This window comes from Mesorhizobium sp. WSM4810 (genome assembly GCF_055811235.1).
Genome location: NZ_JBVVQV010000008.1, coordinates 168,195 through 223,910, shown reverse-complemented (window position 1 = coordinate 223,910; position 55,716 = coordinate 168,195). Strand labels below are relative to the sequence as shown.

Annotated in this window: 55 protein-coding genes and 1 pseudogene (2 of these 56 running past the window's edge); 24 read left to right on the top strand and 32 right to left on the bottom strand. The window is 63.7% G+C overall.

Annotated elements, in window-relative coordinates:
- From AC0L3O_RS15055 to ggt, 4 genes are all read left to right on the top strand, one after another.
- On the top strand, positions 1–129 hold the 3' portion of the coding sequence (locus AC0L3O_RS15055; protein ID WP_473535471.1) for a class II aldolase/adducin family protein. 915 nt of this gene lie to the left of the window's left edge; the window shows 129 of its 1,044 coding nt (coding positions 916–1,044); its start codon lies beyond the left edge, outside the window; its stop codon occupies positions 127–129.
- A 1-nt stretch (position 130) separates the two neighbouring features.
- Complete coding sequence (locus tag AC0L3O_RS15050) at positions 131–1,417, top strand: FGGY-family carbohydrate kinase (protein WP_473535470.1); 1,287 nt, start codon at positions 131–133, stop codon at positions 1,415–1,417.
- Positions 1,414–2,268: a TIGR01459 family HAD-type hydrolase gene (locus AC0L3O_RS15045; protein WP_473535469.1), complete on the top strand. Its 855-nt coding sequence runs from the start codon at positions 1,414–1,416 to the stop codon at positions 2,266–2,268. The genes AC0L3O_RS15050 and AC0L3O_RS15045 overlap by 4 nt, the downstream gene beginning before the upstream one ends.
- 128 nt (positions 2,269–2,396) lie before the next feature.
- Entirely contained in the window at positions 2,397–3,983 is a 1,587-nt protein-coding gene (ggt, locus tag AC0L3O_RS15040; RefSeq protein WP_473615916.1) for a gamma-glutamyltransferase, read from the top strand.
- Here ggt and AC0L3O_RS15035 read toward each other — a convergent pair.
- The 5 genes and pseudogenes from AC0L3O_RS15035 to AC0L3O_RS15015 all read right to left on the bottom strand — a co-directional run bounded on the left by AC0L3O_RS15035 (position 3,977) and on the right by AC0L3O_RS15015 (position 9,277).
- Positions 3,977–4,780, bottom strand: a complete 804-nt coding sequence (locus tag AC0L3O_RS15035) for an ABC transporter ATP-binding protein (RefSeq protein ID WP_473535467.1) — start codon at positions 4,778–4,780, stop codon at positions 3,977–3,979. The two genes, ggt and AC0L3O_RS15035, sit on opposite strands and share 7 nt — an antisense overlap.
- Positions 4,777–5,585: pseudogene (locus tag AC0L3O_RS15030) on the bottom strand (ABC transporter ATP-binding protein). Before AC0L3O_RS15030 ends, AC0L3O_RS15035 begins: the two are co-directional and overlap by 4 nt.
- Positions 5,582–6,412 (bottom strand): ABC transporter permease, encoded by an 831-nt coding sequence (locus AC0L3O_RS15025; protein ID WP_128248241.1) that lies wholly within the window; start codon positions 6,410–6,412, stop codon positions 5,582–5,584. Before AC0L3O_RS15025 ends, AC0L3O_RS15030 begins: the two are co-directional and overlap by 4 nt.
- Positions 6,409–7,395 carry an ABC transporter permease gene (locus AC0L3O_RS15020; protein ID WP_287242329.1) on the bottom strand — a complete coding sequence of 329 codons (987 nt, stop codon included), beginning with the start codon at positions 7,393–7,395 and terminating at the stop codon, positions 6,409–6,411. Before AC0L3O_RS15020 ends, AC0L3O_RS15025 begins: the two co-directional genes overlap by 4 nt.
- A 271-nt stretch (positions 7,396–7,666) precedes the next feature.
- Positions 7,667–9,277, bottom strand: coding sequence for an ABC transporter substrate-binding protein (locus AC0L3O_RS15015; protein WP_473535466.1), 1,611 nt, complete (start codon positions 9,275–9,277; stop codon positions 7,667–7,669).
- Between the two features lie 298 nt (positions 9,278–9,575).
- Here AC0L3O_RS15015 and AC0L3O_RS15010 point away from each other — a divergent pair, with 298 nt between their 5' ends.
- The gene (locus AC0L3O_RS15010; RefSeq protein WP_473615914.1) at positions 9,576–10,766 is read left to right on the top strand and encodes a M24 family metallopeptidase; all 1,191 of its coding nucleotides are present in this window, start codon (positions 9,576–9,578) and stop codon (positions 10,764–10,766) included.
- A gap of 209 nt (positions 10,767–10,975) precedes the next feature.
- Here AC0L3O_RS15010 and AC0L3O_RS15005 read toward each other — a convergent pair whose 3' ends face one another.
- From AC0L3O_RS15005 to AC0L3O_RS14995, 3 genes are read right to left on the bottom strand one after another with little or no spacing between them, the layout of a single operon-like run.
- On the bottom strand, positions 10,976–11,395 hold the full coding sequence (locus AC0L3O_RS15005) for a cupin domain-containing protein (RefSeq protein ID WP_287344163.1): 420 nt from the start codon (positions 11,393–11,395) through the stop codon (positions 10,976–10,978).
- A 4-nt stretch (positions 11,396–11,399) separates the two neighbouring features.
- Positions 11,400–12,326 (bottom strand): phosphoenolpyruvate hydrolase family protein, encoded by a 927-nt coding sequence (locus AC0L3O_RS15000; RefSeq protein WP_473535464.1) that lies wholly within the window; start codon positions 12,324–12,326, stop codon positions 11,400–11,402.
- An 11-nt stretch (positions 12,327–12,337) separates the two neighbouring features.
- Positions 12,338–13,534, bottom strand: coding sequence for a Tm-1-like ATP-binding domain-containing protein (locus tag AC0L3O_RS14995; RefSeq protein WP_473535463.1), 1,197 nt, complete (start codon positions 13,532–13,534; stop codon positions 12,338–12,340).
- A 116-nt stretch (positions 13,535–13,650) separates the two neighbouring features.
- Between AC0L3O_RS14995 and AC0L3O_RS14990 the strand changes: the two genes are divergently transcribed.
- From AC0L3O_RS14990 to AC0L3O_RS14960, 7 genes are all read left to right on the top strand, one after another.
- Positions 13,651–14,334, top strand: coding sequence for a TetR/AcrR family transcriptional regulator (locus AC0L3O_RS14990; RefSeq protein WP_128248234.1), 684 nt, complete (start codon positions 13,651–13,653; stop codon positions 14,332–14,334).
- Positions 14,335–14,692: 358 nt separating this feature from the next.
- The gene (locus AC0L3O_RS14985) at positions 14,693–16,009 is read left to right on the top strand and encodes an extracellular solute-binding protein (RefSeq protein ID WP_091595650.1); all 1,317 of its coding nucleotides are present in this window, start codon (positions 14,693–14,695) and stop codon (positions 16,007–16,009) included.
- A gap of 72 nt (positions 16,010–16,081) precedes the next feature.
- Positions 16,082–16,987: a carbohydrate ABC transporter permease gene (locus tag AC0L3O_RS14980; protein ID WP_027153143.1), complete on the top strand. Its 906-nt coding sequence runs from the start codon at positions 16,082–16,084 to the stop codon at positions 16,985–16,987.
- Position 16,988: 1 nt separating this feature from the next.
- Positions 16,989–17,948, top strand: coding sequence for a carbohydrate ABC transporter permease (locus tag AC0L3O_RS14975; protein WP_027153142.1), 960 nt, complete (start codon positions 16,989–16,991; stop codon positions 17,946–17,948).
- A complete protein-coding gene (locus AC0L3O_RS14970) occupies positions 17,945–18,154 on the top strand; it encodes a hypothetical protein (protein ID WP_027153141.1) in 210 nt (69 codons plus the stop codon). Before AC0L3O_RS14975 ends, AC0L3O_RS14970 begins: the two co-directional genes overlap by 4 nt.
- Positions 18,151–19,260, top strand: coding sequence for an ABC transporter ATP-binding protein (locus AC0L3O_RS14965; RefSeq protein ID WP_128184826.1), 1,110 nt, complete (start codon positions 18,151–18,153; stop codon positions 19,258–19,260). Before AC0L3O_RS14970 ends, AC0L3O_RS14965 begins: the two co-directional genes overlap by 4 nt.
- Positions 19,260–20,345: an ABC transporter ATP-binding protein gene (locus AC0L3O_RS14960; RefSeq protein ID WP_473615912.1), complete on the top strand. Its 1,086-nt coding sequence runs from the start codon at positions 19,260–19,262 to the stop codon at positions 20,343–20,345. The genes AC0L3O_RS14965 and AC0L3O_RS14960 overlap by 1 nt, the downstream gene beginning before the upstream one ends.
- 70 nt (positions 20,346–20,415) lie before the next feature.
- On the opposite strand, the gene AC0L3O_RS14955 is transcribed toward AC0L3O_RS14960, so the two are convergent.
- Positions 20,416–21,387 carry an AraC family transcriptional regulator gene (locus AC0L3O_RS14955; protein WP_473615911.1) on the bottom strand — a complete coding sequence of 324 codons (972 nt, stop codon included), beginning with the start codon at positions 21,385–21,387 and terminating at the stop codon, positions 20,416–20,418.
- A gap of 92 nt (positions 21,388–21,479) precedes the next feature.
- Between AC0L3O_RS14955 and AC0L3O_RS14950 the strand changes: the two genes are divergently transcribed.
- A complete protein-coding gene (locus AC0L3O_RS14950) occupies positions 21,480–22,691 on the top strand; it encodes an MFS transporter (protein WP_473615910.1) in 1,212 nt (403 codons plus the stop codon).
- A 56-nt stretch (positions 22,692–22,747) separates the two neighbouring features.
- Here the strand turns inward: AC0L3O_RS14950 and AC0L3O_RS14945 are convergent, their stop codons facing one another.
- Entirely contained in the window at positions 22,748–23,320 is a 573-nt protein-coding gene (locus AC0L3O_RS14945; RefSeq protein ID WP_473535460.1) for a TetR/AcrR family transcriptional regulator, read from the bottom strand.
- Positions 23,321–23,424: 104 nt separating this feature from the next.
- Between AC0L3O_RS14945 and AC0L3O_RS14940 the strand changes: the two genes are divergently transcribed.
- Entirely contained in the window at positions 23,425–24,333 is a 909-nt protein-coding gene (locus tag AC0L3O_RS14940; RefSeq protein WP_473535459.1) for an SDR family oxidoreductase, read from the top strand.
- A 56-nt stretch (positions 24,334–24,389) separates the two neighbouring features.
- Entirely contained in the window at positions 24,390–25,685 is a 1,296-nt protein-coding gene (locus tag AC0L3O_RS14935) for an amidase (protein WP_473615909.1), read from the top strand.
- An 11-nt stretch (positions 25,686–25,696) separates the two neighbouring features.
- Here AC0L3O_RS14935 and AC0L3O_RS14930 read toward each other — a convergent pair whose 3' ends face one another.
- From AC0L3O_RS14930 to AC0L3O_RS14910, 5 genes are all read right to left on the bottom strand, one after another.
- Positions 25,697–26,086: a hypothetical protein gene (locus AC0L3O_RS14930; RefSeq protein ID WP_473615908.1), complete on the bottom strand. Its 390-nt coding sequence runs from the start codon at positions 26,084–26,086 to the stop codon at positions 25,697–25,699.
- 43 nt (positions 26,087–26,129) lie between these two features.
- On the bottom strand, positions 26,130–27,110 hold the full coding sequence (locus AC0L3O_RS14925; protein ID WP_473535457.1) for a hydroxyacid dehydrogenase: 981 nt from the start codon (positions 27,108–27,110) through the stop codon (positions 26,130–26,132).
- Between the two features lies 1 nt (position 27,111).
- Positions 27,112–27,828, bottom strand: coding sequence for a FadR/GntR family transcriptional regulator (locus tag AC0L3O_RS14920; RefSeq protein ID WP_473615906.1), 717 nt, complete (start codon positions 27,826–27,828; stop codon positions 27,112–27,114).
- 2 nt (positions 27,829–27,830) lie between these two features.
- A complete protein-coding gene (locus AC0L3O_RS14915; protein WP_287172921.1) occupies positions 27,831–29,000 on the bottom strand; it encodes a mandelate racemase/muconate lactonizing enzyme family protein in 1,170 nt (389 codons plus the stop codon).
- Between the two features lie 63 nt (positions 29,001–29,063).
- Positions 29,064–29,951, bottom strand: coding sequence for a sugar phosphate isomerase/epimerase family protein (locus AC0L3O_RS14910; protein WP_236393036.1), 888 nt, complete (start codon positions 29,949–29,951; stop codon positions 29,064–29,066).
- A gap of 394 nt (positions 29,952–30,345) precedes the next feature.
- Between AC0L3O_RS14910 and AC0L3O_RS14905 the strand changes: the two genes are divergently transcribed.
- The 3 genes from AC0L3O_RS14905 (at position 30,346) to AC0L3O_RS14895 (ending at position 33,836) form a co-directional block, all read left to right on the top strand.
- Positions 30,346–31,401: a sugar phosphate isomerase/epimerase family protein gene (locus tag AC0L3O_RS14905; protein ID WP_287066992.1), complete on the top strand. Its 1,056-nt coding sequence runs from the start codon at positions 30,346–30,348 to the stop codon at positions 31,399–31,401.
- 156 nt (positions 31,402–31,557) lie between these two features.
- Entirely contained in the window at positions 31,558–32,745 is a 1,188-nt protein-coding gene (locus tag AC0L3O_RS14900; RefSeq protein ID WP_473535456.1) for a Gfo/Idh/MocA family protein, read from the top strand.
- Between the two features lie 209 nt (positions 32,746–32,954).
- The gene (locus tag AC0L3O_RS14895; protein WP_287245859.1) at positions 32,955–33,836 is read left to right on the top strand and encodes a sugar phosphate isomerase/epimerase family protein; all 882 of its coding nucleotides are present in this window, start codon (positions 32,955–32,957) and stop codon (positions 33,834–33,836) included.
- Here AC0L3O_RS14895 and phnE (AC0L3O_RS14890) read toward each other — a convergent pair.
- From phnE (AC0L3O_RS14890) to phnG, 11 genes are all read right to left on the bottom strand, one after another.
- Positions 33,824–35,374: a phosphonate ABC transporter, permease protein PhnE gene (gene phnE, locus AC0L3O_RS14890; protein ID WP_473535455.1), complete on the bottom strand. Its 1,551-nt coding sequence runs from the start codon at positions 35,372–35,374 to the stop codon at positions 33,824–33,826. The genes AC0L3O_RS14895 and phnE (AC0L3O_RS14890) overlap by 13 nt on opposite strands.
- A 4-nt stretch (positions 35,375–35,378) precedes the next feature.
- Positions 35,379–36,350, bottom strand: a complete 972-nt coding sequence (gene phnE / locus AC0L3O_RS14885; protein ID WP_473615905.1) for a phosphonate ABC transporter, permease protein PhnE — start codon at positions 36,348–36,350, stop codon at positions 35,379–35,381.
- Between the two features lie 75 nt (positions 36,351–36,425).
- Positions 36,426–37,334 carry a phosphonate ABC transporter substrate-binding protein gene (gene phnD, locus AC0L3O_RS14880; protein ID WP_473615904.1) on the bottom strand — a complete coding sequence of 303 codons (909 nt, stop codon included), beginning with the start codon at positions 37,332–37,334 and terminating at the stop codon, positions 36,426–36,428.
- A gap of 162 nt (positions 37,335–37,496) precedes the next feature.
- Positions 37,497–38,354, bottom strand: a complete 858-nt coding sequence (phnC, locus tag AC0L3O_RS14875; protein ID WP_473615902.1) for a phosphonate ABC transporter ATP-binding protein — start codon at positions 38,352–38,354, stop codon at positions 37,497–37,499.
- 252 nt (positions 38,355–38,606) lie between these two features.
- The gene (locus tag AC0L3O_RS14870; protein ID WP_473615901.1) at positions 38,607–39,224 is read right to left on the bottom strand and encodes a DapH/DapD/GlmU-related protein; all 618 of its coding nucleotides are present in this window, start codon (positions 39,222–39,224) and stop codon (positions 38,607–38,609) included.
- The gene (phnL, locus tag AC0L3O_RS14865; protein ID WP_473615900.1) at positions 39,221–39,928 is read right to left on the bottom strand and encodes a phosphonate C-P lyase system protein PhnL; all 708 of its coding nucleotides are present in this window, start codon (positions 39,926–39,928) and stop codon (positions 39,221–39,223) included. Before phnL ends, AC0L3O_RS14870 begins: the two co-directional genes overlap by 4 nt.
- A 55-nt stretch (positions 39,929–39,983) precedes the next feature.
- Positions 39,984–40,760 carry a phosphonate C-P lyase system protein PhnK gene (phnK, locus tag AC0L3O_RS14860; protein ID WP_473535451.1) on the bottom strand — a complete coding sequence of 259 codons (777 nt, stop codon included), beginning with the start codon at positions 40,758–40,760 and terminating at the stop codon, positions 39,984–39,986.
- Entirely contained in the window at positions 40,757–41,650 is an 894-nt protein-coding gene (locus AC0L3O_RS14855; RefSeq protein ID WP_128169636.1) for an alpha-D-ribose 1-methylphosphonate 5-phosphate C-P-lyase PhnJ, read from the bottom strand. Before AC0L3O_RS14855 ends, phnK begins: the two co-directional genes overlap by 4 nt.
- Positions 41,647–42,759 (bottom strand): carbon-phosphorus lyase complex subunit, encoded by a 1,113-nt coding sequence (locus AC0L3O_RS14850; protein WP_473535450.1) that lies wholly within the window; start codon positions 42,757–42,759, stop codon positions 41,647–41,649. Before AC0L3O_RS14850 ends, AC0L3O_RS14855 begins: the two co-directional genes overlap by 4 nt.
- Before the next feature lies 1 nt (position 42,760).
- Positions 42,761–43,372: a phosphonate C-P lyase system protein PhnH gene (phnH, locus tag AC0L3O_RS14845; RefSeq protein ID WP_473535449.1), complete on the bottom strand. Its 612-nt coding sequence runs from the start codon at positions 43,370–43,372 to the stop codon at positions 42,761–42,763.
- The gene (gene phnG / locus AC0L3O_RS14840; RefSeq protein WP_128169639.1) at positions 43,372–43,836 is read right to left on the bottom strand and encodes a phosphonate C-P lyase system protein PhnG; all 465 of its coding nucleotides are present in this window, start codon (positions 43,834–43,836) and stop codon (positions 43,372–43,374) included. Before phnG ends, phnH begins: the two co-directional genes overlap by 1 nt.
- Positions 43,837–43,958: 122 nt before the next feature.
- On the opposite strand from phnG, the gene phnF reads away from it, so the two are divergent.
- Positions 43,959–44,708 carry a phosphonate metabolism transcriptional regulator PhnF gene (phnF, locus tag AC0L3O_RS14835; RefSeq protein ID WP_473535448.1) on the top strand — a complete coding sequence of 250 codons (750 nt, stop codon included), beginning with the start codon at positions 43,959–43,961 and terminating at the stop codon, positions 44,706–44,708.
- An 8-nt stretch (positions 44,709–44,716) separates the two neighbouring features.
- Here the strand turns inward: phnF and AC0L3O_RS14830 are convergent, their stop codons facing one another.
- The 6 genes from AC0L3O_RS14830 to AC0L3O_RS14805 all read right to left on the bottom strand — a co-directional run bounded on the left by AC0L3O_RS14830 (position 44,717) and on the right by AC0L3O_RS14805 (position 52,322).
- Entirely contained in the window at positions 44,717–45,733 is a 1,017-nt protein-coding gene (locus AC0L3O_RS14830) for a zinc-binding alcohol dehydrogenase family protein (RefSeq protein WP_473535447.1), read from the bottom strand.
- Positions 45,734–45,798: 65 nt separating this feature from the next.
- Complete coding sequence (locus tag AC0L3O_RS14825; protein ID WP_091595434.1) at positions 45,799–46,764, bottom strand: ABC transporter permease; 966 nt, start codon at positions 46,762–46,764, stop codon at positions 45,799–45,801.
- On the bottom strand, positions 46,761–48,314 hold the full coding sequence (locus AC0L3O_RS14820) for a sugar ABC transporter ATP-binding protein (RefSeq protein WP_128169642.1): 1,554 nt from the start codon (positions 48,312–48,314) through the stop codon (positions 46,761–46,763). Before AC0L3O_RS14820 ends, AC0L3O_RS14825 begins: the two co-directional genes overlap by 4 nt.
- A gap of 116 nt (positions 48,315–48,430) precedes the next feature.
- A complete protein-coding gene (locus tag AC0L3O_RS14815; protein ID WP_023797365.1) occupies positions 48,431–49,426 on the bottom strand; it encodes an ABC transporter substrate-binding protein in 996 nt (331 codons plus the stop codon).
- 329 nt (positions 49,427–49,755) lie between these two features.
- On the bottom strand, positions 49,756–50,754 hold the full coding sequence (locus tag AC0L3O_RS14810; protein WP_128169643.1) for an aldo/keto reductase: 999 nt from the start codon (positions 50,752–50,754) through the stop codon (positions 49,756–49,758).
- Positions 50,755–50,816: 62 nt separating this feature from the next.
- Positions 50,817–52,322 carry a UxaA family hydrolase gene (locus AC0L3O_RS14805; protein ID WP_128169644.1) on the bottom strand — a complete coding sequence of 502 codons (1,506 nt, stop codon included), beginning with the start codon at positions 52,320–52,322 and terminating at the stop codon, positions 50,817–50,819.
- A 269-nt stretch (positions 52,323–52,591) separates the two neighbouring features.
- Between AC0L3O_RS14805 and AC0L3O_RS14800 the strand changes: the two genes are divergently transcribed.
- The 5 genes from AC0L3O_RS14800 to AC0L3O_RS14780 form a co-directional block, all read left to right on the top strand.
- Positions 52,592–53,485, top strand: coding sequence for a GntR family transcriptional regulator (locus AC0L3O_RS14800; RefSeq protein ID WP_128169645.1), 894 nt, complete (start codon positions 52,592–52,594; stop codon positions 53,483–53,485).
- 128 nt (positions 53,486–53,613) lie between these two features.
- A complete protein-coding gene (locus AC0L3O_RS14795; protein ID WP_128169646.1) occupies positions 53,614–53,970 on the top strand; it encodes a DUF2946 family protein in 357 nt (118 codons plus the stop codon).
- 104 nt (positions 53,971–54,074) lie between these two features.
- Positions 54,075–54,614 (top strand): copper chaperone PCu(A)C, encoded by a 540-nt coding sequence (locus AC0L3O_RS14790; protein WP_128169647.1) that lies wholly within the window; start codon positions 54,075–54,077, stop codon positions 54,612–54,614.
- A gap of 39 nt (positions 54,615–54,653) precedes the next feature.
- The gene (locus AC0L3O_RS14785; RefSeq protein WP_128169648.1) at positions 54,654–55,172 is read left to right on the top strand and encodes a YcnI family copper-binding membrane protein; all 519 of its coding nucleotides are present in this window, start codon (positions 54,654–54,656) and stop codon (positions 55,170–55,172) included.
- Between the two features lie 54 nt (positions 55,173–55,226).
- On the top strand, positions 55,227–55,716 hold the start of the coding sequence (locus tag AC0L3O_RS14780; protein ID WP_473615899.1) for a copper resistance CopC/CopD family protein. It continues 1,136 nt past the right edge of the window; 490 of the gene's 1,626 nt are visible here — the first part of the coding sequence; its start codon is at positions 55,227–55,229; its stop codon lies beyond the right edge, outside the window.

Here is a 55,716-nt window from a genome sequence, read left to right as displayed (position 1 = left end):
CTCGCCGACGTGACGGCGCGGGTCGACGTCGCAGCGAAGCTGAACTATCTGACCGCCGCCGAGAACGACGAACTGATCAACTGGGACGCCGAGCAGTATCGCCAGAAACTCAATGCAGCCGGCAGCTGACATGGCGTTGTCAACCGGCCCGCTTTCGATCGGAATCGACATCGGCACATCGGGCGCCCGCGCCGTCGCCATGCGGCCGGACTTTTCGATTGCCGCGCGTTCCGCCGTTCCACTCGACAGATTTGGCCAGAATGCCCGCGACCCGTCGGTATGGTGGTCAGCGGTCGGCGCGGCGCTGACGGAACTGCTTTCGAGCATCGATCGTGCGGCGGTCCGGTCGATCGCCGTCGACGGCACTTCCGGCACGCTGCTGCCGGTCGACGGCGCCGGGCGGCCGCTGGCCGAGCCGTTGATGTACAACGACAAGGTCGACGACGACGCCATTCTGGCGGTGATCGCGCGCGAGGCGCCGGCCGTGAGCGCAGCACGTGGGCCGACGTCCGGTCTCGCCAAGGCGCTGTCGCTCCTGCGCCTGCCTGGCGTCGCGGCGGTGCTGCATCAGGCCGACTGGATCGCGGGACAGTTCTCCGGCCGCTTCGACGCCAGCGACGAGAACAATGCCCTGAAGACCGGCTACGACGTCGAGGCCCGCCGCTGGCCGGACTGGATCGCGGCGACCGGGATGCGCATGGGATTCCTGCCTAGTGTCGTCAAGCCGGGCGATGTCACGGGAAAGCTCACCGCGAACGCCGCGGACCTGTTCGGCCTGGCGCGCGACGTCGCCGTGGTCGCCGGCACGACGGATGGCTGCGCGTCGTTCCTGGCGACGGGGGCTGCGGCTGTTGGCGACGGCGTCACCGCGCTGGGGTCCTCGCTGACCATCAAGATCCTCTCCGATCGGCCGATCTCGGCGCCGCAGTTCGGCATCTACAGTCATCGGCTGGGAGATGCCTATCTGGCGGGTGGTGCGTCGAATTCGGGCGGCAAGGTGCTGGCGCAGCATTTTTCTCTCGCGCGCATCATCGAATTGACTGCGGTGATCGACCCTTTGACCGAGACCGGTCTCGACTATTATCCGCTTCCCGCGGTTGGCGAACGCTTTCCGATCGCCGATCCTGATTTGCCGCCACGCCTGACGCCGCGGCCGGCGGACGACGCCGACTATCTGAAAGCGATGTTGGAGGGCATTGCGGCGGTCGAGGCGCTCGGCTATCGCCGGCTTGCCGAACTCGGCGCCCCCCGATTGACATCGGTCAGAAGCGTCGGCGGCGGTGCGGCAAATCCCGCCTGGACCGCGATCCGGCAGCGCAAATTGGGGGTCGATTTTCTGCCGGCGCTTTCGGGCGAGGCGGCCGCCGGCACGGCGCGGCTGGCGCTGATGGGCGCAATCGCAGAGGGGCTGTTGTGAGCACGAAACCAGTCGAATATCTCGACGGCGTCGGAGCGCTGGTCGAGCGCTATCAGGTGTTCCTGCTCGATCAGTTTGGCGTGCTGCACGACGGCACGAACCCCTATCCGGGCGCCGTGGAGGCGTTGTCGGCGCTGAAGCGCGCAGGCAGGACGATTGTGCTGGTCTCGAATTCCGGCAGGCGGGCGCGGCCCAACGAGGCCCGCCTGCTGAAGCTCGGCTTCGAACCAGGAAGCTGGGATCAATTTGTCTCTTCCGGCGAGATCGCGTGGCGGTCTTTCCACAAAATGGCGATATCCGGAAAGCTGCGCCCAAACACAAAGTGCCTGCTGATCAGCCGCGAGGGCGATCGTTCGGCAATTGAAGGTCTGCCTTTTACCCTGACCAGCGACGGCGACGATGCCGAGCTGGTGCTGATCGCCGCCAGCGAGGGCGACCGCTACGACATCGAGCACTATCGCAGGCTTTTTGCACCGGCAGCGATGCGGCAGGTGCCGTGCTTCTGCACCAATCCCGACAAGATCATGCTGACGGCAGTCGGGCCTCGCTTTGGCGCCGGTCAGCTTGCGGATCTCTACGAGAGCCTCGGCGGCAGCGTCACCCGCATCGGCAAGCCCTACACGCCGATCTTCGACGCCGCGCTGGCGCTGGCGGGCAACCCGGACCGCAGCAGCGTGGTCTGTGTCGGCGACAGCGTCGAACACGATGTCGCCGGTGGAATTGGTGCCGGCGTGGCGACCGCGCTGGTCTTGTCCGGAATATTGGCAGATACCCCTGACCTGGCCGAGCTTTTCGACAGTCTGGACGCCTACCCCGATTACACCACGGACAGTTTCAGATTCGCTGATTGAGATCGGCAGCTTGCGAGGGTTGAGCGCTGCCATGGTGATCGTTTCGTCGTTGGTGCTGCTTTCGGTGGCGCAGCCCTTTGGCTGCTGTTGCCAGTTCACATCTTGTTGGTCGGAGGCTATTGAACTGCATGCGTGACTTTCAACTCCCCGGACGGTCGCCGGTTCGTGCGACGGAAGCGATGGCCGCGACATCGCACCCTCTGGCGACATTGGCGGCGATCGAGATGCTGCGGTCCGGCGGCAATGCAATGGACGCAGCCCTGTGCGCGGCGGCGGTGCAGGCGGTGGTCGAGCCGCAATCGACGGGTATCGGCGGCGACTGTTTCGTCCTCTATTGTCCCAACGGTCAAGGCGAGGTTCTGGCCTTCAACGGCTCCGGCCGCGCACCGGCAGCAGCAGAGGCGCAGTGGTATCTGGACAGGGGGCACGACGAACTGCCTGAGTCCGGTCCGCACGCGGTCACCGTGCCGGGCGCCGTCGACGCGTGGTGCCGGCTGCTCGATGATCATGGCAGGAAGGGCATCGACGCCGCGCTCGCTCCGGCCCTACATTACGCCGAACAGGGTTATGTCGTCCAAGACCGCGTGGCCTTCGACTGGGCTGAAAGTGCTGCCTTGCTGGCCGCCGACGAACATGCCGCGCGGATATTTTTGCCGGATGGAAAGGCGCCGCTGGCCGGCGAGCTGCACCGGCAGCCGCAACTGGCCGAGACCCTGCGCATCGTCTCGCGCCGTGGCCGTGCCGGCTTCTATGAAGGCGAGGTCGCCGACGACATGGTGTCGCGTCTGCGCGCGCTTGGCGGGCTGCATGCGCTCGAGGATTTTTCGGCGACGAAGGGCGACTATGTCAGGCCCGTCGGCACATCCTACCGGGGCTACGACATTCATCAGATGCCGCCGAACAACCAGGGGCTGACGGCACTGATCATGCTGAATGTGCTGTCGGGCTTCTCGCTCGGTTCGCTGGAACCGAACGGCGCCGAGCGCTTTCATCTCGAGATCGAGGCGGGGCGGCTTGCCTATCAGGACCGCGACAATTTCATCGGCGACCAGAACCAGGTCCATGTCCCCGTGCAGCAGTTGTTGTCCAGATCCCATGCCGACCAGCTTCGCGCCGAGATCGATCCGGCGCGCGCAATGACGCATCTGCCACGCCTGGAGCTTCAGCCCAGCGATACCGTCTACATCTCGGTGGTCGACCGCGACCGTAATGCGGTCAGCTTCATCAACTCGACCTTTGGTTCGTTCGGCAGCGGCGTGGTCGGCCCCAGGACCGGCGTCGTCCTGCAGAATCGGGGCAGCAGCTTCCGCTTGGCGGCGGACCACCCAAACCGCATCGCACCGGGAAAACGCCCGATGCACACCATCATGCCGGGCATGGTGACAGCCAAGGGCAGGGCAGTCATGCCGTTTGGCGTGATGGGCGGCGGCTACCAGCCGTTCGGCCATGTCCATTTGCTCACCAACATGATCGACTTCGGCATGGACCCGCAGGAGGCGCTGGATGCGCCACGCGTGTTTTACCGACAGAACACTGTGGAGGCCGAGCGTGGCGTTCCGGCCGACGCGATCGCCGGCCTGCGCGAGCGAGGTCACGACGTGTCCGTCCCAACCGAGCCGCATGGCGGCGGCCAGCTGGTGCTGATCGACTGGGACAAGGGTACGCTTACCGGCGCGTCCGATCCGCGCAAGGATGGTTGCGCGCTGGGTTACTGACGGTCCGCTGCGCCCTGCGTGCTGGTCCTGTTCAGTTTTGGCGCTGCCGCCACCAGCGCCTTGCCGATCGCCGACTGCGGGGTAACGATGACCGCGCGGGCGTTGCCGCTTTCGGCGACGCGGCCGGCATCGAGAATGACGACACGATGGGCGATGGCGCTGATGACGCCGAGATCATGCGAAATGAACAGATAGGCGATCCGTTGCTCGCGTTGCAGATCGAGCAGCAATTGCAGGATCTGCCGGCGCACCGATACGTCGAGCGCGGACACCGCCTCGTCGAGGATGATCAGCGACGGGTTTGTGGCGATGGCGCGAGCGATCGCGATGCGCTGGCGCTGGCCGCCCGAGATCTCGTGGATGGCACGAGCGGCGAGATCAGCGCTCAGGCCGACGCGCTCGAGCAGAGCGGCGATGCGGCGCGGGCGTTCTGATCGGGCTGCGATGCCATGGATGCGCAAGGGATCGTCAAGCACACGCGCCACGCTGGCGCGCGGATTGAAGGCGGCGAGCGGGTCCTGGAAGACCATTTGCACGCGCGCGCGCCGGGCGCGCAACGCAGTATCGTTCAGGGACAGGAAATCGCCACCTTCAAACTCGATGCGGCCGGCGTCCGGTTCGATCAGCCGCAGCAGCAGCCGCGCGACCGTCGACTTGCCGCTGCCGGAAGGGCCGGCCAGCGCCAGCGTCTCGCCGGCCTCGATGTCGAAGGAGACATCATCGACGGCGGCTATTGTCTTGCCGCCGCGACGATATCGTTTGGTCAGGCCGGAAACAGCCAGCAATGGACTGCTCACCGCGACGCTCCTGACTGCTGCAGCAGCGGTTCGGCGTCGAGGCCGAGATGGGCGTTAAGCAGCGCTCTTGTGTAGGCGTGGCGCGGACTAGCGACGATCTGCGCCGTCGTGCCGAGCTCGACCAGCTCGCCGTGCCGGAACACGGCGATGCGCTCGGCCAGCTCGGCGGCTAGCGCGATGTCGTGGCTGACGAACAGCAGCGTCATGCCGTCCTCGGCCACCAATTGCCGGATCAGCGCGACGATCTCGGCCTGCACGATGGTGTCGAGCGCGCTGGTCGCCTCATCGGCGATCAGCAGTTTCGGACCGGCCGCAATCGCCGCGGCAATCGCCACGCGCTGCTTCTGGCCGCCGGAAAGCTGGTGCGGGTAGGCGCGCAAGGCGGCGTCCGGGTCGGGCAGGCGGACGCGTCCGAGCAGGGCTTTCGCCTTGGCATAGGATTGCGACCAAGTCAGACCAAGATGCGTGTGCGCGACTTCCGCGATCTGCTCGCCAACCGTCATTACCGGATCGAGGCTGGCCGACGGGTCCTGGAAGACGAAGCCGATATCGCGGCCACCGAGGGGGGTGCCTTGGCACCAAAGGATGGCAAAAACCACTCGATCGAGCCTCCAACCTTGGAAGAACCCGGCAGCAGCCCGGCAATGGCCAGCGCCAGAGTGCTCTTGCCCGAGCCGCTCTCGCCAATGATGGCGAAGCGCTCGCCGGCGCTGACATCGAGGCTGACATGGTTCAGCGCCGCCACCTGGCTGCCGTCGCGGCGATAGGTCACCGTCAGATCGCGGATCGAAAGCAGCGCCGTCATGACAGGCTCCTTCTCACCGCCGTCGTCTCGACGACGCCTTCGCCGGCGAGATAGACGCCGAGCACGGTCAGCACGAGTGCTATGCCCGGAATGATCGACAAAAAGGGCGCGGTGCGCAGCACGGCGCGGCCTTCGGCGATCATGCCGCCCCAGGTCACGCGGTTGGGGTCGCCGAGGCCGAGAAACGAAAGTGCCGCCTCGGTGAGGATCGCGGCGGCGACGATCACCGACGACAGCGCCAGCACCGGCGGCAAAGCGTTGGGCAGCACTTCGCGAAACGCGATCTCCAGCGGATGCATGCCGATGACACGGGCGCCGGCGACAAAATCGCGCTCGCGGATCGACAGCACTTCGGCGCGCGCAACGCGCGCCGGCCCCGTCCAGGCGCCGAGCGCGATCGCCGCGACGACGACGCCGAGCGACGGCCCGACGACGCTGACGAAAGCCAGCGCCAGCAGGAAGCTCGGCACGGTTTGGAAGGCGTCGGTGATGCGCATCAGCACTTCGTCGACGAGACCGCCGGCAAAGCCGGCCAGCGTGCCGACTATCGCGCCGACGGCAAGGGCTGCTGCCGCTGCCGCCAGCCCGACCGCCAGCGAGGTGCGGGCGCCGTGGAGAAGCGCGGCCAGCACGTCGCGGCCGAGCCGGTCGGTGCCGAGCGGCAGCGACCAGTCCTGAAAGGGCGGCAGCAATGCCGGCCCGGCAATGGCTTGCGGGTCGCCGGGAAAGAACAAAGGCGCTGTCAGCGCCATGGCGAACAGCGCCGCCAGAATGATCGCGCCGGCGACCGCTTCCGGCGTGCGAAGAAAGCGGCGAAGCCGGCTCACGCACCGGCCTCGCTGGCGCCGACGCGCGGATCGAGGAAGGCGTAGGCAATGTCGACGAGAAGGTTGATGGCGATAACCAGAACGGCGCTGACCAGGATGATGCCGAGCAGCAGCGCCGTGTCGCGCGCCGCCACCGCCTCCTGCGCCAGCCGGCCAAGGCCGGGCACCGAAAAGACACTTTCGATGACGACGCTGCCGCCGAGCATCTGCGCCGATTGCAGGCCGAGCATGGTGACCAACGGCAACAGCGCGTTGCGGGCGACGTGGGCGAGCACGATGCGGCGGCGGGAGAGCCCTTTGGCGCGGGCCGCGAGGACAAAATCCTGCCGCCAGACCTCGGCCATGCCGGCGCGCATCATGCGCAGATAGAGTGCCAGATAGATGAAGCCGAGTGCCGACACCGGCAGCACGAGATGGCGGGTGATATCGGCCGCGCGGTCAAGGCCGGTCTTGCCCGACGCGATGCTCTCGATGCCGCCGATCGGGAACCAGCGCAGGTCGACGGCAAAGACGATGATCAGCACCAGCCCGAGCCAGAAGCCGGGAACGGCATAGAGCGCCAGCGAGCCGATCGACAGCAAGCGGTCGCGAAAGCCGCCGGGCCTGGCCCCGGCATAGATGCCGAGCGCCGAGCCGAGCCCGAAGGAGAGCGCGGTGGCGCTGCCCATCAACAGCAGCGTGTTGGGCAGGCGCTCGAGGATGACGTCGCGGATTGGCCGCGAAAAGGTCACCGACTGGCCGAGGTCGAGATGCAGCAGCGCCCAGAGATAGGTCGCCAGCCGCGTCAGCGCCGACTGGTCGAGGCCCCAACGATGGCGCAGCAATTCGATCATGCCGGCGTCACCGCCGGTCGAGGCGATATAGGCGTCGACCGCGTCGCCGGGGGCGGCTTCCAGCAAAAGGAAAGTGCCGATCACGACAATCAGCAGCACGAAGACGCTGCCGACGAGGCGACGGCGAAGGAGGAGAAGCGCGCGGGTCATGGCGGCGCCGGCTGCTTGGGCCGATCAACAGAAATGCCGAGCCTAGGCACCCCCCTCTGTCCTGCCGGACATCTCCCCCTCAAGGGGGGAGATTGGCCGTCACTAGCCGTGGCGCCAATCGCAAACATTGCTGAGGGAAGGGCCGTCGCCAAAGCAAGCGAATCTCCCCCCTTGAGGGGGAGATGTCCGGCAGGACAGAGGGGGGTATCGTCGAGCACGGACATTACCAACTTCACCTATTGGCGAAGGTCAATCTCAATTAACCCGCAGCTCACCCCTCCAGCCAGGTGTCCGCCCAGTTCGACACCGCCCAGCGTGGGTTGTTTGCGACATTCCCAACCGTGTCCCTGACAACGCTGATGAAGCTCCATTCGGCGACATTGATCAGCGGCAGGTCGGCTGCGACCTTTTTCTGAAACTCCCTGTAAAGTTCCGTGCGCGCGGCGGGGTCGAGCGTCTCGGACGCCTTGGCGATGAGGGCGTCGAGTTCATCGTTCTTGTAGCCGCCCTGGTTGGAGAACGGCACCCCGTCCGGGATGCCGCTCTGCACTAGGATGGTGGTCGAGATCGCCGGATCGCCGCGGAACACCGGCGGTCCGACCGCAAGGTCGAAGGCGTGGTCGGTGTAGACGGCCTTGATATGCGCGGCCGAGTCGTTGTTGACCAGCTGGGCGTCGATACCGATGGCGCCGAGCGCCTGGCGCAGATAGTCGCCGAACTGCTTGGTCTCGTTGAAATAGGGCGCCGGCAGCAGCTTCAGCGAAAAGCGCTTGCCGTCGTCACCCTTGCTGTAGCCGGCTTCGTCGAGCAGGGCGTTGGCCTCGGCCACGTCGAAGGCATAAGTCGGTACATCGGCCGTATAGAACTGCGGATCGTTTTTCGGCACTGGGCCGGTGGCGGTGGCGGCATAGCCGAGGAACACCGTCTTGACGACGAAATCCTTGTCGATGGCGTGGGCGATCGCCTGGCGCACCTTCAGGTCGGCCAGCTCCTTGCGGCGATGATTGATCTCGACCACGAGCTGATAAGTCAGCGCCTCATAACCCTTGGTGATCACCTTGAGGCCAGGCACTTTTGAGATGCGGTCGAGATCGGCCAGCGGCACCGCGGAAAAGGCGGCGAGCTGGATCTCTTCGGCCTCGAGCGCGCTTGCCGCCGAGGTGCGGTCGGGCAGCACCTGGTATATGATCTCGTCGAGGTAAGGTTGGTCCTTGCCCCAATAGTCCCCATTCTTCTCCAGCCGGTAATATTCGCCTGGCTTGTGTTCGGCGAATTTGAACGGGCCGGTGCCGACAGGTGCGTTGTTGGCCGGGTTCTCCTCGATCTTTCCCGTCTCGTAGATGTGCTTCGGTACCACGCTAGTCAGCGCCGGCAAGGCGTTGCGGATCAGCTGGAATGGTGTCGGTTTGGCGAATTTGAAAACCGCCGTCAGTTCGTCTGGCGTGTCGACCGCCTCCAGATCCTTGAACACGGTGCCGCCGAGATTCTGCAGCGGCTTCCAGATCTGCAGCGCCGAGAACGCGACGTCGGCGGAGGTGAAGGGTTTGCCGTCATGCCATTTGACGCCCTCGCGCAATTTGAACGTTACCGACAAGCCGTCCGCGGCGCCCTCCCAGCTTGTCGCCAGCCGCGGGTCGAGCCCGTCCTTGCCGTCAAAGGACGCCTCGGCCAGCGGTTCCACGATCTTGCTCGAAATGAAGAAGACGCCGTTGGACGCGACGATCGCCGGGTTGAGGTTGCGCGGCTCGGAATCGGCGGCGACGACCAGCCGCCCGCCTTTCTTCGGCGTCTGTGCCCAGCCGATCGTCGGCAGCGCCGTCGAAGCCAGCAGCAGTGCCGAACCGGCAAGCACGCTGCGTCTGGAAATTGTGACCTCTGACATGATCGAACTCCGTCCCTCTCAGCCATTCGGCCCGGGTGGCCACTACCCTCGGACACCGGACGGCATCCTTGCAAGGGTGATTATGAGCCTTGCCGAGGGTTTCGCCAGAGACGGATTTGGCGCATCCTCATGTGGCTTTGAAAATTTTGTCCGCTGGACCAGTTACAAGGAAGCGGTTCAATCCGACCTTATCTGGTAGGACCAGACTTGTCTCGTAAGACCAGACTTGTCTCGTAAGACCAGACTGGGGACTGCCGCGATCCGATCGGCCGGCCAGGGAATTCAGGGAGAGAGAAAGATGAACGTCGTTCCGGGTAAGAATGCCGTCAGCACCATCCCATTCGACCATGCCAGGGTCGACCGGCTGATGGAGGAAGCCGGCATCGATGTGCTGCTCGCCACCTCCAAGCACAACACGCAGTATCTGCTGGGCGGCTACAAGTTCATCTTCTTCGCTGCCATGGATGCGATCGGCCACAGCCGCTATCTGCCTGTTGTCGTCTACGAGAAGGGCGGCCCGGACCACGCCGCCTATATCGGCAACCGCATGGAGGGCGCCGAGCACCAGAACAACCCGTTCTGGACGCCGACTTTGCACGCCGCCTGCTGGGGCACGCTCGACGCCGCCAATCTCGCGGTCGAGCACCTGGCGAAAATCGGCAAGGGCGACGCCCGCATCGGCATCGAGCCGGCCTTCCTGCCGTCGGATGCCTACACGCTGATCCGCAAGGCGCTGCCGGATGCAAGGCTTGTCGATGCGACCGATATGCTGGAGCGGATGCGGGCGATCAAGACGGATGCGGAGCTGGAGAAGCTGCGCATCGCCTCTGAACTGATCACCGATTCCATGCTGGCGACCATTGCCTGGGCGCGCGAAGGCACGACCAAGACCGAGATCATCGAGCAGCTGCGGCGCGAGGAGACCAATCGCGGCGCGCATTTCGAGTATTGCCTGTTGACGCTTGGCGCCAGCCACAACCGCGCCGGCTCGCCGCAGGCCTGGAAGACGGGCGAGGTGATGTCGATCGATTCCGGCGGCAATTATCACGGCTATATCGGCGACCTCTGTCGCATGGGCATTCTCGGCGAGCCGGATGCCGAACTCGAGGATCTGTTGGCCGAAGTCGAGGCGGTGCAGCAGGCGGCCTTTTCCAAGGTACGCTCCGGCACGCTGGGTGGTGACATGATTTCCTACGCGGAAGGCGTGCTGAAAGCGTCAAAGGTCGCGCCCTATACCGATTTCTTCGCCCACGGCATGGGACTGATCACCCATGAGGCGCCGTTCCTGATGACCAATCATCCGGTGACTTATGAAGGCACCTATGCCGAAAAGCCGCTGGAGAAAAACATGGTGCTCTCGGTCGAGACGACGATGCTGCACCCGACGCGCGGCTTCATCAAGATCGAGGACACGGTGGCCGTCACCGATAGCGGCTACGTCATGTTCGGCGACCGGGGCAGGGGCTGGAACCGGGGGGACGCTTCATAAGGCGAATGACGGTGCTGCCCCTCATCCGCCTGCCGGCACCTTCTCCCCGTAGACGGGGAGAAGGGAGCTGAGCGCGGCCCCGGCACTCTTCCTGCCAACGCTGGCGGTTGGCGAAACCATTGGTGGCAGCGTCCTTCTCCCCGTTTACGGGGAGAAGATGGCGGCAGCCAGATGAGGGGCGGCGCTGCCGAAGAAGGACATAGCCGAGCCTATTTCCCGCCCGGCGGCAGCAGCCTGAAATCCGGCAGGTCGCGCAACGCCAGTTCCGGCCCGGCCGGCGAATAGACGACGAAAAGCTGCATGGGCGCATCGCCGGTGTTCAGCGTCGAGTGGAAGCGGCTTTCCGGCACATAGATGGTGCAGCCGGGGCCGACCTTCTCGACGACCGGATTGCCGTCCTCGTCCTCGACCATCTGCTCGCCATTGCCTGATATGACGAAGATGATCTCTTCCGCACCCGGATGGTTGTGGCGCGTGTGGCCCTTGCCGGAGGGCAGGTCGACGACGCCGCCGGAAAAGCGCGTGGCGCCGTTCACCTCGGGCGCCACCGTCAGCGACAGCTTGCCCCAGTCGAAGCCGAAGGCGCTGACATCCTTCGGGTAGACAAACACCTTGCTCTTGTCGGTCATCGTCTCATCCCTTCTTTTTCTTCGCGGTCGTCTTGGCGCCGCTTTTTTTTGTTTGCGCATCGGATTTTCCCAAAACCGGTTCCCACTTTTGGCTCCGATGCTCCAGCGTGACCGCCTTGAAATCGGCAGTCTGCCTGGCGATCGCCGCCTCCGCCGGCAGCCGTTCCATCGAGCTTGCCCCGTAAAAGCCGTGCAGGCCCTTGCAGCGTTCGAGGATGTAGCGGGCATCGTCCGGCATCGAGATCGGCCCGCCATGGCAAAGCAGGACGACATCCTTGCGCACGGCACGCGCCGCTTCAGCGATGGCGTCGATCTCGGTCACGCAGGCGTCGAGCGATTTGGCCGACGTCGCACCGATCGAGCCGCCGGTGGTCACCCCCATATGAGCGACGACGATGTCGGCGCCGGCCTTGGTCATGGTGCGCGCCTCGTCGGGGTTGAACACATAGGGCGTGGTCAGGAGATCGAGCTCGTGAGCCGCGGCGATCATGTCGACCTCGAGCCCGAAGCCCATGCCGGTTTCCTCGAAACTCTGCCGCATCTGGCCGTCGAACAGGCCGATGGTCGGAAAGTTCTGCACGCCGGAAAAACCCATCTTCTTCAGCTCGGCCAGCAGCAGCGGCATGATGACGAAAGGATCGGTGCCGTTGACGCCGGCCAGCACCGGTGTCTTCTTCACCACCGGCAGCACCTCGTAGGCCATTTCCTTGACGATCTCGTTGGCGTTGCCATAGGCGAGCAGGCCGGCAGCCGAGCCGCGGCCGGCCATGCGGTAGCGGCCGGAATTGTAGATGATGATCAGGTCGATGCCGCCGGCCTCCTCGGCCTTGGCCGACAGCCCGGTGCCGGCGCCGCCGCCGACGATCGGCACGCCGCCGGCAATCATCTTGCGGAACTTTTCCAGGATCTTCTTGCGCGGTATGGCGGGCATGGCTTCGTCTCTCACTGTCTGGCGATGTCGAGAAAAGCCGCAACCGCAGCCTTGGCGAATTCGGGATCGTTGATGTGCAGCGGCAAGCGGATCACGCGACGCGTGTTATCCGGCAGGATCGTGCGCTCGATGGCCTCGAAGAGTGCTGCATCGGCCTCGGGGTCGAAGAAGGCGCCGCCTTCGATGTCGAGCGCCGAAACGCCCTTTTCGGGAATGAGGAACCGGACCGGTCCCTCGCAAAGGCTTAGTCTTGCACCGATCCATTCGCCGATCCTGCGGCTTTCGTCAGGCGTCGTACGCATTAGCGTCACGTTCGGATTGTGCTCGTAAAACAGCCGTCCGCTATAGCGTTCCGGAATGGTCGGCGGCGCCCAGAAATTCACCATATCGAGCGCGCCGACCGAGCCGACATAGGGCGACTTCGTGCGGGCGATCGCGCCGAAACGGTCTTCGGTTGCCGGCAGAACGCCGCCAAACAGGAGGTCGCAGACCTCTGTCGTCGTGATGTCGATGACGCCGAACAACAAGCCGCTGTCGGCCAGCTTCTCCATGGTGCGGCCGCCGGTGCCGGTGGCGTGGAAGACCATGCAGTCATAGCTCGAACGAAGCTGCTCGGCGATCGAAGTCACGCATGGCGTGGTCACGCCGAACATGGTGAGCCCGATCGATGGTTTGCCGTCGGGCGGCGGCGCCGGTTTTGCAGACATGGCTGCTATTGCCTGGGCAGCGTTGTGCAGCACCACGCGAGACAGCCGGTTCAAGCCGGCCATGTCGGTCACCGACGGCATCATGACGATGTCGGAGACATCGACATAGGGCGCGGTGTCGCCCGAGGCGAGCGTCGAGACCATGATCTTGGGCAGGCCGAGCGGCAGCGCGCGCATGCCTGATGTGATGATCGAAGTGCCGCCACCACCGCCGATACCGATCATGCCGGATATATCGGTGCGCGATTGGACAAACCGGGTGAAGGCGATGGCCATTGCCGCCACCGCGGTGCCGCGGTCGTCGCTGCCCAGCACGGCGCTGCTGCCAACGGGATGGTGGCCGGCGACCTCTTCGGCCGAGACATCGACCGGCACGGTCGCGTTGCGCGTTCCGACGTCGATGCGGGCGACAGCAGCACCGGTGGCTGCGACCGCATCGGCAAGAAAGGCGAGTTCCTCACCCTTGGTGTCGGCGGTGCCCACCACATAGACGCGCTTCATTGCGTTTCCCCAGGTTCGAGGCGCACTCGGCGTTGCTGCCGGCCGCTCTTTTGCCCCGGCCGTTCGGCAGCGCGAAAGGCCATTGCAATTTTTTGAGACGTGCGTATCATATTGACATGAATGTCTCACGTCAACCAGCGGCAGTGCCCGACGATGCCGGTTCTGGAGCGGCGCGCGGGCCGCGCGCCCGCACAAGGCGGTTGATGCTGGAGACGGCGACAAGGCTGATGCAGGCGGGCGCCACGCCCTCGGTCAGCGAGGTCGCCGAAGCGGCGGAAGTCTCCCGCGCCACCGCGTATCGGTACTTTCCAAGCCAGGCGGCGCTGGTGCAGGCGGTGGTCGACGAAGGGCTGGGGCCGATCCTCACCTGGAAATCGACCTCGGCCGATCCCGAGCGCCGCGTCGTCGAACTGTTCGACACGGCCATGCCACGCATCGAAGCCTTCGAGGCGACGTTCAAGGCGGCGCTGAAGCTGTCGCTCGACCAGTGGGCGCGGCGGCAGGCCGGCACACTCGACGGCGAGCCGGCCTTCACGCGCGGCCATCGCATCGATCTGCTCAAGGACGCGATCGCACCGCTCAAGCACCGGCTGCCGCCTCGCGAATTCAACCGCCTGGCACAGGCCCTGTCGCTGATATTCGGCGTCGAAGTGCTGATCGTGCTGAAGGATATATGGGGGCTGGACAGCCGCAAGATGATGTCGGTAGCGCAATGGGCAGCCGGCGCCCTGGTGCGGGCTGCAGTGACGGAATCGATGGCTGGAGGAAACAGACGTGCGCCGGCGACAGCTGCGGAATAGTATCGATCTGGTTCGACCAGATGGGGATGCCTCCTACTGACAATAGTCGGTGTTTCGTAGCGCGAACAAGGGCCTTGCGTATCAACGAGTAGGAAAATTTAAGAAAAACAGACAGATGTTGCTGGAATCTGCTTGTCTGAGGCCCTGCCATCGTCCAAGAAAGAGCTTGACGTGCGTCCGAAATTGGTAATACCAGATCAGGACAATATAGCGGGTCAAAAGTGAGGCTGCGATCCATTTCCGGTTGGGCGAGGAGGCTCGAAAACCGGAACGGCGCCATCACGGAAGGAACTACCAGGGCCGGCCTCGCCGCCGGCTCGGATGATACGGTAGAATGCGCACAAGGGAGGAAATCATCATGCGCAAGACAATGACCAGCATGCTTGCTGGTATCGGCTTAGTGCTCGCCTGCGGAACGTCCGTCTACGCGCAGGATAAGGAACTCACCATATTCTGGGCTGAATGGGATCCGGCGAACTATTTGCAGGAACTGGTCAACCTTTACGAGGCCGAGAGCGGCGTGAAGGTCACGGTCGAGACGACGCCGTGGGGGGATTTCCAGACCAAGGCGTTCACCGAATTCAACGCCAAGGGCAGCGCCTACGACATGGTCGTCGGCGATTCGCAGTGGATCGGCGCCGCCTCCGAGGCCGGTCACTATGTCGACCTCACTGACTTCTTCAACAAGCACAATCTGAAGGAAGTGATGGCGCCGGCGACGGTGAAATACTACGCCGAATATCCATCCAACTCCGGCAAATACTGGTCGATTCCGGCCGAGGGCGACGCGGTCGGCTGGTCCTATCGCAAGGACTGGTTCGAAGATCCGAAGGAGATGGAGGCCTTCAAAGCCAAGTACGGCTACGATCTCGGCGTGCCGAAGGACTGGAAGCAGCTACGCGACATCGCCGAATTCTTCCACCGTCCCGACGAGAAGCGCTACGGCGTCGCCATCTATACCGATAACTCCTACGACGCTCTGGTGATGGGCGTCGAGAACGCCATCTTCTCCTTCGGCGGCGAGCTTGGCGACTATGCCACTTACAAGGTCGACGGGATCATCAACTCCGAGCAGAACGTCAAGGCGCTCGAGGCCTACAAGGAGCTCTATTCCTTCACCCCTCCTGGTTGGGCCAAGAGCTTCTTCATCGAGGACAACCAGGCGATCACCGAGAACCTGGCGGCGATGAGCATGAACTACTTCGCTTTCTTCCCGGCGCTCATCAACGAAGCCTCCAACCCGAATGCCAAGGCCACCGGCTTCTTCGCCAACCCTCCTGGACCGAACGGCGATCAGTTCGCCGCGCTCGGCGGCCAGGGCATCTCCGTCGTCTCCTATTCGCAGAATCAGGAAGAGGCGATGAAGTTCCTGGAATGGTTCATCAAGGACGAGACGCAGAAGAAATGGGCGGAACTCGGCGGTTACACGGCAAGTGCCAAAGTGCTCGAGTCGCCTGAATTCCAGAACGCCACGCCATACAACAAGGCCTTCTACGAAACCATGTTCAAGGTGAAGGACTTCTGGGCGACGCCGGAATATGCCGAGCTGCTCATCCAGATGAACCAACGCGTCTATCCCTACATCACCGGCAATCAGGGCACGGCCAAGGAAGTGCTCGATGCGCTCGCCGCGGATTGGAACGCGACGTTCAAGAAATACAACCGCGTGAAGTAAACGGCACTAACGCTCGGAGGGGGCGGGAGCCGCCCCTTCCGTTTTCTTTTCCGGACAAGGAAGGAACGGGCCTTGGCCACTGCAGTTATGACCACGCTGGATCCCAACTCGCGCTCCGCCGCCCGCGGCATGAGCGACCTTACGATCCGCAATCTCTTCATCATTCCGACGATCGTTTTCCTGATCGTCTTCAACATCTTTCCACTGCTCTATTCGCTTGGCTATTCGTTCACCGACTTTCGCGCGTCGAGCCCCGCGGCGGCCAATTTCGTCGGACTGCAGAATTACCGCGAGCTGCTCAACGACCCGTTCATTTGGTCGAATTTCGCCATCACCGCCAAATATGTCATCGTCTCCGTGGTCGGCCAAGTCATCGTCGGCTTCGGCGTGGCGTTGCTGCTCAATCGCGATATCCCGTTGAAGGGCCTGCTGACGACACTGCTGCTGTTGCCAATGATGCTGTCGATGGCTGTCGTCGGCCTGTTCTGGAAACTGCTCTACGATCCGTCCTTTGGCATCATCAACTATACGCTTGGCCTCGGCTCCTTCGAGTGGCTGTCCAACCCCGACATGGCGCTCTACGCGGTTGCCATCACCGACATCTGGATGTGGTCGCCCTTCGTCATGCTGCTGTCGCTTGCCGGCCTGTCTGCAGTGCCGAAGCACCTCTACGAGGCGGCCGCGATCGACCGCGCCGGGTCGTTCTATACCTTCTTTCGCATTACGCTGCCCCTGGTCGCGCCGATCCTGATGATCGCGATCATCTTTCGCACCATGGAGGCGTTCAAGACATTCGATCTCGCCTACATCCTGACCAGCCAGCCGACCACCGAGGTGATCTCGATCCGGCTCTACAAGATGGCGTTCCAGGAATGGCAGACCGGGCGCTCCTGCGCGCTCGCCTACATCGTGCTGATCATGATCCTGGCGATCACCAACATCTACGTCAAATACCTGAACAAGGTGAAGGAGCGCTAACATGGCCGCTGTCACCACCTCTGCCGAGCGTTCGCTCAACAAGCTCGCCATCGTCGGCGTGCTGATCGTCACGATCATCTTCCTGGCGCCGATCTACTGGATAGCCTCGACGGCGTTCAAGCCGCGCAACCTCGCCACCACCATCCCGCCGACGGTGGTCTTCCAGCCGGAGATATCGCCCTTCGTCAAGCTGTTCACCAAGCGCTCGCAACTGCGCACAGCGCCGACGCCGGAACAATATGCCGCCGCCCCGTGGTGGGAGCGGCTGGTGTTTGACGGCGGCGAGAAGGTGGTGCGCTCGGGCAGGGGCGAGGTGCAGTGGTCCGGCTATCCGAGCCGCTTCATGAATTCGCTGATCGTCGCCATCACCTCGACGATCCTCGCCGTCGGCATGGGCACCTTCACGGCTTACGGGTTCTCGCGCTTCAAGATAAAGGGGGAACAGGACCTGCTCTTCTTCATCCTGTCGACGCGCATGCTGCCGCCGGTGGTAGTGGCGATCCCGATGTTCCTGATGTACCGGGTCGTCGGCCTCAACGACACGCATTGGGGCCTGATCATCCTCTACACCGCCTTTAACCTCAGCTTCTCCGTATGGCTGATGAAGGGGTTCATGGACGAAATTCCGAAGGAGTATGAGGAGGCGGCGCTCGTCGACGGCTATACGCGCATGGAGGCCTTCTTCAAGATCGTGCTGCCGGAAGCGGCCACCGGCATCGCCGCCACCGCCGTGTTCTGCTTCATCACCGCGTGGAACGAATATGCCTTCGCGCTGATCATGACCAACCGCCGCGCCCAGACGGCGCCGCCGTTCATTCCAAGCCAGGTCGGTTCCGGCCTGCCCGACTGGACGGTCATCGCCGCCGGCACCTTCCTGTTCCTGCTGCCGGTCGCCATCTTCACCTTCCTGTTGCGCAACCACCTCCTGCGCGGCATGTCCTTCGGAGCGATCCGCAAATGATCCGCCATGCTACAATCCAGCGCACAGCCGAGATCGTGATGGTGCTCGGCATCATCGCGCTCTGCCAGCCGTGGAACCTCTTTCTGCACCGCTACGGGCTGACGATCATCATTGTCGGGCTGCTGACGTTCATGATCACGGGCTGGGTCGGTCCAAGGCAGGAGCCGAAGGCGACCGGCGCACCGGAAAAAGAAGGTCACGCATGACCCAGATCGAGCTTCGTGGCGTCCAGAAATTCTTTGGCGCCGTCCAGGTCATCAAAGACCTCAATCTCAAGATCGACGACAACGAGTTCATCGTGCTGCTCGGCCAGTCGGGCTGCGGCAAGACGACGACGCTTCGCGCAATCGCCGGGCTGGAGACGATCGACGGCGGCGATGTCCTCATCGACGGCAAGCCGGTCCAGCATCTCAAGGCTGCCGACCGCGACATCGCCATGGTTTTCCAGTCGTTCTCGCTCTATCCGCATATGAGCGTCTACGAGAACATCGCTTTTCCGTTGCGGGCCATGCGCAAGAGCAAGGCGGAGATCGACGGCGAGGTGCGCTCGGTCGCCAAAGTGCTGCAGATCAACGATCTGCTCGGCAAGAAGCCGTCGGCGCTGTCGGGTGGCGACATGCAGCGCGTAGCAATCGGCCGGGCGCTGGTGCGGCGGCCGAAGGCGATGCTGATGGACGAGCCGATCGGCGCGCTCGACGCCAAGCTGCGCGAGGAGATGCGCGCGGAGATCAAGCGGCTGCACATCAAGCAGGGCTCGACCACCATCTACGTCACCCACGACCAGATCGAGGCGATGAGCCTTGCCGACCGCATCGTCATTATGCATGAGGGCGTTCTGCAGCAGGTGGGCAGCCCATCGGAAGTGTATAAGCACCCGGCCAATCTGTTCGTGGCGCAATTCGTTGGCTCGCCGGTGATGAACGTTGCCAATGCGGCGGTGACGATGAACGGCTCCGGCGCCAGGGTCACCGTCGATGGGGCCGCGGAAGGGTTCGTTTTCCCGGCCGAACTGGTCGGCCAGCTTGACGCCGCGAACGTCGGGCAGGACCGCCTTGCGCTCGGCATCCGCCCCGAAGGCGTGATGGTCTCGCGCGAGCCGGCGGACGGTTATCTGCCGGTCGAGGCGCACATCATCGAACCGCTTGGCTCCTACGACATCGTCGACCTCAAGGTCGGGGCACAGATGTTGCGCGCCCGGACCCGTTCCGGTTTCGTCGGCAAGCCGGGGGTCCAGGTCTTCGCCAGGCTCGACCCGGCGCAGGCGCACTTCTTCGACACGACAAGCGGCAATTCGCTGGGGGTGAGACTCTGATGGCCCATATCCAGCTCAAGAACATCTCGAAGACATTCGGCAATCACACCGCATTGGCCGGGCTCAATCTCGACATTGCCGACGGCGAGTTCTTCGTGCTGCTCGGCGAGACCGGCGCCGGCAAGACGACGACGCTGCGCATGGTCGCCGGCCTGGAGAAGCCGACCGAAGGTCAGGTCTTCATCGACGGCGTCGATGTCGCCAATTGGGGTGCCGCCGAGCGGGATGTGGCGCTGGTGCTGCAGCAATATTCGCTTTATCCGCGCTACACGGTGCGCGAAAACCTCGAATTCCCGCTGAAGCCGAAAATCCGCCGCATCGAGCCCGACGAGATCAAGACGCGCGTCGACCGCGTTGCCAAGACCTTGCGGATCGAGCATCTGCTCGACCGCAAGACGGATCGCCTCTCTGGCGGCGAGATGCAGCGCGTCTCGATTGGTCGCGCCATCGTCAGGAAGCCGCGCGTATTCCTGATGGATGAGCCGCTGTCGGCGCTCGATGCCAAGTTGCGCGAGGCACTGCGCACCGAGCTGAAGAACATCCAAATGAACCTTGGCCAGACCTTCCTGTTCGTCACGCACGATCAAATCGAGGCGATGTCGATGGGCGACAAGGTTGGCGTGCTCAACCATGGCCGCATCGTCCAGACCGGCACGCCCTATGAGATCTACAACAATCCGCGCGACACCTATGTGGCGAGCTTCGTCGGCTCGCCGCCGATGAACCTCATCGACGGCAAGCTCGTCAACGGCCGCGTGGTGATGGCACCGCTGAATTTCGAACTGCCTTTTGCGGGGGGGGCCAGGACGAGCGGCGAGACCGACGGTCGCCCGCTCGTCTTCGGTATTCGTCCCGAGGATCTCTATCTCGAGAGCGGGGCACCGGTGGAAGCGCGCGTCCACGATGTCGAGAACCATGGCGTCGAAAAGATCCTGACGCTGCGGGTCGGCGACGCCATGCTGCGGGCCACGGTGCCGGCCAGAACCGATGTCGAGATCGAGCAGCCGGTGCGCTTTGCCTGGGACCCGGACAAGGTGGTGCTGTTCGACAAGGGTACCGGGATAAGCCTTCGTCACGCAGGCTAAGCCGCGTCGCGCAAAAATGCGCGTCTGTTGGGCGGCAAATTGCTAGGCGGCTTGAAGCCTGTGGCCAGGTTTAGCCGGCTTGGCGGGTCTCGGCCTGTTCCTCGGCGCGAAAATGGCTGGGAGCCGATCCGATGACGCGCTTGAACGCCCGACTGAACGACGCGTCGGATTCATAGCCCAGGCGTGCGGCGACGACGGAAATCTTCAACCGGTCGCGGACCAGCCATTGCCGTGCCTGGTGCATTCTCACCTGGGTGACATATTTGGCCGGCGTTTCGCCGACGATCGTCGCGAAGCGCTCGGCGAAGCCCGACCGAGAGGCGCCCATCATCCTGGCCAGCGTCTCCACCGTCCAGTCGCGGTCCGGTTCGAGATGGATCGCGGCCAGCACGCGCCCGATCTCGCGATCCCTCACCGCGGCGATCCAGCCGGACGAGTCGCCGCAGCCGCGCTCGACCCATGAGCGGATGACGGTGGCGGCCAGCACATCGGCAAGCCGTGCCAGAATGCCGCCGGAGCCGACGCGCTCCATCGTCACTTCGCGCGCCATCGCCTCCAGCAGATGCGGGATACCAAGTTCATAGGCTTCCAACTCGTGCGCGCGCATGACGTCCGGCATCATGCCGAGCAATGGGTGCAAACCGTCGAGATTGAAGTACATGCTGCCAAAAAACAGCAGCGTCCCCGGCCGGCAACCTTCATTGGACAGGCAGTAGACGTTCTTGCAGAGTTCCGCGACCTTATAGCCCTGGATCGGCGAAGTCTCGGTGCCCGGCTCGCTCGCCAGGACGTGTGCGGCGCCGCGCGGCAGCAGCACCGCGTCGCCCGCCTTGAGCTCGACCCATTCGCCGGACGGCTGCAGCAACCAGCATCCCTTGCGGCCGATGAAATGAAACCGCGCCGCCGTCTGGGCCGGAAACTGGAGGCCCCAAGGCTCCTGCATCTCACAGCGGCCATATTCGACGCCGTCGAGCCGTAACCCGCGCAATATGTCTGTCAGCGGATCGCCGGTGACCGGAACTTTGGACGAATGGTCAAGCATGATGGTGTTTCTAGCATGGAAACTCCAGGCGGTCACTCCCTATGTTGCACTGCAGCCAAATGTTGCGCTGCAACCAGATCGGAGATCCCATCATGACCGAACCCGCCACAGGCGTCATCGACGCCGTTCTCGATCCGGCGGAAACCGATGAACGAGCCGAGCCGGCGTGGGGGGCGGTCGTATCCCTCGCGCTCGGTGTGTTTGGGCTGGTGACCGCGGAATTCCTGCCTGCCAGCCTGCTGACGCCGCTGGCGCAGGATCTCGGCGTGACCGAAGGCACCGCCGGCCAAGCGGTGACGGCAACCGCCGTTGTCGGCGCGATAGTCGCTCCGACCATGGCCATCGTCACCAAACGGCTGGACCGCAGGCTCGTCATGTGGGGACTGACCGTGCTGCTGATCCTGTCGAACCTGTTGGCGGCGTTTGCGTCCTCGCTTCCCGTCCTTCTGATCGCCCGCATCATGCTCGGGATCAGCCTCGGCGGCTTCTGGTCGGTGTCGGCGGCCATGGCGATGCGGCTTGTCCCGATGCGGCTGATGCCGCGCGCCATGTCGATCATCCTCACCGGCGTTTCGGTGGCGACCGTCTGTGCGGCCCCGGTCGGTGCCTATGTCGGCGACATCTGGGGATGGCGAACGGCCTTCATGATCGCAGCTGTTGTCGGCGCCCTGGCGCTGCTCGTGCAGATCGCCACCCTTCCGAAGCTGCCGCCGGCGGGCGTGGCAAGCTTTCGGACCTTGCTGGAGGTAATAAAGCGGCCGATGATCAGGGTTGCGCTTCTGGTGGTCCTGCTGGTCGCCTCGGGGCATTTTGCCGGCTTCACCTATGTCCGCCCGTTTCTCGAGAAGGTGCCTGCGCTGGACATCGAGACGATCTCGCTTGTGCTGCTCGCCTACGGCATCGGTGGCTTCTTCGGCAATTTTGCCGGCGGCTTCATGGCCGAACGCAGCCTCAAGACTGCAGTGGGCCTGGCGCCGCTGCTGATTGCAGTCGCAGCACTTCTGCTGCTGACCGTCGGCGCCTCGCCCGCGGTGGCGGCGATCGCGGTGGCCGCCTGGGGTTTTGCCTTTGGCGCGGTGCCGGTCGGGCTGCAGACCTGGCTGGTGCGAGCCGCTCCCGACCAGGCAGAAAGCGCTGGCGGGCTGATGGTCGCCACATTCCAGGTGGCCATCGCACTGGGCGCCGTTTTCGGCGGCCTGCTGGTCGACAATGCCGGCGTTGCCAGCGCTTTCGCCTATTGCGGGATCGCGACTTTGCTGCCGGCCTTGGCGGCGTTCCTGCTCGGCCCGAGGAGCGCAACCTAAGTCATCCGTAGGTGCGTCCCACCTAGGACGCCTCCAAGAACTGGCCCGAATATCGGTTATGGTTTTCGGGCCGTGACGATTGCGTTGACAAAACGGCCCAGACTGTCTTCGACGTAGGATGCAACTTCGGCCTTCGGGTCGAAGCTCCACCAAAGCAGCGAGCCTTGCCAGTGCGATGCCATCAGCAGGCCGATGTCCAACGGCGTGTCGACGACAGAGGCAAAGCAAGAGTCGAGGATGTTGCACAGGGATGCCTTCCACGACGCCCCCCGCGCGCGAAGCACCGGATCGCGCAGATCTTCGCGCAGGACGAGCAGGCCCTCTGCATAGGATTCGATGTCGCCATAGTCACGCGATAGCGCCACCAACAATTCGATCGCGCCAACAGGGGTCCTCGGCGTCGCGTCTGCGAGTTTTGTCGTCTTCGCGTCCAGCCTGTCCCATGCCTGCAGCAAGGTTCTTTGCCTGAGCTTGGCCTTGTTCTTGAAACGCTGCACCAGGGTCGATCCGGAGAGCCCGCAAGTTTGGGACAGCCGTTCAAATGTGAGTGCCTCCGGGCCATGCCTGTGGATCAGCCGGTGCGCCGCTTCCAGCACGTCCTCGTCGGATTGCGTTTTTTGCCGAGGCATCTTGACATCCATTTATAACCGAATGATCATTTATATATCTTAACATTGAAGAAGGCCAGCATTGGTTGGTCAGAGCATTGGTTGGTCAGAGTCTGGGGAGTTCAATGACGCTTGAGGGAAAGGTCGCTTTGGTCGCTGGCGCCACGCGCGGTGCGGGGAGAGGTATTGCTGTCGAACTGGGTGCCGCGGGCGCGACGGTCTACGTCACCGGGCGGACGACACGCGCGCATCAGTCCGAATACGCCCGCCCGGAAACCATCGAGGAAACGGCAGAGCTTGTTTCAGCGCAAGGCGGCCATGGCATCGCTGTGCAAGTCGACCATCTGGTTGCCGAAGACGTGCGCAAGCTGGTCGACCGGATACGTGCCGAGCAGGGCCGCCTCGATGTGCTGGTCAACGACATTTGGGGCGGCGAGAAACTGTTCGAATGGAACAAGCCGGTCTGGGAGCATGAACTCACGAATGGTTTGCGCATGTTGCGGCTGGGCATCGACACGCATCTGATCACCGCGCATTACGCGCTGCCGCTTCTGATCGAGCGCCCGGGCGGCCTGCTGGTCGAAGTCACCGACGGCACCGCGGAGTATAATGCCGAGCATTATCGGCTCTCACCGTTCTATGACCTCGCCAAAGTGTCGGTGACCCGTATGGCCTGGGCCCATGCCAAGGACCTCGCCCCGCACGGCGCCACCTCGATTTCGCTGACACCCGGCTGGCTGCGTTCGGAAATGATGTTGGAAGCTTTCGGGGTGACCGAGGACAACTGGCGTGATGCGACAGCAAAAGTGCCGCATTTCGTCATTTCCGAGACCCCGCGCTTTATCGGGCGCGCAGTGGCGGCGCTTGCGGCGGACCCGGATCGTTCGCGCTGGAACGGACAGTCGCTGTCGAGTGGCGGGCTGGCGCAGGTCTACGGCTTTACCGATCTCGACGGCTCGCGGCCTGACGCGTGGCGCTACGTTCCCGAGGTTCAGGACGCCGGCAAACCAGCGGATGTGACTGGCTATCGCTAGCCGTTGACGTCAGTGTGCTGGGCTGTTCGGGCGACAATAAAAAAGTAGACTGTGCCATGCAATCAGCCCGCGACCGCCTCGAAGCCGTCCTTTCGCGTCTCGCCGTCCGCGCCGACAATGAAAGCGTATTCGTAAAACTCTATCCGGAAGCCGCACGAGCAGCAGCCGACGCCGCCGATGCCAGGCGCAGAGCCGGCGTGACGATCGGGCCGCTCGACGGAACAATTCTGTCGATCAAGGACCTGTTCGATGTCGCCGGCGAGCCGACCACGGCCGGTTCGTTGTTGCTCAGCACCGCAGCGCCGGCGCTGCGGGATGCCGTCATCGTGCGGCGGCTGCGGCAAGCGGGCGCGGTGATCTTCGGCAAGACCAACATGACCGAATTCGCCTTCACCGCAATCGGCGTCAACCCGCATTACGGCACGCCCGGCAATGCGACCGACGCCGGCCGGATCGCGGGTGGCTCATCCTCCGGCGCCGGTGTTTCCGTTGCCGAAGCCACGAGCGCAATATCGATCGGTTCCGACACCGGCGGCTCAGTGCGTATTCCGGCGGCGCTGAACGGTGTCGTCGGCTTCAAGCCGACGGCGCGGCGGGTACCGCGCGATGGCGTCTTCCCGCTGTCCGACACGCTCGACTCTATCGGCCCGCTTGCGCGCACCGTCGCCGAATGTGCGGCAGCCGATGCGGTGATGGCGGGCGAGCAGGCTGTGGCTCTGGTTCCGCTTTCGTTTGCGGGGCTGCGCATCGGCATTCCGCGCGGCGTGCTGTTCGAAGATACGGAAGAAGAGGTCTCGGCGGTGTTCGACCGATGTGTTCGCAAGCTGGAACGCGCCGGTGCACGCCTCGCCGATCTGCCGATCGACGACCTCCTTGCCGATTTGCGCGCGGTAACCAGGCGGGCCTCGATCGCGGCAATGGAGGGGGCCGAGGTCCATGCAGATTGGCTGGCAACAGGCGCGGCGACGCCGGTCGATCCGCGGGTGAGCGAGCCGTTGTCGCGCGCTGCCGCGGTTCCGGCCACGGCCTATATAAGGGCAATCCGCCGCCGCACGGCGCTTGTCGCCGCCATGGACGAGCGGCTGGCGTCTGTCGATGTGCTGGCCCTGCCGACCGCGCCGGTCACCGCGCCGACCATCGTGTCGATGACCAGCGACGAAGCGCTGTGTGAGCGTACGGAAGGCCTTCTGCTGCGCAACACGCAGATCGCCAACCAGTTCGACCTCTGCGCGATCTCGCTGCCGATGCCGGGAATGGCGCGCCCGGCCGGGCTGATGCTGGTGGCGCGCCACGGCGACGACCACCGTCTGCTGCGCATCGCGGCGGAAGTCGAGGCACTGCTTGGCCGTTGAAGATGTGAACGTTAATGCGACGAACAGTGGCCCCGTTCGCTGTCCCTGGACGCGCGTTCGATACCGGTCGCGACCAGCCATGGCAGAGTGTATTGCTTGCCGTTGAGGGTCTGGGTTCGGTTCTCGATGGAGCCAACAACGACGACCTTGCCGGCGTAGAGCTTGTCCGAAAGATCGGGTGCCTTGTCCTGCGGCGGCAGTTCCTCGATGTCGATCGACACGCCCTTGATGATCTTGCCCGTGGCAAGATCGAGCCCGCTGTTCGACGGACAGGGCGCCATCACGCACCGCAGGCCGTTGTCGCAATAGACATAACTGCTGCTCTCGGCTGCAGCGACCGAGGGCAGGACGCAGATCGAAACGATCGCAACGAGCAGCGGGGTGCGGCGACAAACGAGCATGGGGTGCAGCGTCGTGCAGAAATTGGGCGAAACGGCGGTAGCGTTACGCGTCGGCCGGGAACCGCCGCCGGTAATGCTCGACGACTTCGGGATTGCGCAGGTTGACCGGCAATTTGTTGGCCAGCACCAGCAAGGTTTCATCAGCCGAGCCGACGCCCATGCGCATCATCGACTGCTCGGTGATGCCGGCCATATGGGGCGTGACAATGACATTGTCGAAGCCGAAATAGGGGTGATTGGGCGGCAGCGGCTGCATCGCAAAGACATCGAGCGCGGCGCCGCCGATACGGTCCTTCTGCAGGGCTTCGATCAGCGCCTCGTCGTCGATCACCGGCCCGCGCGAAATATTGATCAGCAGCGCGTGCGGCTTCATTCGACCGATGCGCTCGCGGTTGATCAGGCCGCGCGTCTCCGCTGTCAGCGGGCAGCACAGAACGATGATGTCGCTCTGCTCGACCAGCGCATCGATCGACAGGAACCCCACCCTGTCCGGCGCCGGCCTCATGCTGCGCGTCGTCGCCACCACGTTCAGCTCGAAACCATGCGCCGCGATATGGCCGACTGCCTGTCCGATGGCGCCGAAGCCGACAATGCCGATCGTCTTGCCGGCGAGTTCGCTGGCGAGAATGGTGTGGTCGCGGCCGGCCAGCCAGCCCTTCGCCCGCAAGTCGCGGTCGACCATGCGGAAGCGCCGCAGCAGTGCCAGCGCCGCGAACATCACGTATTCGGCGACCGAGCGCGCATTGACCGCCGGCACGTTTGCCACCAGCACGCCAGCCGCCGTGGCGGCTTCCATGGGAACCATGTCGAGCCCGGCGCCATGGCGGATTGCCGCCCGGAGCTTCGTCGCCCCTTCGAAAAGCGCTGCTGGCAGCGGCGCGCGAACGATGATGATATTGGCGTCCCTCGCCTCAGTCGCCAGCGTGTCGGCATCAAGGGCTGAGGCGACGACGAGTTCGCCGGCGCCGGTCAACATGGCGGAGGCGCGCGGGTGCAGCGTGTGTGTCGTCAAGATCTTAGGCATGTCAGACCGGTTCGAGCGCTGGGCTGTGAGGTTCTGCCCCGCCGCCCTCGATCAGGCCTTTCCAATAGCTTTCCGCGCCTTGCAGATGGGCGCTCATCAGCGCCTGGGCGAGGTTGCCGTCGCGGCGCAGCAGCGCCTCGTAGATCTGGATGTGCTCGGCATGCGAGCGCATGCTGCGTTCGGGATCGTTGAAGTAGATCGGCAGGCGTTGCTCGCCCATCAAGTAATAGAGGCTGCATATGTTGTGAAAAACGCTGTTCTTGGTTGCCCGCACAATCTCAAGGTGAAATTCGCGGTCCTCCTTGGCGAGGCCCTCGCTCGCCGCAATGCGGTCTTCCGAAGCTTTCAGGATTTCGCGCAGCCGCTCGAAATTTTCCTCGGTGGCGCGCGAGCAGGCAAGCTCGGCAGCCTTAATCTCGTGGATCTTGCGCAACTCGACGGTCTCGTAGATCTGGATCGGATCGAGCGGCAGGCCGGCCTTGGCAAAAAGCGCCATCGCTTCGACGCTGGCCTGCTTGGTGTCGATGTAGATGCCGGACTTGGCTCGGCGCTCGACGATGCGCATGGCTTCGAGGATGGCCAGCGCCTCGCGGATCTGGCCGCGGCTGACGGCGAAATGCTCCGCCAGTTCACGCTCCGACGGCGTTCGGCCGGTTGCCTTGTCGGAGTGGGAGAACAAATAGGCGGCGAGTTCCGCGAGAAGGTTCTTTTCTTTCATGATCAGCCGCGTAGCGCGTGCGCCTCCAGGAACCGTTCCGAAAGGGTGAATCCCAGTCCAGGCTTCTCGGGGATCGCTATCATACCGTCCTTTGCTTCGACAGTCTCCTCGATCAGATCGTGGATCATCGGATTGGCGCCGAGCGAATATTCGACGGTAAAGCTAGCCGGCGAAGCAGCGCAGACATGCAGCCCGGCAAAGAAGCAAGGCGCGCCGGCCCACAGATGCGGCGCGAAGCGCAGATTGAAGGCGCTGGCGATGGTGCCGATCTTCATCGCCTCGCTGATGCCGCCGCAGAAGGCAGGGTCCGGCTGGAAGATGTCGGCAGCCTTGAGCGTGGCGAGGTCGCGGAAGGCGTAGCGCGTCGCTTCGCTTTCGCCGGTGGCGATCGGGATGGAACCGGACGCCCGCACTTCGGCCATGCCGGGTTTGTCGTCAGCGATGACCGGCTCCTCGAACCAGGCCAGATCGAGATCGCCGGCGAGATGGATGAAGCGTTTGGCTTCCGCCACCGTATAGGTGCCGTGCGCATCGACCATCAGGTCGACTTCGGGGCCGAGCGCCTGCCTTGCGGCGCGGACGCGGGCGGCGGAATTGTGCGGAGCGCCGTCCATCGCGCCGATCCGCATCTTCAGCGCCTTGAAGCCGCCCTTGGCGATATAGGATTTCAACTGCTCGCCGATTGCCTCGGTGGAGGCCCAGCCGCCGGAAGCATAGGCCGGCATGCGGTCAAGCTTGCGGCCGCCGAGCAGCCGCCAGACCGGAAGCCCCAGCGACTTGCCCAGAATATCCCACAATGCGATATCGACGGCGCTGATCGCGGCGATGCTGATGCCGCGCCGCGCCAATTGCGGCATGGCGTGGCCGTTTTGCGCGGCGCTGTCGTGGCGCACGCCATTGTAGAGCATCTCCCAGATCACCCCGATGTCGGCCGGATCGCAGCCGATCAGCTGCGGGCCGACCTCGTGGTTCAGCATGTGGACGAGGGCGCCATAGCTGCCGGTGCTGCCGGCGGCATTCTTGCCTTCGCCCCAGCCGACCAGCCCATCGGCGGTCTCGATACGCAGGATTGCGGCGTCGAACGTCGTCACCTGACCGAAGTCGCTGCGGTGCTGCCGCGCGGCTTCGATCGGTATGCGGACCCACCAGGCTTGGACCGTCTTGATGCGCATGTTCTTCCTCTGCCTTGCCGCCGTTAGGGGCCGCCGTCGGAAAGGCTCGTTTCCAGAGATCGATTACTTGATCAGCGGCAGCAGCGTTTCGGCGGTGATGCGCATCTGGTCGGTGTAGAATTTTTCCGTGAGCACGCTGGAACCGTGGTCCTGGATGAATTTAAGCTGCTCCGGCGAGATGTCGACCGGGTTGCGATCGACCATGTCGGGATAGGGAGCAGCCGGCGTGCGGTCGACAGGGGCGACGAACTCGTTGGTCAACGCGCCGTCGTAACCGGCCTCTTTCAGGGTGTCGACGATCTTCGGCCAGTCGATCTGTCCGAGACCGGCGGCGAAGCGGTTGTTGTCGGCGACGTGGAAATCGAACAGGCGGTTTCCGACCTGCCGGATGGCATCGTAGACGTTGAACTCCTCCATATGGAGGTGATAGGCGTCGAGGCAGACACCGCATTCAGGGCTGACCGCATCGGCCAGAGCCAGCGCCTGGGCGCCGCGGTTGAACAGGTAGGTCTCGAAGCGGTTGAGCGGCTCGACCGCGATCTTGACGCCCACTTTCCTGGCATGGGTAAAGCATTCCCTGGTGGCGTCGACGACCCATTTCCATTCTTCTTCCTCGGTGCCGTCCGGCACCACCTTGCCGACGGTGGCGGGAACGAGCGTGATGATCTCGCCATCGAGTTCGCTGACCATCGTCAGCACCTCTTTGACATACTGCACCGAGCGCTCGCGTTGGCCCTGGTCCCTGGCGGCCAGATTGCGCTCGCCCAGCATCAGCGTCACCGCCCCCCAGCAGCGGATGCCGTGCTCCTTCAAGAGCGCGCGCGTCTCGTTGGTCTTGTATTGCGCGGGCTCGCCGGAAATCTCGATCGATTCATAGCCGAATTTCTTGATGCGCTTGAGCGTCGTTTCCAGCGGTTCCGCCCGCATCCAGTTGTGCGTTGAAAGATGCATGGTCTGTCCTTCCCAGAATTCGCCTGTAACAATTCGCCTGCGACGCACCCCAGATTGCGTTGCATGGTTCCTCCCCAAGGCGCTCCAGCATTCGTCGTAACTGGTTCGACCAATTGGGCGTGAAAAGAGGTCTACAGCAATTTCATCTGGACGGCAAGAAATCCTGCAAGGCAGCCTCGGCCCATGATTATTTCTTTGATTAAACTGGCATATTTGCCCGCTGACCGGCAATTTGCGGAGCGCCGGTTGCGCGCGGCGGCGCTTGACCAAATCAGCATATTTGGTAATACCAGAATGACGGCGCGCACTAGCGCCTGTCGAGAAAAGACCAAAGAGGCTGGCCCTGCTTTCAATCGGCGCTATGCTTGGTCGTGGATAATGAGGGAGGATGCCGATGCCGTCGACAATGAAAGGTCCTGGGCTGTTTCTGGCGCAGTTCGCGGGCGATGCCGCACCGTTCAATTCGCTGCCGTCGATCACCAGATGGGCGGCCGGGCTGGGCTACAAGGGCGTGCAGATCCCGACCTGGGACAGCCGGCTGTTCGACCTCGAGAAAGCGGCGTCTTCCCAGGCCTATTGCGACGAGGTGAAGGGCATCTGCAGCGATGCCGGCGTCGAGATCACCGAGCTGTCGACGCATTTGCAGGGGCAGTTGGTGGCGGTGCATCCGGCCTATGACGCGCAGTTCGACGGCTTCGCACCGCCTGCGGTGCACAACAATCCGAAGGCCAGGCAGCAATGGGCGGTCGAACAGATGAAGTTCGGCGCCAAGGCTTCCAAGAACCTCGGGCTCAAGGCGTCGGTGTCGTTTTGTGGAGCGTTGGCTTTTCCCTACCTTTATCCGTGGCCGCAACGGCCGGCGGGATTGATCGAGGAAGCGTTTTCCGAACTGGGAAAGCGCTGGAAACCGATCCTCGACGTCTATGAGGACAATGGCGTCGATGTTGGCTACGAGATCCATCCGGGCGAGGACGTCTTCGACGGTGCGACATTCGAGATGTTCCTTGACGCGGTCGGCGGCCACAAGCGCTGCAATATCAATTACGACCCGTCGCATTTCCTGCTGCAGCAACTCGACTATCTCGAATTCATCGACATTTATCACGAGCGGATCAAGGCCTTCCACGCCAAGGATGCCGAGTTCAATCCGACCGGCCGGCAAGGCGTCTATTCCGGTTATCAGAGCTGGACGAACCGGGCCGGGCGTTTCCGCTCACTCGGCGACGGCCAAGTGGATTTCGGCGGCATCTTTTCCAAGCTCGCCCAATACGACTACGATTCGTGGGCGGTTCTGGAATGGGAGTGCTGCCTGAAGCACCCCGAGGATGGCGCGGCCGAAGGCGCGCCCTTCATCCAGCATCACATCATCAGGGTGACGGAAAAGGCATTCGACGACTTCGCCGGCAGCGCGACCGATAAAAAGGTGCTGCGCGCCATGATGGGAATCTAGCACCGCTTTCCCTCCCCCTTGAGGGGAGGGTCGATCCGCGCAGCGGATCGGGGTGGGGTCGCTGGGCGTAGCGCTCGGCATGAACCGACCCCTCCCGGCCCTTCGGGCCACCCTCCCCTCAAGGGGGAGGGGTATTTCAGACGAGGGAGAAAAATCATGGTCGGCGCATCGAAGTCGGAAACGGGAGGCGGCCCGATCCGCTACGGCATGGTCGGCGGCGGGCAAGGCGCCTTCATCGGCGCCGTGCACCGGATCGCGGCGCGCATGGACAATGAGTTCGTGCTGGTCGCCGGTGCCCTGTCATCCGACCCGGCGCGCGCCAAGGCGTCGGCCGAGGAGCTTGGGCTCGATCCGGCGCGCAGCTACGGCTCGTTCGCCGAGATGGCCAAGGCCGAGGCCAAGCGGCCGGACGGCATCGAGGCGGTGGCCATCGTCACGCCCAACAATGTGCATGTGCCGGCGGCGAAGGCGTTTCTCGAAGCCGGCATCCACGTCATTTGCGACAAGCCGCTGGCGACGACGTTGGCGGAAGCGAAGAAGCTGGCGGCATTGGTCGAAAAGACCGGCAAGGTCTTTGTCCTCACCCACAACTACACCGCCTATCCGATGGTGCGGCAGGCGCGCGAGATGGTGGCCAAGGGGCAGCTCGGCGACATTCGCATCGTGCAGTCGGAATATCCGCAGGACTGGCTGACCGAGGACCTTGCCGCCACCGGCCAGAAGCAGGCAGCGTGGCGCTCGGATCCCAAACAGGCCGGCGCCGGCGGCGCGCTGGGCGACATCGGCACGCATGCCTACAATCTGGCACGCTTCGTCTGCGGGCTTGAGCTCGATGCGCTTTCCGCCGATCTCGACGCCTTCGTGCCGGGGCGGCAACTCGACGACAATGTCAATGTGATGCTGCGCTTCAAGCCGGTCGGCAAGTCGCACCCAGCCAAGGGCATGTTGTGGGCGAGCCAGGTGGCGCCCGGCCACGAGAACGGGCTGAAGCTGCGCATCTACGGCTCGAAAGGCGGGCTTGAATGGGTGCAGGCCGATCCGAACTACCTCTGGTACACGCCGTTCGGCCAGCCGAAGCAGTTGATCACCCGAAATGGCGCCGGCGCGCTGCCCGTCGCCGGGCGTGTCAGCCGCGTTCCGTCAGGCCATCCGGAAGGCTATCTCGAAGGCTTCGCCAACATCTACCAGGAGGCGGCCCGCGCCATCCGCGCGGCGCGCCGGAAGGGTGGCAAGCCGGCTAAGGAGGTTATTTTCCCGACCATCCACGACGGTGTCGAAGGCATGGCCTTCATTGAAGCCTGCGTGAAGTCGTCGAAGAAGAACGGGGCCTGGACGAAGCTTTGATCGCTGCGCCCCCTCACCCGGATTGCCAACCGAATTGCAAGGGCAATTCGGGGCAATCCGACCTCTCCCCGAGGGGAGAGGAGACGCCGGCGCTGCCGTCTGCCTCTTCTCCCCAGCGGGGAGAAGGTGGCCGCGAAGCGGCCGGATGAGGGGGCTTATGGCGAAGTCGGCGGAGGAGCCAGCCGGCCGTCAAAAAGGGAGGGACGTCGATGAAAATCGGCATGTGCATGTTTTTGTGGACGACGGCGGTGTCGAAGAAACACGAGCCGCTGCTCAGGGATATCAAGGCGACCGGCTTCGACGGCGTCGAGATACCGATCTTTGCCGGCACGCCGGACGATTACAAAAAGCTCGGCGCGCTGCTCGACCGCATCGGGCTGGAGCGCACCGCCGTTTCGGCGATGGGCGATCCGGCGATGAATTTGATCTCGGCCGATGCCTCGACGCGCAAAGCCGGCATCGACTATATGAAATGGGCGATCGACTGCACACAAGCGCTTGGCGCCAAAACGCTGAGCGGCCCGCTGCATTCGACGCTCGGCGCCTTCTCCGGCAGTGGGCCGACGGCGGCGGAGAAAAAGCGCTCCGTCGCCTCGCAACGCGCCATCGGCGATCATGCCGGCAACAAAAACGTCACCATCGGGCTGGAGGCGCTCAACCGCTTCGAATGCTATCTGCTCAACACAATGGACGATCTGTCGGAGCATGTCGACGCAATCGACCGGCCGCACATCAAGGCGATGTACGACACTTTCCATGCCAATATTGAAGAGACGGACGCGATCGGCGCCTATTCGCGCAACCGCAAGAATGTCGTCCATATCCATATTTCGGAGAATGATCGCGGCGTGCCGGGGCGCGGCCACATTCCGTGGCAAGAGACGTTTTCGGCCATCCGCAAGAGCGGCTATGACGACTGGCTGACGATCGAGGCCTTCGGCCGCTCGCTGAAAGATTTGGCGGCGGCTACCAAGGTCTGGCGCGATTTTTCGGAAAGCACGGAAGCCGTCTACCGCGACGGCTACAAGCACATCAAGAGCGGCTGGAAAAAGGCTGGTGCCTGGACGCAGCCTTCCTCTCAGGCGATCTGAGCTGCCGGCGGGCGGGCGGAAACGCGCCGCTCATCATTGCTGTTTGCGACGGTCCCCATCAGCTTGCGGCGGAGGTAGCTGGAGATGCTGTCGAAGATAAAAACGACAAGCAGGATCAGCAGAACCATGTAGAAAACATTGGCCCAGTTGGTGTTGGTGCGCATGGCCTCCCACAATTTCAGGCCGATGCCGCCGGCGCCGACAGCGCCTATGATCGTCGCTGACCGGGTGTTGGATTCCCAGAAATAAAGGGATTGGCTGAGGAATACCGGCAGAACCTGGGGCAGCACGCCGTAGCGCTGCACCATTGCCGGGGTGGCGCCGACCGAGCGGATGCCCTCGCGCTGCTTGTCGTCGATGTTCTCCAGCGCCTCGGAATAAAGTTTGCCCAAGGTTCCGGTGTCGGTGAAGAAGATAGCCGACATGCCGGCCAGCGGCCCAGGACCAAAGCCGCGCGTAAAAAACAGCGCCCAGATCAGCATGTCGACCGAGCGCAGGAAATCGAAAAAGCGCTTTGTCACCTGGTTGGCTATGCGGCTCGGCGTGACGTTGCGCGCAGCCAGGAAGGCGAGCGGAAAGGCAACGATCGAGGCCAGCACGGTGCCGACAAAAGCCATGACGATGGTCTGCAAGAGTTTCAGCCAGACGTCGCCGTGCTGCCACTCGGCGTTGTTCAAAATGTTGTCCCAGGCGAGCGCCGCGTTTGACCGCGACGGGTCGATGCGAGCCCCGGCGACGATCAGTGAAGCGACCTCGCTGAACGGCTTTCCCCAGAATGGCGAGTTCGTGTCGAACACGAAATTGGCCCAGCCGAAGAAACGTCGCCAGGCGACTACCTCGTCGTTCTGCACCTCAGCACGGCCGAGAAATCCGAACGAGACATAGGCTGTCGAGCCTGGCCTGCGTTGCTCGATCCAGTCGGGCAGCGGTATGCGCGGTGTCACAGAACTGCCCTTGGCGATGTCAAAGACGACGGTTTCGGCGCCGCGCGTCACGGTGACCAGGTTTGGCGTGACGGCGATCTGGCCATTGCCAAGGGTGACGGTCGCCGCCACGACGGCGTTTTCGCGCACCGTTTCAGGCACCGCAGGAGCGGATTGGCCCGACGGGGCGGCCGGGTTCTCGGCAGTTGGCGCGCCAGGCGCCATGAACGAATCATGCGACGACTTGTTGGTCGCGATCGCCGGTGCCGGCGCTGTCTCGACCTGCCGCTCGATGACGGCCATCTGCTTGGCCACCCAGTCGGGATCTGGATTGGATCCCAGCTTGGAGAAGCGGGAGTAGTCGATTGTCAGATGATTGTCCTTGAATTCGATGTCGGGCCGGATTTCGTAAGACACCCAGTCGGCGAGATAAGCGCCGGCAAGGTTCCAGTTCGCCTTTTCGAGAACGGCGGCGACCGACAAGAACCACGAACAATAGAAGGTGTAGAGAATGCAAAGAAGCATGCCGATCGGAGTGGCGTAGCGCTTCCACAGCGAGCGCCGGAACGCGTCCGGATGGCGAGCGGCGACGTCGTTGATTGCGGCGGCGTTCATCGCGTTACTCTCCGCCGTATGCGAACGCCTGGCGGCCGACAAGACGATGTCTCAGCCATGCCGAAAGCTGGTCGACGGCGACGATCGTGCAGAACAGCAGGAAGACGATGGCGATGGTCTTGGCCTCATGGCCTCGGCCGATCGAAAGACGCAGGGATTCGCCGATGCCGCCGGCGCCGACGGCGCCGAGAATGGTCGAAGCGCGCACATTGATCTCGAAGCGGAGCAGGAAATAGCTGATGAAGTTGGGCAGGACCTGGGGCACGATGCCGAACCACACCCGCTCGACCCAATTGGCGCCCACGGCGCGCAAGCCTTCCTCAGGTTTCATGTCGGCATTTTCGACGACTTCGAAGAACATTTTTCCGAGCGCGCCGACGGTATGGATGCTGACCGCAATGATCGCAGGAATCGGCCCTAGCGAGAAAATCGCCAGAAAAAAGCCGGCAATGACAATTTCCGGAAAGGCGCGGACAATTTCAAGGAAGCGGCGGGTAGCGAAACGGACCCAGCGGCTGGCCGTGATATTGCCTGCAGCGAAGAAGCAGAGCAGGAAACCGAATGTGGCGCCCACCAGCGTCGAAAACAGGGCGATGTTCAGCGTCTCGATCATCCGGTGGAAATACTCCGGAATGTAGATGCCCTGGGTCAGGTAGACCCGGCCTTCCGGGTAGTCGAACTTGAGGCTGCCGTCGTCATAGGGGGACGGCAGGTCGAACAGCGCACGCGCCGGGTCGAACCAGTCGCGCGGCTTCAACTCGGCGAAAAAGTCGGCGACGTAGGGAAGGCGGTCGAAGAACTTTCCGGCGTTGGTTTCGTTGGCGAACCAGAGCGAGCCGGAGAGTGCAAGAAACAGGAAAACCAGGCCGCCGATCGTGTAAAGGCGCCGGCGGGCGGCAAGATCGCGCCAGTGCCGCTCGACGGTGGCTCCCTCCGGTAAAAGCGCGGGCGCGCGGTAAATTTCGGTCGCACTCATCGATAGATCCCCGGCCCCTGATGCGGCAACGCCGCCGGCGGCACATGGCCCCGGCGGCGTTGTGGCAGTTTGTTTCTACGAGCCGATCTTCGCCTTACGGGCGTCGATGATCGGCTGGTAGAATTCCGGGGTAACCGGCGAATAGCCCTTGTAATCGCCGCCTTGAATTGCCGAGAAACAGGCCGGATCGGTTTCCGGAAGCTTGGTCAGGAAATCGGTGATCTTCTGCCTGGTGCCGGCGTCGATCGACGTACGCAATACCAGCGGGCCGTTCGGGATCAGGGGCGACTGCCACAGTTCGACGAGGTCATCCATCTTGAGGACGCCCTTGTCGACCATCTTGCGCAGATTGCCCGAGCTGTAGCCGTCGTTGAAGTCGCCGACGCCGGAGGCCCAGGTGGTGCCGGCATCGAACGTGCCCTTCAGGACTTCAAGGACAAGCTGTTCATGGCCGCCGCCGAAACCGGTCGACGCGAAGTAGCTCTTCACATCCATGCCGATGTCCTTGGGCAGTGACGTGACCGGGATCAGGTAACCAGAAGTCGAATCGGGATCGGCGAAACCGAGTTTCTTGCCCTTCATGTCGGCGAGCGTCTTGATGCCGGAATCAGCTCGGGCGACCATGACCGCACGGTAGCCGGTCGAACCGTCGGTCTGGATCGTGGTCAGGACCGGTTGAACCGCGTCCTTGTTTTCGAGATAGACTTTGGCGTAAGCGGAAGCGCCGAGCTCGGCAAAGTCGAGCGTGCCGCCGAGCAGGCCCTGAATGACGCCGTCATAGTCGGCGGCCGGGAACAAGGAAACTTTCTCGACGCCAAGGACTTCCTTGATGTGGTCGGCGAAGCACTGGTAGTTGCGCAGACGGTCGGCCTCGTTCTCGCCGCCCAGAATGCCGACGCGGAATTCCTTCAGGTCCTGTGCCTGGACCGCGCCCATCGCCATGGCGAGGATGGAAACGGCACCGAAAAGTATTTTTCTAAACATTTCGCGTCTCTCCTGTTGGTTCCGGCGTCGCGCCGGAAGCGTTCGAATCTTGACAGCGCCTTTTTTACGCCCGGCCTTGATGCGGACTGGCGGTCCAGGCGCTCTTTCGTCGTCTGCTTTCGTATACTCGTATACCGATATCCACTCGCCGGGATCTTGGAGCTAATAGCCAGGAAATGCCGGCTCGAGCGGTCCGGCGGATGCGGCGATTTTTTGCTTGACGGCGACGCTGGTCGAGGTGATCGCCTCGGAGATTTCGCCGCCTTTGCTGTCGGCGCCATAGACCATGCGCACGGCCTCGCGATTGAGCTCTTCGGGCGGACCGTCGAACACCACCTTGCCGGCGGCCATGCCGATTATGCGGTTGCAATACGTGCGCGCAGTATCCAGCGTGTGCAGATTGGTGACGACGGTAAGGCCCTCGCGCAGATTGATGTCCTGCAGCGAATCCATCACCACCTTGGCATTGAGCGGATCGAGCGAGGCGATCGGCTCGTCGGCGAGGATGACTTTCGGCTGCTGCATCATGGCGCGGGCAATCGCGACGCGCTGCTGCTGGCCGCCGGACAAGGTGCCGGCTGGCTGCAGCGCCGTGCGGGCGATGTCGAGGCGTTCGAGCGCCGCGATTGCCTCGGCCCGTTCCTCACGGGAGAAGACACCGAGCAGATTGACAATTGTCGAGCGGTGATTGAGCCGGCCGAGCAGCACATTGGTCAGCACGTCAAGGCGCGGCACCAGGTTGAATTGCTGAAAGATCATGGCGCAGTCGCGCTGCCAGCGCCTGAGCAGCGAGCCGCGCAGGCTGGAGACTTCGGCGCCGTCAAAGAAAATCGAGCCCTGGCTCGGATCGATGAGGCGGTTGATCATGCGCAAAAGCGTCGACTTGCCGGCGCCCGAGCGGCCGATGATGCCGACCATCTGGCCGTGCGGGATCGAGATGTCGACGTTGCTGACGGCGGTGTTCCTGCCAAACCGACGGGTGACGCCGCGGATTTCGAGCGTGGCTGAGGTTGCTGACATAGGCAAGTTCCAGTCCAGTCGCGTTTCGAAGGTCTGTTAGCCTTGGCTAGCGCAGCCGCGTGAAACCGCGGTGTCGGATTGATGTCAGTTTTGTTACCGTCCACAGCCTGGAAGGGGGCGAGCCGGCGGACCCGGTTCGATCAAGTGAATGGTGAATGGTGAATGGTGAATGGTGAATGGTGAATGGTGAATGGTGAATGGTGAATGGTGACAAGAACGGCTTCCCTGCCGCCATTCACTATTCACCATTCACTAGCCGCCGTATTTTTCCAGAAATGCTTCCGCCGAAAGCGCGCGAAAATCGTCGAGCGCGGCGCGCAGGCGGGCGTGGTCCCAATCCCACCAGGCAAGTGCCCGATAGCGTTCCGCCGTGCGGCGGTCGAAGCGTTCGCGGATCGGTTTGGCCGGCACGCCGCCGACGATGGTGTAGGGCGCGAAGTCCTTCGACACCACGGCGCCGGCGCCGACCGCCGCACCGTCGCCGACGCTGACGCCGGGCAGGATGGTCGAGCCGTGGCCAAGCCAGGTGTCGTGGCCGATGGTGACCCGTTTGGCGCGGCGCTGGGCAAAGAATTCGCTCTCGTGCTCGGCGTCGTCCCAATAGTCAGAGGCGCGATAGGTGAAATGGTGTAGCGTCGGCCGCCAGGTCGGATGGTTGGTGGCGTTGATGCGCACACTGGCGGCGATGTTGGCGAATTTGCCGATCGTCGCGCACCAGGCGCTGCAGTCCTGCATCATGTAGGAATAGTCGCCGAGCGTACTTTCCGAAAGCCGGCAGCGTTCGGCGATCTCGGTCCAGCGGCCGAGCGTCGAGTTGTCGACTTCCGCCGTCTCGTGGACAAGCGGCGTTTCCGACAGTTTTCTGGTCATGCGGCGATTTTCCCGGCGGCAAAAGCGGTCACGTCGATGACGCGGTCGGCCACCGCCTCGCGCACGTCGTGGTCGTGGAAAATGCCAAGCAGGGCGACGCCGGCCGCCTTCTTGGCCGCGATCAGCGCAATCACCACGTCGCGGTTGCTGGCGTCGAGCGAAGCCGTCGGCTCGTCGAGCAGCAGGATCGGGTGCTCGGTGATGAAGCCGCGTGCGATGTTGACGCGCTGCTGCTCGCCGCCGGAAAAGGTCGCCGGCGGCAATGCCCAGAGTTTTTCCGGCAGGTTGAGCTGCGCCAGCAAGGCGCGCGCCTTGTTGCACGCAACCTCACGGTCCTCGCCGCGCTCGACCAGCGGTTCGGCGACGACATCCAGCGCCGAGACGCGCGGCACTGTGCGCAGGAACTGGCTGACATAGCCGATCGTGAGGCGGCGCACGGCAAGCACGGTGAGTGGGCTGGCCGTCGCCAGATCGATGAGCCCGTCCTCGTGCTGGACGATGATCTGGCCTGCGTCGACGGCATAGTTGCCGTAGAGCATCTTCAGGATCGAGCTCTTGCCGGCGCCGGAGGGGCCGCCGAGCACGGCACATTCGCCGCTCCTGATCGAGAACGACACGCCGGCGACGACCGGCAGTTTGATGCCGTCGCGCAGATGCATGGTGAAGCTCTTGGCGACATCGGAGACGACGAGCGGGGTTGCCATCAGAAAATTCTCCGATCGTCGTTCGTTTGCGGGCCAGCACCCGGAACAATCATCTTCACACCTGCAATATCGAAGAAACGAGAAGCTGGGTGTAGGGCGCGCGGGGATCGTCAAGCACGCGGTCGGTGAGGCCGCTTTCGACGACGCGGCCGTCCTTCATCACCATCATGCGTTGCGACAGCAGACGCGCCACCGCAAGGTCGTGGGTGACGACGATCGCCGCCAGGCCGAGATCGGTGACCAGGCCGCGCAACAGGTCGAGCAGGCGCGCCTGCACCGAAACGTCGAGGCCGCCGGTCGGCTCGTCCATGAACACCAGCCGCGGCCCGGTGACGAGGTTGCGGGCGATCTGCAGGCGCTGGCGCATGCCGCCGGAAAAGGCGCGCGGTTCGTCGTCGATACGGTCCCCGTCGATCTCCACGCGCGACAGCCAGTCGACGGCGGTGGCGCGGATATTGCCATAGTGGCGGTCGCCGACCGCCATCAGCCGCTCGCCGACATTGGCGCCGGCCGACACCGTCATGCGCAGCCCGTCGGCGGGGTTCTGATGGACAAAACCCCAGTCGGTGCGCATCAGGAAGCGGCGCTCGGCCTCGCTCATGCGGTAAAGCTCGCGGAGCTGGCCGTCGCGCATGCGGTAGCTGGCGGTGCCGGAACTCGGCAGCAATCTGGTCGACAGGCAGTTGAGCAGCGTCGTCTTGCCGGATCCGGATTCGCCGACCACTGCCAGCACCTCGCCCGGCCACAGGTCGAAGCTGACGTTCTCGCAACCAATGCGCGAGCCGTAGAACTTGGACAGCGCGGAAACGCGCAGCAGCGGTTCGTCGGTCATTGCGCCGGCTCCATCGTCTCGGGCGCAAGGTGGCCGCGATGGCCTTGCTCGCGCCGCTTCTCGCAATGGTCGGTATCGGAGCAGACGAACATGTGGCCGCCATGGTCGTCGAGGATGACCTCGTCGAGATAGACGTTTTCGGCCGCGCACAGTGCGCAGGGTTGGTCGAAGGTCTGCACCTCGAACGGATGGTCCTCGAAGTCGAGGCTGATCACGTCGGTGAAAGGCGGCAGCGCATAGATGCGCTTTTCGCGGCCGGCGCCGAACAGTTGCAGAGCCGGCGAACGGTGCATTTTCGGGTTATCGAACTTCGGCGTCGGCGACGGGTCCATCACATAGCGACCCTCGACCTTGACCGGATAGGCGTAGGTGGTGGCGATGCGACCGTGTCTGGCGATGTCTTCGTAGAGTTTTACATGCATGAGTCCATATTCCTCCAGCGCATGCATTTTCCGCGTTTCCGTCTCGCGCGGCTCGAGGAAGCGCAGCGGCTCGGGAATCGGCACCTGATAGACCAGCACCTGGCCTGCGGTCAGCGGGTGCTCGGGGATGCGGTGGCGGGTCTGGATGATGGTCGCCTTCGCCGTGTCGGTGGTGACGGCGACATTGGCGACCTTCTTGAAGAAGGCGCGAATCGAGACCGCATTGGTGGTATCGTCGGCGCCTTGGTCGATGACCTTCAGCACATCGTCCGGGCCGATGATCGAGGCGGTGACCTGAACGCCGCCGGTGCCCCAGCCATAAGGCATCGGCATCTCGCGCGAGGCGAACGGCACCTGATAGCCGGGAATGGCGATACCCTTGAGGATCGCGCGGCGGATCATCCGCTTGGTCTGCTCGTCGAGATAGGCGAAGTTGTAGGTGGCGATGTCGGTCGGTTGTGCGGTCATTCCGCGGCCTCCCTTTTTTCTTCCATCTTGCCGCCGTTCTCGCGGGCGTCGTGCTCGGCGCGCATGCGGCGCACCAGGTCGAGCTCGGCCTGGAAGTCGACATAGTGCGGCAGCTTGAGGTGCTCGACGAAGCCGGTCGCCTGGACATTGTCGGAATGCGAGATGACGAATTCCTCGTCCTGGGCAGCGGCGACGACATCTTCGCCGAATTCGGTTGCACGAAGCGCGCGGTCGCAGAGCGCCATGGCCATCGCCTTGCGCTCGCTCTGGCCGAAGACGAGGCCGTAGCCGCGGGTGAATTGCGGCGGCGCCTTGGCCGAGCCCTTGAACTGGTTGACCATCTGGCACTCGGTGACACGCACAGAACCGAGCGGTACGGCGAATGGCAGCTCCGGCACGTCGAGTTCCAGCTCGACCTCGCCGATGCGAACCTCACCGACGAACGGATGGTTGCGGGCATAGCCGCGCTGGGTGGAGTAGCCGAGCGCCAGCAAAAAACCCTCGTCGCCGCGTGACAGCGCCTGCAGGCGGATGTCGCGCGCCATCGGGAACTCCAGCGGCTCGCGGGTGATGTCGCCCGGGATATGGTCCTGCGGCATGTCGCCATCGGGCTCGATCAGGCCTTCGCGGGCGAGGATGGCGGAGACGCGCGGCATGGCGTCCGCGTCGCTGGCACGCTGCAGCGGCTCGGCGACGTCGCCGCCCGCGGCGAGTTCGGGGTCGAGCAACCTGTGCGTGTAGTCGAAGGTCGGGCCGAGCAGCTGGCCGCCGGGAAGATCCTTGTAGGTCGCCGACACGCGCCGCTCGACCAGCATCGCCCCGGTGTCGATCGCCCTGGTGTAGCCGAAGCGCGGCAGCGTGGTGCGATAGGCGCGAACCAGGAAGATCGCCTCGATCATGTCGCCGCGCGCCTGAACGATGGCCAGCGCCGCCAATTCACGGTCGTAGAGCGAACCTTCGCTCATCACCCGGTCGACGCCGAGCGCCAGCTGCTCGACGATCTGGTCGAGGCGAAGCGCCGGCACGGAACGGTCGCCGCGGCGGCGGTCGGCGAGCAGGGCGTGGGCGTTGGCAATGGCCGCTTCACCGCCTTTTACCGCGACATACATATCACGCCTCCATCGTCTTGATGCGCGTCGTACGCGGCAGGCAGGCAACGCCTTCCGGGGTGGCGAGGATAAGGTCGACACCACGGGGGAAACGCTGATTGTTCTGCTTCCATTGTTCGACGAAGTGGCGCGGCATCTGCGCCGGCGCGATTGTCGCGGTTGTTTCGATGCCAGGACCTTCGAGCAGCAGCGGCGCGCCTGAGACGAGATCGCTGACCTGCAGGATCAGCGTCGTCGAGCGGTCGGGATAGTCCTGGGTGCCTTGTGAAAAGCCGTCGAGCGCCATCATCTCGGCCGGCGTGGCGATCAGCGCGAAATGCGCATCGGCTGGCGTGTGGGCCAGTGGCGCGCCGGTGTGGAAGCCGAGCCAGGATTTCATCGCTGCTGGGGCCTGCAGAACGAGGTCGAGCCAGAGCGGCGTGTCGTTGTCGCACAGCGCCAGCGCGATGGCGCCCGCGGTGGCCGACAGCGGCGCCGGTGGGCGGGCAAAGACCGGCAGAGGCTGCAGGGTGCCCGGCCGCGCCATTGCGTCCATCACGGCGCGGAACACTGTCTGGGCGTCGAACACCGGATTGGCAAAGCCGCCCTCGATCGCTTGCGTTGCGATGTCCATCAGTCTTCTCCGCGTACCATGGTGAAGAAATCGACCTTCGTTGCCGCCGTCTCGGCGCGCCGCCGCTCACGTCGGCTGGCCAGTGCGGCCTGCAGCGGCGCAATGAGTTTGCTCTCGACCTCGTTGCGGCGGGTGGGATCCTGCCAGAGCGCGTCGGCGATCGCCGCCAGTTTTGCTTTCTGCTTGTCACGGCCGAGCGCATAGCAGTGGCCGACTTCTCCCGAGGCAAGCCGCACAGTCGCGCGGGTGACCGTCGCCTCGCCGACGTTGAATGGTGCGCCGCCGCCGCCGATGCGGCCACGCACGGTGACCAGGCCGGTTTCAGGGCCGCGCAGGAGTTCTGCTTCCGAAGGCAGGCCGGCTTCGTTCCAGAGGCGGACGATATCGTCGCCGGTCGATTGCGCCAACGTCGCCATGACGGCCTTGCGCTCAAGCTGCTGATCGCGCGCTTCCTGTCCTCGCATGGTTGACATTCCCTTGCATCGAAAATTCGTCCATTGATATGGACAATTATACAAATTATATCTATTTTCTAAAGCGTGTCCATGACGGACGGATGACAGCGCGAAAAGATCGGGGCAAAGAAATGATCGGTCAGCAGATGGCCAGCAGCTTGGAGCGGCGCAGCGGCGTCTCGCTGTGGCGGCAGATCGCCGACCAGATCCTGCAGTCGATCGCCGTCGGCGACTTTGCCGAGAATGCTGCATTGCCACCGGAAGTTGCACTGGCCCAGCGCTATGGCGTCAACCGCCATACGGTGCGCAGCGCCATCGCCGCACTGGTGCAGGATGGCGTGCTCAGGGCCGAACAGGGGCGCGGCACCTTCGTGCTGTCGCGCAAGCGCCTGTCCTATCCGATCGGCGCCCGCACCCGTTTTTCGGAGGGCTTGCAAGGGCAGGCGTCGGAGCGCCGCAGCGTGCTGCTCGAATCGGCGGTCGAGCCGGCCAGCCGGCGCGTCGCCGAAGGGCTGGGGCTTGCCAGGGGTTCGACTGTCATACGCCTCGAGACACGCGGCGAAGCCGATGGGCAACCGGTCTCGCGTGCGACCGGCTGGTTCGACGCGGCTCGCTTCGCCGGCATCGATGCCGCCATGGCCGAAACCGGATCGGTGACCGCCTCATTCCGGCGTTTCGGCATCGGTGACTATCTCAGACAATCGACGGTGTTGTCGGCCCGCCACGCGGACGCCGCCGACCTTGCCGATCTTAATCTGCAGCCCGGCGCCATCGTGCTGGTCACGGTCGCCGTCAACGTCACGCCGGACGGCCAGCCGATCCAGTTTGCCGAAACCCGGTTTCCGGCTGAGCGGGTCGAGCTCAAGATATCGGCGCTTTAAAGTCCGGTTCATCCGACCTGGATGACGGCCTTGATCAGGCCGGATTTCTCATGCGCCCAGCGGGCGAGGTCGCGCGGCGTGTCGCCAAGCGTCGTGCGATGGGTGACGAGCTTTGCCAGCGGCACAGCACCATCGCGGATCGAGGCGGCGACATGGTCGAAGTCGACGCGCAGAGCGTTGCGGCTGCCGATCAGCGTCATCTCGCGCTTGTGGAATTCAGGATCGGAAAAGACGATGTCGTCCTTGACGACGCTGACCAGGACCAGCGTCCCGCCATGCGCGACATGGGCGAAGGCTGACTGGACGGACTGAGTGTTGCCGGTGGCATCGAAAATCACGTCAAAACCTTCGCCGTTGGTCGCCTCGCGAACCAGATCGGTCGCAGACTGCCGTGATGCGTCGAGGGTGGCGAAGCCGAGTTCGCTTGCGGCGAAGCCAAGCCTTTCCGCGCTCATGTCGAGCAGCGTCACGTCGAGACCGGCGATGCGGGCAAACAGCGCCGTGCCGAGGCCGATCGGCCCGGCACCGATGACCAGCGTGCGCGCGCCGGGATCAGCCAGCGAGCGCCGCACGGCATGCGCCCCGATCGCCAGGAATTCGACGGCGGCGGCATCGGCCAGCGACAGGCCGTTGGCCGGATAAAGATTTTGCGCCGGCACCAGGATCCGTTCGCACATGGCGCCGTCGCGGTGGACGCCGAGCACCTCGATCCTGACGCAGCAATTCGGCTTGCCTAGGCGGCAGGCGCTGCATTTGCCGCAAGCGAGATACGGGTTGATGATCACCGGCTCGCCCACCGGCAGGTCGACGCCTTCGCCGGCCTCGATCACGGTGCCGGAGACCTCGTGACCCATGATGCGGGGATAGGCGAGGAACGGATGCTTGCCCTCGAAGATGTGATAGTCGGTGCCGCAGATGCCGACATGACTGACCGCGACCAACGCCCAGCCCGGCGGTGGTGTGCCCGGCGCCAGGCGGTCTTCCACAACAAGATCGCCGGGCGAACGGCAGATGACGGCTTTCATGCTTTGATCCAGTCGGTTCATGGCGCCGCCGGCCCGATCGCCGGGCCGGCGGTTGTTAAGATGGTCTATTTGCCGCGGCGGCGCAGGCCGTCGAAATAGACGATGACGATGATCAGCACGCCGGTAATGATGCGCTGCCAGAAGGCATTGACGTTCAAGAGATTGGCGCCGTTGTTGATAGTGGCGAGGATGAAGGCGCCGAGCAGCGGTCCGTGCACCGAGCCGACGGCGCCGAACAGCGAAGTGCCGCCGATCACCGACGAGGCGATCGCCTGCAACTCCCAGCCCTCGGCCTGCGTCGGATTGCCGATGCCGATGCGCGAGGCAAGCAGCACGCCGACAAAAGCCGCGCAGAGGCCAGACAGCGTATAGGCCATGTAGATGGTGCGCTGGACGTTGACGCCGGACAGACGCGAGGCCTCGGCGTTGGAGCCGACCGAGAACAGATACCGGCCCCAGCGGCTGTGATGCAGGAAGATGTAGGCGGGGATGCCGACCAGGATCACCATCCAGAACAGATTGGGGACGCCGAGGAACGAGCTGCGCGAAAACAGCTGGAAGGCGTCGTTGTTGATCGAGATCGAGTTGCCATTGGTCATCAAAAGGCCGATGCCGCGCAGCGAGGTCAGCGTCGCCAGCGTGATGATGAAGGGCGGCAGGCCCATCTTGACGATGCCGAAGCCGTGGAACAGGCCGATGGCGACGCCAACCAGCAAGGTGATCAGGATGGCGAGGTAAATCGGCACGCCGGCATTGATCAGCATCGCAACGATGACGGTGGCGAAGCCAACCACGGCGCCGACGGAAAGGTCGATACCGCCGGTGATGATGACGAAGGTCTGGCCGACCGCCAGGATGGCGATCATCGAACCTTGCCGCAGCAGGTTCGAGATGTTGTTGGCGGAGGCGAAGCTCGGCGTCGCCACCGACAGGATGACCCACAACAGCACCAGCAGCGCCAGCAGCGTCAGCCCGAACAGCGCGTTGTAGTTGCGTTTCGGCCTTTCGGCCGCGATCGCCTCGGTGCTCATATCTGTCCTCCCGGTTTTTCTTGTTTCTCGGCCAGCGCCTGGGTGAGGATCTCCTCATGGTCGGCAGTGTGGAAACCATGAGTGGCCACCAGCTTGCCGCGCCGGAACACATGCAGCGTGTCGGCCAGTTCATAGACCTCGGGCAGATAGGACGAGATCAGGATGATGCCGGCGCCCTTGGACAAAAGCGCACTGAACAGGCGGTAGATCTCGGCCTTGGTGCCGACATCGACGCCGACTGTCGGCTCGTCGAAGATGAACAGCTTGGCGCCGTGCGCCAGCCATTTGCCGATGACGATCTTCTGCTGGTTGCCGCCGGACAGGCTGGAGGCGAGGGCGTGACGCGTCGGCGTCTTGATCCTGAGATTGGCGATCTGGCGATCCGCCTCGGTCTTCTCCTGTGCGCTGGAGATCAGCAGATTGCTGGAGATGCGCTTGTAGATCGGCAGATTGAGATTGAGGCCGACCGGCAGGTTGAGGCAGAGGCCCTGGTCGCGGCGGCTTTCCGGCGCCAGCGCCATGCCGAGCCTGATAGCGTCATGCTCGGAGTTGACCTGAACCTCCTTGCCCTCCCAGAGGATCTGGCCGGCCGACTTGCGGTGACGGCCGTAGAGCGTGGTGACGAACTCGCTGCGCCCGGCGCCGATCAGGCCGTAGAGCCCGACGATTTCGCCGGCACGGACCGTCATCGAGACATTTTCGAAGCCCTTGCCGGAAAGATTTCGGGCTTCGAGCAGCGTCGCGCCCGGGGTAAAATGCTCCTTGTGATAGACTTGCTCGATCGAGCGGTTGATCATCATCTTGACCAGCTCGGCGTCGTTGGTCTCGGCGATGTTCCTGGTGCCGACAAGCGTGCCGTCGCGCAGCACCGAGACGCGGTCGGCGAGCTCGAATACCTCTTCCATGCGGTGGCTGATGTAGATGATGGTGACGCCTTCGCCCTTCAGCCGGCGGATCAGCGTGAACAGCTGGTCGGCTTCCTTGCGGGTGAGATAGGCAGTCGGTTCGTCGAAGATCAGGAACTTGGTGCCGCGCACGGTGGCGCGGGCGGCGGCGATCAGCTGCTGCTGGCCTATGGTCAGGTCACCCAGCACGACATGCGCCGGCAGATCGAAGCCGAGATCGTCGATGATCTTCTGCGCTTCCCTGACCATGGCCCGCTGCTGCAGTATGCCGAAGCGGGAATCCTCCTCGCCGAGGAACATGTTGGCCGCGACAGTGAGATGGCGGCACAGAACGACCTCCTGGTGCACGGCATTGATGCCGAGCGCCATCGCCTCATGCGGCGTCGCCAGCGCTGCCGGCTTGCCCTCCCAGATGACGTCGCCGGAGGTGCGCGGCATGACGCCGGTCAAAAGCTTGATCAGGGTGGATTTGCCGGCACCGTTCTCGCCGACAATGGCGTGGATTTCGCTGGCCTTGAAGGCGAGGTCAACCGGCTTCAGCGCGTGCGTGCCGGGATATCGCTTCTCCAGTCCCTTGAGTTCGAGGATCGTCCTGCCCGGTTCCAGCGTTGGGGCGGGATGCAGTTCCTGCGCCGTCGACGTCATGACGTTCCTCCCAATTGGCCTCCCAGATTGGCCTCCCAGATCGGCCTCACGAGTGGCACGCGTGTAGGTCGTTTCCGGGGCAAAAAGCCCCGGAAACGGTGTGCCAATGCCGGTGCTCAGTCGAGCTTCGGATTGAGCAGCGCGTCGATCTTCGGATCTTTCATGTTAGCCTTGGTGACGAGGTTGGCGCCGGTGTCGACATTGGCCTCGACCTTCTCGCCCTTCGAGGCAGCGAGCGCCGTCTTGATGCCGTCATAGCCCATCCGGTACGGATCCTGGACGACGAGGCCGGAAATGACGCCGTCATTGAGGAACTTGACCAGCTTCTCGTCGCTGTCGAAACCGATCAGCCCGACCTTGCCGGCAAGGCTGTTCTCGGCGATCGCCTGACCGACGCCCTGCGCCATGATCAGGTTGGAGGCGAAGATGCCCTTGAGGTTCGGGTTGGCGGTGATCAGGTCGGTTGCGATGTTGAGGCCGGTGGTGGCCTGGCCGTCGGCGTATTTGTCGGCAATGAGCTTGAGGCCGGGATATTTGGCGGCAAGCTGTTCCTTGAAGCCCTGGGCGCGCTGCTCGAGCGAGCCGGCACCCGGAAGCGCGGTGATCAGGGCGACGTCGCCCTCGATTTTGCCGCCATTGGCTTCGCCGATCGCGGCCGCCAGCCCGTCAGCGGCGACGCGGCCGCCCTGGATATTGTCGGTGGTCAGGAACGAGGTGAAGGCCTTGGAGTCGGCGCCGGAATCGATGCCGATGATCTTGACGTTGGTGGCTGCCTCGTCGATCGGCTTGCCGAGCGCCTTGGCCTCGGTTGGTGCGATGACCACGGCAGCCGGGTTGCCGGCGACGGCGTTTTCAAGGATCGAGATCTGGCCGTTGACGTCGGTCTCCGCCTGGGCGCCGAGTTCCGGCACGTTGACGCCGAGGTCCTTGCCGGCCTTGCGGGCGCCGGCCAGCACGATCTGCCAGTAAAAAGAGGTGGTGTCCTTGACGATGATCGGAATGGTTACGTCCGCCGCCGAAGCCGGCGCCGAATGCATCACGCCGGCAAGCATCGAGGCGGCGGCGAGCGCCACGAATACGCGGCGGTTGAGAATGCTGGTCACGAATTTCATTTAGACTTCCTCCCTAGGTCGCCTGGTGAACGTAGCGGAAGCTCGGTTTGGATAGGCGCTGGCCAAACGGAACTTTATCAATAAAAAACATTTACCGCATTTTGATAGTGCATAGGTTGGGTCGACGCAAGCGGTGTTTCGTATCGTCCTGCGTATGCCCCGACCGGAAGGGAGTGCCGATCCTCATTGCCAAACCCCCTCCCCGAAAAGGTATGGAATATTAATTCCATCTTCCGGTCAAGATAGAATATTCATTCTTTTTTGAGGCGTAAGGTGGGGCGCCTCCTGATCGCACCGTCCGCCGTTCAACCGGCGAAGGCCGCAGCGCATCAGCCGAGCTTCTGAACGACCGTGTAGGGATCATATTTGGCGAATTCTGTTTCGGGCACCTGGATGTCGAGCAGTTGCAGATTTCGTTCCAGATTGGCCGGCTTGGCGGTGCCCGTCAGCACAGAAGCCACCACAGGCTCGTGCAGCGGGAACTGGAATGCCGCCGCGGCAAGCGGATAGCCGCCCTCAGCGGCGATTTTTTCCATGGCGCCGACGCGGTCGAGAATGTCCTCGGTGGCCGGCAGGTAGTCGAAATGCGCACCCGGCACCGGGCCGGTCGCCAGGATGCCCGAGTTGAAGACGCCACCGATGATCAGCGAGATCTGCCGTTGCCGGCAAAGCGGCAGCAATTCGGCTTCGGCGGTGCGGTCGAGCAGCGAATAGCGGCTGGCGAGCAGGATGCAGTCGAGCGGCGCCTGGCGCAGCACATCGAGACAGATCTGCACCTCGTTGACGCCAAGGCCGTAGGCGGAAATGACCTTGTGCGACTTCAGCTCTTCCAACGCCTTCAGCCCGCCATCCATCAACTGGCGGAAATGCAGCTTCGTTTTCTCGACGCCATGCGTATAGACGCCGATGTCGTGGACGAACAGGACGTCGATTCGATTGAGGCCAAGCCGCGCATAGCTGAACTCGACGGAGCGCATGATACCGTCGTAGGAATAGTCGTAGTCGACCGCAAAGGGCAGCGGATCGACATAGGAATGATCCGGAATCCGGTCTTCCGGCACCGGCCGCAACAGGCGCCCGACCTTGGTCGACAGCATGTAGGAGTCCCGCGGCTTGTCGCGCAGGAAATCGCCGAAGCGGCGTTCCGAAAGGCCGAAGCCGTAGAAGGGCGCGGTATCGAAATAGCGCACGCCGGCATCCCAGGCGACCTGCAGCGTCTGCATCGCCGTCTCGCGTGGGCAGGCTCGGTAGAGCCCGCCGACCGCCGCGCCGCCGAAGCTGACCTCGGTTATTTCCAGCGCGGTGCTGCCGACACGGCGTTTCTTCATGCAAAGCCTCCCACCGGCCATTTGCCGGCCCCGTCCATGTCTTAAGTCAGTTGGTGGCTGTTCTAGAGGGTCGCTCCGAGGTGCCACGGCACGAACTCGTTGTCGCCGTAGCCGAACTCCTCGCTCTTGGTCTTGCGGCCGGAGGCCGTCTCGACGATCAGCTCGAAAATCTCGCGGCCCATGCCGGCAATGGTCTTTTCGCCCGAGGCGATGACGCCGCAATTCACGTCCATGTCCTCTTCCATCGTGTGGTACATGGTCGAGTTGCTGGCGACCTTGATCGACGGTGTCGGCCGGCAGCCGAAGCAGGAACCGCGGCCGGTGGTGAAGACGATGACGTTGGCGCCGCCAGCCACCTGGCCGGTGGCGGAAACCGGGTCGTAGCCGGGCGTGTCCATGAACACCAAGCCGTGGCCGCTGACCTTCTCGGCATAGCCGAAGACGCCGTTGAGCGGCGTTTGGCCGCCCTTGGCGACGGCGCCAAGCGACTTCTCCAAAATGGTGGTCAGGCCGCCGCGCTTGTTGCCGGGTGACGGATTGTTGTCGATGGAGGCGCCATGCTTGGCGACATGATCTTCCCACCACTTTACATAGCCATCGAGCTTGGCGGCGATCTCCGGGGTCGCCGCGCGATAGGCGAGCAGATGCTCGGCGCCGTAGATTTCCGTCGTCTCGGAAAGGATGCCGATGCCGCCGACGCCGGCCAGGATGTCGACGGCGGCGCCCAGCGCCGGATTGGCGGTGATACCGGACATGCCGTCGGAGCCGCCGCATTGCAGGCCGACGACGATCTCGCTGACCGGGATCGGCTCACGCTCAAGCTTGCCGACCTCCTCTGATATCTCGGCCAGCACGACCAACGCCTTCTCGACAGATTTGCGCGAGCCGCCGGCTTCCTGGATGTTGAAATGGCGCTTTCCCGCGGCGACGCCCTTCTGGCCATAGAGGGTGAGCTGGTTGACCTCGCAGCCGAGACCGACCATCAGCACACCGCCAAAATTCGGGTGACGAGCATAGCCGGCCAGCGTGCGGTGCAGCACCATCATGCCGTCGCCGGTGGCGCTCATGCCGCAGCCCTGGCCGTGAACGATGGGAACGAAGCCGTCGATCCCCGGATATCTGGGCAGCAGCGTCCGGTTCGCCTCGTCGGCGATGGCGTGGCAAACGGTGGCCGAGCAATTGACGCTGGCGAGAACGCCGATGAAGTTGCGCGTGCCGGCACGGCCGTCGGCGCGGCGGTAGCCCATGAAGGTGCGGGCGCGATCGGCCTCTGTGGCGTGCACGGCCTCGCTCGGCGGCACCACCGGCAAACGCCCGGATTCGAAGACCAGATTGTGCGAATGGACATGCTCGCCGGGCGCAATGGCTTCAGTGGCGCGGCCGATCGCCTGGGCGTATTTGACCACGGCCTCGCCGGCGGCAATCGGCTTGATCGCCACCTTGTGGCCGGGTTCGATCAGCGCCGTGGCAACGGCGCCGCCCGGCAGCACCGCGCCGATCTCGATGCGGCCGTTGGCGACCGCGACATTGTCGGCGGGGGACAGAAGAATGCTGTTTGCGGTGTTCACGGGCAATTTCCTGGGTGTTCCTGGGATCGGCAAGCGATTGACACGCGCCTGTTAACAGTTAATGTCTTTTATCGTGAAAAAACAGTTTTGCGTCAATTGTTTTTTCGTGACGAAGCCGCGCGTTCTTGCGGATGCGCAGAGGACCGGACGCTGGAACCAGGCCTGACTTCCGAAAAGCGATTCCGCTTCCCGGGAGCCTGCGCCAGAAGCATCTGCATATCGCGCTTCAAGCCGGCCGCCGCAAGCGCCGGCGCGCAACGGGGCAGGGGATGTCGAAGAGCAACAACGTCTATAAGGACGCCTACAATCGCGGTTTGCGGCTGCTCGACGAAACGAAAAGCCTGCCGTCGGAGCCCGAGTTGGGCACCCTGCTTGGCGTCAGCCGCACGACGATCCGCACCATCCTTGCGCGCATGGAAGAGACCGGGCTGATCGCCTGGAACAAGCGCAGCAAGACGGTTTTGCGCGTGCCGCGGCCGGACGACTTTTTTCCCGAGGAAGAAACCGACACGCTGTCGCAGATCATCGAGCGCTCCTTCATGCGGCGGCTGCTTGCGGGCGGTGCTGAGCCCGGCATGCAGATCAACGAACTCGAGCTGGCGCGCGAGATCGGCGTTGGCACCACCAGCGTGCGCGAGTTCCTGATCCGCTTTTCCCGCTTCGGGCTGATCGAGAAGCGCCGCAACAGCCATTGGGTGCTGAAAGGTTTTACCCGCGCTTTTGCGCTGGAACTGACCGAAATCCGCGAGATGTTCGAACTGCGCTCGGCCGCCGCCTTCGCCGCGCTGCCGGAAGACAGCCCGGTGTGGGCCGACCTCGACCTGCTGGAGGATGAGCATCGCCTGCTGGCGCGCGAGATCGCCATGCGCTTCAACGAATTCTCGGAGCTCGACGAGCGCTTTCACCGGCTGATCCACCGCGCGTCGCACAATCGCTTCATCGTCGATTTCTACGACGTCATCGCCATGATCTTCCACTACCACTATCAGTGGAACAAGGCGCAGGAGCGCGAGCGCAACGAAGTGGCGGTTGCGGAACACCTGGCCTATATCGCGGCGCTCAAATCGCGCGATCTCGGCAAGGTCGACGCCGCCTGCCGCAAGCATCTGAAGTCCGCGCGGCACACGCTGCTGACGTCGATTCCAGAAGGCCAGCAACCGTAACGCGCGTAAAGCGCCGCGTTGCCGCAGTGGTGATTTGGCGATTTTCCGACCGCCGGCCCCGTGCTAGATATCTTGCCGTTGCTGCGTGAGGAGGCAGGCCTTTGAACATCCGGCAGAGACGATGGAGCATGCCGGCGACATTCGCCGCGGCCTATTTGCTCGTGCTCCAGTCGGTGCTTGGCGCATTCGCCTTCGGCATCGGGCCGGATGCTTCGCAACGCGACGCTTTCGGCAACGTCATCTGCACCCATGAGGGCGCGGCCCAGCTTCCAAGCGGCGATCCGCACCAGCAGCACATGCCGGCCTGCTGCATGCCTGGCTGCGGCATGGCTTCGGCTGTCTACGCGCCGCCGCCCGCTGCCGCCACGCTGTCCGGCAATTTTTCCGTCGAAACCGTCGCGTTTGTGCTGCCGGCGTTCAGGCATCTCGACTTTGCCCGCGACCGCTCTCCGTCGAATCCGCGCGCGCCTCCGGTGACGGCCTGATCCGTCCCGGTTCGCCATGCGGAATTTTTCGCGGGCGAATTCGTTCAACATCGAAACTGTTCGCGACTGGCCGACGGCGCGATTTCTCAGGTCCTGGAGCTATCATGTCTCACACTTTTCGCGTGCGGCTCGGCCGCAACAGCCGCTTCCTGCGCAGCTTCGAGGAGCGACTCGGCGTCACCGTGCTCCTCCTCGCCCTGCTGTTCGTCAACGCCCAGGCCGTCTTCGCGCATGAGTTCAGGGTTGGCGACCTCGAAATCGTGCATCCCTGGTCGCGCGCCACGCCACCGGGCGCCAAAGTGGCCGGCGGCTACTTCACCGTGACCAACACCGGCAGTTCGCCGGATCGGCTGCTGTCGATCTCCTCCGATGTGTCGGACAGGACCGAACTGCACGAAATGGGTGTCAAGGACGGCGTCATGACCATGCGGCCGGTCAGCGGCGGCCTCGAAATCCCGGCCGGCGGCAAGGCCGCGCTAGCTCCCGGCGGTTATCACTTGATGTTTATCGGCCTCAAGCGTCAGCCCAAACAAGGCGAGAAGTTTTCCGCTGCGCTGACCTTCGAAAAGGCTGGCACGGTGGCCGTCGAGTTCACGGTGGAAGGCATGGGCGAAACGGGCGGCATGCACGACCATGCCAATTGATCCGGCCAGATCCGCACAATTCAAACTCGAGGAACCATCATGAGCAATTATCTTCTGTCGGCCGGCGTGTTTTTCGTCCTGGGGACCAGTGCTGCCTTTGCCCACATTACGCTGGAAGCGCAGGAGGCGGCGGTCGGTTCGACCTACAAGGCCATCCTGCGCGTGCCGCATGGCTGTGAAGGCAAGGCGACGACCGCCGTGCGCGTGCAGATCCCGGAGGGAGTGATTTCAGTGAAGCCGATGCCGAAGGCCGGCTGGACGCTGCAGGTCAAGAACGGCAGATACGAGAAATCCTATCAGCTCCATGGTCAAGAGGTGTCCAGCGGCGTCAAGGAAGTCAACTGGAGCGGCGGCAGCCTGCCGGACGAATTCTACGACGAATTCGTCTTCCGCGGGACACTGGCGGCGGATCTGCCGGCAGGCCAAACGCTCTACTTCCCGGTGGTGCAGGAATGCGACGGCGCCGCCGAACGCTGGATCGAGATTCCAGCGGCCGGCCAGGATGAGGACGCGCTGGAATATCCGGCGCCCGGCCTCAAGCTTGCGCCGAAGCTATGATTTTTTGGCGGCGCGCCTTGTTCGAAAGAGTGCGCCGCTGTTTTGTGCCGTGACATGAGTGCTGCATCCCTGCTGCGAACGGTCTGCACAACCGGCCGATTTGCGATCTGCCTGCTGGCTGCGATCGTGCTGCTTGCCGCCATTGCCGCGCCAGGTCAGGCCTTCGCCCACGCGGCGCTGGTCACAACCGAGCCGACGGACGGCGCCGTGCTGGCGCAGAGCCCCGCGCAGTTCTCGCTGACCTTCAGCGAGCCGGTGTCACCGCTGATGCTGACCTTGGTGCGGCCCGATGGAACGCCGGTTCCGCTGACATCCTTTCGGCTCAATGGCCAGACGCTCGACATCGACAATCCGCAACGGCTCGGATCCGGCACGCATGTGCTGAGCTGGCGGGTGATCTCCGCCGATGGCCATCCGGTTGGCGGCTCGGTGCTGTTTTCGATCGGCGCGCCGAGTGCGGCGCCGGCCGTCGCCGAAGCTGTCGACCGGGGTCTGAGGTCGGCAATCTGGACCGGCAAGGTCTTTCTCTGTTTCGGCCTGTTTC

Coding starts and splice junctions, on each gene's coding strand:
- AC0L3O_RS15050 (WP_473535470.1), top strand. CDS start 131: ATGGCGTTGTCAACCGGCCCGCTTTCGATCGGAATCGACATCGGCACA.
- ggt (WP_473615916.1), top strand. CDS start 2,397: ATGCGTGACTTTCAACTCCCCGGACGGTCGCCGGTTCGTGCGACGGAA.
- AC0L3O_RS15020 (WP_287242329.1), bottom strand. CDS start 7,395: ATGACCCGCGCGCTTCTCCTCCTTCGCCGTCGCCTCGTCGGCAGCGTC.
- AC0L3O_RS15015 (WP_473535466.1), bottom strand. CDS start 9,277: ATGTCAGAGGTCACAATTTCCAGACGCAGCGTGCTTGCCGGTTCGGCA.
- AC0L3O_RS15010 (WP_473615914.1), top strand. CDS start 9,576: ATGAACGTCGTTCCGGGTAAGAATGCCGTCAGCACCATCCCATTCGAC.
- AC0L3O_RS15005 (WP_287344163.1), bottom strand. CDS start 11,395: ATGACCGACAAGAGCAAGGTGTTTGTCTACCCGAAGGATGTCAGCGCC.
- AC0L3O_RS15000 (WP_473535464.1), bottom strand. CDS start 12,326: ATGCCCGCCATACCGCGCAAGAAGATCCTGGAAAAGTTCCGCAAGATG.
- AC0L3O_RS14995 (WP_473535463.1), bottom strand. CDS start 13,534: ATGAAGCGCGTCTATGTGGTGGGCACCGCCGACACCAAGGGTGAGGAA.
- AC0L3O_RS14990 (WP_128248234.1), top strand. CDS start 13,651: ATGAATGTCTCACGTCAACCAGCGGCAGTGCCCGACGATGCCGGTTCT.
- AC0L3O_RS14985 (WP_091595650.1), top strand. CDS start 14,693: ATGCGCAAGACAATGACCAGCATGCTTGCTGGTATCGGCTTAGTGCTC.
- AC0L3O_RS14975 (WP_027153142.1), top strand. CDS start 16,989: ATGGCCGCTGTCACCACCTCTGCCGAGCGTTCGCTCAACAAGCTCGCC.
- AC0L3O_RS14970 (WP_027153141.1), top strand. CDS start 17,945: ATGATCCGCCATGCTACAATCCAGCGCACAGCCGAGATCGTGATGGTG.
- AC0L3O_RS14965 (WP_128184826.1), top strand. CDS start 18,151: ATGACCCAGATCGAGCTTCGTGGCGTCCAGAAATTCTTTGGCGCCGTC.
- AC0L3O_RS14960 (WP_473615912.1), top strand. CDS start 19,260: ATGGCCCATATCCAGCTCAAGAACATCTCGAAGACATTCGGCAATCAC.
- AC0L3O_RS14955 (WP_473615911.1), bottom strand. CDS start 21,387: ATGCTTGACCATTCGTCCAAAGTTCCGGTCACCGGCGATCCGCTGACA.
- AC0L3O_RS14950 (WP_473615910.1), top strand. CDS start 21,480: ATGACCGAACCCGCCACAGGCGTCATCGACGCCGTTCTCGATCCGGCG.
- AC0L3O_RS14945 (WP_473535460.1), bottom strand. CDS start 23,320: ATGCCTCGGCAAAAAACGCAATCCGACGAGGACGTGCTGGAAGCGGCG.
- AC0L3O_RS14940 (WP_473535459.1), top strand. CDS start 23,425: ATGACGCTTGAGGGAAAGGTCGCTTTGGTCGCTGGCGCCACGCGCGGT.
- AC0L3O_RS14935 (WP_473615909.1), top strand. CDS start 24,390: ATGCAATCAGCCCGCGACCGCCTCGAAGCCGTCCTTTCGCGTCTCGCC.
- AC0L3O_RS14930 (WP_473615908.1), bottom strand. CDS start 26,086: ATGCTCGTTTGTCGCCGCACCCCGCTGCTCGTTGCGATCGTTTCGATC.
- AC0L3O_RS14925 (WP_473535457.1), bottom strand. CDS start 27,110: ATGCCTAAGATCTTGACGACACACACGCTGCACCCGCGCGCCTCCGCC.
- AC0L3O_RS14920 (WP_473615906.1), bottom strand. CDS start 27,828: ATGAAAGAAAAGAACCTTCTCGCGGAACTCGCCGCCTATTTGTTCTCC.
- AC0L3O_RS14915 (WP_287172921.1), bottom strand. CDS start 29,000: ATGCGCATCAAGACGGTCCAAGCCTGGTGGGTCCGCATACCGATCGAA.
- AC0L3O_RS14910 (WP_236393036.1), bottom strand. CDS start 29,951: ATGCATCTTTCAACGCACAACTGGATGCGGGCGGAACCGCTGGAAACG.
- AC0L3O_RS14905 (WP_287066992.1), top strand. CDS start 30,346: ATGCCGTCGACAATGAAAGGTCCTGGGCTGTTTCTGGCGCAGTTCGCG.
- AC0L3O_RS14900 (WP_473535456.1), top strand. CDS start 31,558: ATGGTCGGCGCATCGAAGTCGGAAACGGGAGGCGGCCCGATCCGCTAC.
- AC0L3O_RS14895 (WP_287245859.1), top strand. CDS start 32,955: ATGAAAATCGGCATGTGCATGTTTTTGTGGACGACGGCGGTGTCGAAG.
- phnE (WP_473535455.1), bottom strand. CDS start 35,374: ATGAACGCCGCCGCAATCAACGACGTCGCCGCTCGCCATCCGGACGCG.
- phnE (WP_473615905.1), bottom strand. CDS start 36,350: ATGAGTGCGACCGAAATTTACCGCGCGCCCGCGCTTTTACCGGAGGGA.
- phnD (WP_473615904.1), bottom strand. CDS start 37,334: ATGTTTAGAAAAATACTTTTCGGTGCCGTTTCCATCCTCGCCATGGCG.
- phnC (WP_473615902.1), bottom strand. CDS start 38,354: ATGTCAGCAACCTCAGCCACGCTCGAAATCCGCGGCGTCACCCGTCGG.
- AC0L3O_RS14870 (WP_473615901.1), bottom strand. CDS start 39,224: ATGACCAGAAAACTGTCGGAAACGCCGCTTGTCCACGAGACGGCGGAA.
- phnL (WP_473615900.1), bottom strand. CDS start 39,928: ATGGCAACCCCGCTCGTCGTCTCCGATGTCGCCAAGAGCTTCACCATG.
- phnK (WP_473535451.1), bottom strand. CDS start 40,760: ATGACCGACGAACCGCTGCTGCGCGTTTCCGCGCTGTCCAAGTTCTAC.
- AC0L3O_RS14855 (WP_128169636.1), bottom strand. CDS start 41,650: ATGACCGCACAACCGACCGACATCGCCACCTACAACTTCGCCTATCTC.
- AC0L3O_RS14850 (WP_473535450.1), bottom strand. CDS start 42,759: ATGTATGTCGCGGTAAAAGGCGGTGAAGCGGCCATTGCCAACGCCCAC.
- phnH (WP_473535449.1), bottom strand. CDS start 43,372: ATGGACATCGCAACGCAAGCGATCGAGGGCGGCTTTGCCAATCCGGTG.
- phnG (WP_128169639.1), bottom strand. CDS start 43,836: ATGCGAGGACAGGAAGCGCGCGATCAGCAGCTTGAGCGCAAGGCCGTC.
- phnF (WP_473535448.1), top strand. CDS start 43,959: ATGATCGGTCAGCAGATGGCCAGCAGCTTGGAGCGGCGCAGCGGCGTC.
- AC0L3O_RS14830 (WP_473535447.1), bottom strand. CDS start 45,733: ATGAAAGCCGTCATCTGCCGTTCGCCCGGCGATCTTGTTGTGGAAGAC.
- AC0L3O_RS14825 (WP_091595434.1), bottom strand. CDS start 46,764: ATGAGCACCGAGGCGATCGCGGCCGAAAGGCCGAAACGCAACTACAAC.
- AC0L3O_RS14820 (WP_128169642.1), bottom strand. CDS start 48,314: ATGACGTCGACGGCGCAGGAACTGCATCCCGCCCCAACGCTGGAACCG.
- AC0L3O_RS14815 (WP_023797365.1), bottom strand. CDS start 49,426: ATGAAATTCGTGACCAGCATTCTCAACCGCCGCGTATTCGTGGCGCTC.
- AC0L3O_RS14810 (WP_128169643.1), bottom strand. CDS start 50,754: ATGAAGAAACGCCGTGTCGGCAGCACCGCGCTGGAAATAACCGAGGTC.
- AC0L3O_RS14800 (WP_128169645.1), top strand. CDS start 52,592: ATGTCGAAGAGCAACAACGTCTATAAGGACGCCTACAATCGCGGTTTG.
- AC0L3O_RS14795 (WP_128169646.1), top strand. CDS start 53,614: ATGCCGGCGACATTCGCCGCGGCCTATTTGCTCGTGCTCCAGTCGGTG.
- AC0L3O_RS14790 (WP_128169647.1), top strand. CDS start 54,075: ATGTCTCACACTTTTCGCGTGCGGCTCGGCCGCAACAGCCGCTTCCTG.
- AC0L3O_RS14785 (WP_128169648.1), top strand. CDS start 54,654: ATGAGCAATTATCTTCTGTCGGCCGGCGTGTTTTTCGTCCTGGGGACC.